The following is a 45,478-nucleotide window of genomic DNA, read 5'->3' as shown; positions in this document are numbered from 1 at the left end:
GTCTGTCTACGACACGCTATGCGAACGGAGAGAGGACTTTAGTCCTGATTTTCTAAGGGCTAAAGTCCTTACTACAAAAAAAGCTTATTCTTCAATTCAAGTTTGATGACCTACTAGTCTAAATTATCAGCCGTTGAAGTGTAATTTGAATTACTCCAATGGCAACCTCTACAATTAGCCAGCCACTTAAACAAATTAAAATCGCCCTGGCCAGTTTGATATTCAACCAACCTTTGAAAGCTACAATTACTGCTAACAAAGTCCAGAGTGATAGTCCAATTTCAATCGGTCTTCCCAAAAGCGGAATCACTGTAAAAAAGTTGAATATTTGGGGAGTATGAGCAAAGCCAATCGGAATCAGCAGTTCTCTATAGGTAGGGATAGATAATCGCAACTGCTGTCCGATTTTCCAAATGGTAAATGTCCAAAAATAGTAACCTGCTACTATACTTAAAGCGTTGATTACAAATATAAAAATTAGCAGTGATAATGTCACCTGAGCCAGTAATGGAATAATCACACTGCCTGAAGCATGGGCGATCGCCGTCAAAATTACAATTACTTGAGCAACTTTTACTGCGTTTGGGATTCTGCAACTATCTTCATCAAAATTTCCCTTCAAAATGAAGACATCCCACAGCACTTTTTTCATCCTATTGGTTGATGCTTGGTTACTCACAGCAAATCTTCCTCCAGATTGGTGACTTATCACAATATTTTCAGTTAAAAGTAATCCGTAGATGACAACTTAAACATTAAAATTTGGATGAGTAATTTTTTGGGCAAACTCCTCTTGTGGATGCGAAATAGCGGACTCAAGCTATTTGTATTTACTGGATTTCTATTACTAATTTGGGGGACTTTTGCTCCTGTGGGAACTATTGTATGGTGGTTAGACAGGGGGTCTGAAAAGTTAGAAAGAAGAAGCAGAGAGTTAGCTAACCGAATTAATGGAGAAGATACCAATTCTGATGTTACCCCTAAAGGAAGTCGCTGCTACATTGTTTTCTTACCAGGAGTAGGGGCTGAAAAAAATGAGGTATCTCCTCGAGAAGAAGCATTTTTAGATCATTTAGAGCAAGACCAACCACAATGTTTAACTGTACGGAGTGTTTTTCCTTACTCTGCGGCCAATCAAAACATTGGTGGACAACAGGTATTTGAATTTCTATGGAGAGTTAGCGAGAATGCAGAAGGTTGGTTAAAATTAACCGAACGTATACTCGAAGCACGTAATGTCTGGAGAATGGCTGTTTCCGCCGATAACCGCTACGGGCCTATCTACAACCAAGCGATCGCTTTGACAATTGTAGAGCAAATGGAGAAACAGCAACCAATTCCCACATCTCCAGAAGAACCAATTCAGCTAATTTTAATGGGTACAAGTGGCGGCGCGCAGGTGGCTTTAGGTGCAGCTCCTTATTTAGACAAATGGCTGCCAGTGGAAATTAGTGTGGTTTCCTTCGGAGGTGTATTTGATGGTAATGAAGGCTTTGATGTCGCAAAGCACGTTTACCATTTTCGGGGAGAGCGAGATTGGATTGAAAACATTGGCGGAATAGTTTTTCCGTCCCGATGGCGATGGACTATAGGTTCTCCCTATAATCGCGCTCGTCGTGAGAATCGCTATACAGTTTACAGTAGCGGCCCCCATGAACATCAAGGAGATGAAAGCTATTTTGGTCAAGAGGTCGCCCAAAATGGTGATACAACATACGCAGAATTAATGGTGCAACAAGTAAATCAGCTACCCATTTGGTCTTCAACAAAAGTCAATAGTCAGTAATTTGCATAAAAATCAGAATGTGAACTGAATACATATTAGGGCAGCAATTACAGCTCTAGTTGTGAGGGTTAATGCAGATATTTCATGCTCAGATAATACTCACAGTACCCTATCTAAATTTCTATAGTTGAGTAAAGGATACCAAGATGCGAATCAATGCAGAGACTCCTGCCATTGCCGTTATTGGCATGGGTTGCCACTATCCAGGAGCAAGTGATTTATCAAAACTTTGGGAAAATATACTTGCAAGGCGGCGACAGTTTCGCCAAATGCCGGATCAAAGATTGCCTATATCTGAATATTACGACCCAGAACCGACAACCCCAGATCAAACCTATGGCGATCGCGCTGGTGTAATTGATGGTTTTCAGTTTGATTGGCCTGGTAAACGCATTCCTAAATCAACTGTAGAATCAACAGATATCGTTCACTGGCTAGCTCTAGAAGTAGCATTAAAAGCCTTACAAGATGCTGGATATACTCGCCAAAGTGTAGCTACTGAGCGTTCTGGTGTGGTTTTAGGTAATACCCTCACTGGAGAACACACCCGTTCTCAAACGATGCGCCTACGCTGGCCTTATGTGCGGCGAGCCTTGCGGGCTGCCGGTAAGGCTAAGGGTCTGCCATCATCCACAGTAGAAGAACTGGTAGTGATGATGGAACAGTTCTACAAATCTGTATTTGCACCGATTACCGAAGATACCCTCGCTGGGGGTCTTTCTAATACTATCGCGGGAAGAGTTTGTAACTTTTTCAACTTTAATGGTGGGGGATATACAGTAGATGGAGCTTGTTCTTCTTCCCTGATTGCCGTTGCTACTGCCGCTACAGCCCTAGCTAACGGAGACCTTGATCTCGCCCTAGCCGGAGGCGTAGATATCAGCCTAGATACCTTTGAATTGATTGGATTTGCCAAAACAGGGGCATTAACCGGTCAAGATATGACTGTTTATGACCGCCGCGCCAGTGGCTTTATTCCTGGAGAAGGGTGTGGCTTTGTAGTCTTAAAACGGTTGGCAGATGCTCAAGCCGATGGCAATTATGTATATGCCGTACTGAACGGCTGGGGTATATCATCTGATGGCAAAGGCGGAATTACAGCCCCCTCCAAGGTAGGTCAATCTCAGGCATTACGCCGTGCTTACGAGCGAGCCGGTTACAGTCCCCATAAACTAGATTTTATTGAAGGTCATGGTACAGGAACTCCCGTAGGCGATCGCACAGAAATTGAAGGCATTGCCCTCGCGATGAGTGCTGATGGTGAATTAGCACCTCGTTCCTGCGGTGTTACATCCTTCAAATCTCTTGTAGGTCATACTAAAGCTGCGGCTGGTGTTGGCGGTTTTATTAAAGCAGTGATGGCTGTAAATCAGCGAATTATACCCCCCACAGCAGGCTGCAAAGACCCCAACCCCGTTTTTGATACTTCTGCCCAATGTCTTTATCCAATTATTCAAGGGGAAATCCGCCCAGCCTCTGATCAACTGGTAGCTGGGGTTTCCGCGATGGGATTTGGTGGGATTAACTCCCATGTCACCCTGACTTCTGGTGATGCTCCTGCGCCCCATCTCAAACCCAGCTTACCTGAAAGGGCATTGCTAGTTTCCCATCAGGACACAGAGATATTTGTCCTCAGTGCGACATCTGTGCAAGCATTACTACAACGCACTCAAACAGCCATCAATCAAGCCGCAGGTATGAGCCTAGCTGAACTGGTTGATTTAGCTGCCCAACTAGCAAAAGAAACAGAAGCATCTCACCCTGTCCGGGCTGCGGTGATTGCTGGTACGCCCAAAGAACTGATGACGCGTCTCCAGCAGTTGGAACAGATGCTGAATGACACCCCCCCTACCCAGGGAGAAGTGAAAGTTACCCCCCAAAAAGACATTTGGATTGCCAACGCCGTTAAACGTCATCGTGTGGCTTTTCTGTTTCCCGGTCAAGGTTCGCAAAAGTTGAATATGGCTCGGACTTTAGTAGAACGTCATGGTTGGGCTAGAGAACTGCTGCAACAAGCAGATAACTGGCTTGCAGAGATGGGTTTTGAGCCAATCAGCCAATTAATCTATCGTCCTCTTGATCGTGCAGCTAATCCAGAACAAGTCCAAGACTGGTTTAAAAAGCTCACCCATGTTGCACCCTCAGCCATCTGCTTTGCTTCCTTACTTTGGCAACGCTATCTGGAACGGTTGGGAATCAAGCCATCTTTTATCGGTGGTCACAGTTTGGGAGAACTGACAGCCTTTCAAGCAGCAGGAGCATATGACGAAAAAACTCTACTGTGTTTTGCTGCCATGCGTGGAAAAGCTATGGCTGCTAAGAGTGAAAATGCCGGCACAATGGCCAGTCTAGCGTGTGATTCGGCAACGGCTCAGAGTATTTTACAAGGAATTCCTGGCTATGTAGTTGTAGCTAATATTAATAGTCCTATTCAGACTGTGATCTCTGGTGAGAGAGCCAGCGTTGAAGCAGCCATCAAACGTGCCGCAGATCAGGGTATCCAAACTCGCCTGCTGCCAGTTGCCAACGCCTTTCATTCCCAGATGGTTGCAGAAGCATCTGCATATCTGCGTGCTAATGCACCAATTCCAGAGCAACTTACCCAAAATTTATTACCCCTATTCTCCAGCGTCAACGGACAGCAAATTCAGCCAGGACAGAATCTGCGGGAATACTTCGGCGGACAAATGATTTCACAAGTGGACTTTGTTGCCTTAGTGAAAGCGATCGCACCCCAATGCGATTTAATGATCGAGGTTGGCCCGGGAAAAGTGCTTGCTGGCTTGGTAGAAGCTACGAATAATGCAAATGCGCCTATGTGTTTCCCCGTAGAGTCTAAGCCAGGATGCGATCGCGATCTCAACACTTTACTAGCTAGTTTCTTTATTCATGGTGGTGAAGTTAATTGGACAGCACTTTACGAAAATCGTTTGGTAAATCCCTTTATTCCGGCATCACAGCGTCTGTTCATCGACAATCCTTGTGAGCGGCCTTTCCCAGATGCCCTAGAACAAATCAATGAAGTTTTGCATATTCCTAACGTATCGAACAGATATATACAACAGGAGGAATTAACACAGCAAAATAACGAAGAATTTTTTGATACTCTATCTGCCTATTTCTCACAACGTAGCTCATTTTTAGCTGAGTTGATTCGAGCCGATATTGAAACTTTACCAATTTTGTCACCTATTAACGAAGAGAACGCCTAATGAATAGCCAAAATTCCGCACACCATCAAATGAACGACGAGCTTACCAAGCTGTTAACTAACTACTTTAGCCAACGGGGTTCATTTTTAGCTCAAGTTATCCGTGCAGATTTGCAAAGCTTGCCACAATCGACAAAGCAAATTCATCAATCCCAACCCAGTGTTAAAGCCAACCAGCATTATATAGTTGAACTGCCCACCAGTAAGCCAGCAATTGTTTCTTCTCCAGTTGTGCAACAGCCACAAGCAACTCCCCAAATAGTTGCTCAACCAACCATCGATGTGGAAGCGATTCTAGTAGATTTGGTAGTTAAGCAAACTGGATATCCAGCAGAAAGCATCGGACTCGATGCCAAATTACTAGACGATTTGAATCTAGATTCAATCAAAGCCGGTGAATTGGTTGCTGCTGCTAGTAAGCAATGTGGTGTAGGAGGTGCGCTAGACCCCTCAACCCTGGCAAATGCCACCTTAAAAGAAGTTGGCGATGTGATTCGCGCTACTCTGCCAGCACACCCCACTCAGAATACTGGTACAGTTGCCGTCCACAACTCTCCGGTTATTGAACCATCCTTGGATGTCTCCCAACAGCTACTCAAGTTAGTAGAACAGCAGACTGGATTTCCCCAAAATACCCTGTCGATGGACTTGCGCCTACTGGATGACCTCAACCTCGACTCCATCAAGGCAGCAGAATTAGTTGCTACTGCGGCTAAACAAGTTGGTGTAGGAGGTGCAATAGACCCTTCGACTCTGGCAAATGCTACTTTAACCGATGTGGTGGCGGCACTTCAGCAAGCTCAACCTGTAAAAAAGCCTGAAGTTAAAACGGCTACACCTGTAACTTTGCCTGCTCCCCAAACTGTGGAAGCTGTAGCTAATAAATCCTCTGATTGGGTGCGTAATTTTACTATAGATTATATAGCTGAAAATGCTAAAATCATTGACCAGGAGGATTGGTCAAAAGCCCAGGTTTTGATAGTCTCAGATCAAGTAGAAAATCCATTAGTTAAGGCTTTGAGCGAACAGCTCATCTCAGTCGGAGCGCAAATAAAAAAAGTCACCTACCACGAATTATTGGCAGACGACTCTGTTGTAAAAAAAACTATCTCTCATTATATTGCTTTACTACCTAATTCTGATACAGCACAAAAATCTTTAGAATTAGCACAGATGGTAGCAAGACTCAATAGTATTTCTACTGCTATTGCTAACAGTTGTGTTGCCTATGTCCAGTTTGGTGGCGGTCGTTTTGGTAGTGGTTCTCAAACCATGAATCCAGAAGTATGTTGTGCGGCTGGATTTGCCCGCAGTTTGCACCTAGAACGGCCTGATTTACGGGTGCGGGTGGTAGACCTAGCTTCAGAGATTGAGTCAACCCGTGCAGCTGAATTAGTCATCAGCGAACTTTCAGGAAGTGAAGCGATCGCCACTGTCGGTTATGATGCTGATCTCGTCCGCTTAGTACCCCAATCTCGTTTACAACAACCTACCAACTACACTCAACGCACACTTTCCTGGTCAGAACAAGATGTCATCTTGGTGACAGGTGGTGCAAAGGGCATTACTGCTGAGTGCGCTTTAGCTCTAGCCCAAGCCACTGGCGTAAAAATGGCTTTAGTGGGTCAATCTCCTGCCCCTACTCCCGGACAAACCCAAAATGAAATCGCACGTACCTTAGAGCGATTCCATGCGGCAAACTTGACCTGTAATTATTACTCCTGTGATGTGACTCAGGCTGAAGCAGTTAACCAGTTAGTTGCCCAAGTTACTAATGAATTAGGGACAATTACAGGGATAATACATGGTGCTGGCTTAAACAGTCCCCGCCGAGTTGAACAGGTCAGCATAGAGGCTGCCGTCACAGAAGCTTCTCCCAAACTCCTCGGTGCTTATCACCTTTTACAAGCCTTAGCTTCAGCACCACCCAAACTATTTGTTGGCTTTAGCTCCATTATCGGAGTCACCGGAATGCCTGGCAACGCCTGGTATGCCTTTGCTAACGAATCTTTGGACATTATGCTGCGTCGCTTTGCCAGTGACCATCCCCAAACCCAAGTTATTTCCCTTGCCTATAGCGTTTGGGGAGAAGTAGGTATGGGGGCGAAAATGGGTAGTGTGAAACACCTAGACCGCATGGGGATTGGAGCTATTTCCACTGAAGAAGGAGTCAGTCGTTTCCTGAAGTTGTTTGAATGTGATCCTGGAGTGCAACAGGTAATCATTGCAGCCCGCCTGGGAGGACTTGATACTTGGTCTCCTGCTCCTGTGTCTACTGCCACTCAACTACGTTTCATCGAGCAGGTTCTCTATTTAGAACCAGGTGTGGAGTTGACAGCTAGAACTCACTTGAGTGTAGAACGGGATTTGTATGTGCAAGACCATATTTGGCGAGGGTCTTACCTATTCCCCACAGTTTTTGGTTTAGAAGCAATGGCGCAGGCGATCGCCTACGTGACTGGTACGACTCAACCACAAATTGTCCGCATTGAAGATATCTCCCTTCAGCGTCCCGTAGTAGTGAATCCCACTACAGGCATCGAAATTGAGCTACGTGCCGAGGTGATGGAAGTTGACCACAACGGAGAACAACGAATCAAAGTTGGGATTCGCACTGAACAAACAGGCTTTAAAACCGACCACTTCGCCGCCATCTTTGTTCTAGGTCAACCAAAATTAGGTACACAGTTAAAACCAGAACTAGGTCAAGCCCTGGCTTTAAATCCTCAAGTTGATCTGTACGGTGACTTACTTTTCCAAGGGACACGCTTCCAACGCATGGGTGAAATTTTCTCCCTCAGTGAGAAAAGCAGTGTCTTCCGTTCCTATGTGCGCCCCGCCGCCGAACTGCTGACAGAAAGCTTTGGTTCGGGTCAAGGTGATTATATCTTGCTGGGCGATCCCTACTTCCGGGATGTATTGTTGCAATCTGTACAATTGACCATTCCGCAGGATATCTGTTTACCAGTCCAGATTGGCAAAATTGAATTGTTCCAAAATTCCCAGCCAGAGGCAAATGAGCGATTAGTTACAGTCCTGTTGTTAGAGAAAGAAGGACGGGAATATATCAGTGAAGTGTTTACCACTGATAGCCAAGGATACATCTTGGAACACCTAACTGGTTATAGACTGCGGATTCTGGAAGAACATCCCACCAACCCCACCGCAGCTGAATTGGCTCATCCTGAAATTCGCGATGGCGTTCCGCCCACCGTAGGTGATCGCCAAAAATTAGCACAGGTACTTAACACTAGCTTTCAAGAGTTTGGTTTAAATCAACCAGCCGTAGCTCTAGGATATGCCCCCAACTTACAAGCACAGTCGAAAAAGCAACGGCGTGAGCAAGAACAACCAATTGTTGCCCAAGCCTTGAAAACCAAGTTGGGATTAGTAGCAGATGCAGAAATCAAATTTGGGATGAAAACCCTACCTTCAGGGAAACCAGAATTGACTGGTGCTAGTGTAGCTGGACTGCAACTATCTTTATCTCACTGCGATCGCTATTGTCTGTGTGTTGTCTCTGATACTCCTCAAGGCTGCGATATCGAGTCAATTACTCACCGCACAGAAGATGATTGGGTAGCATTACTCAGTACCAAGCGCAGCCGGATAGTAGATGAACTGGTCAGCAAAGGCGACACACGCGACAGAGCCGGCACGAGAATCTGGTCAGCATTAGAAGCAGTGCGTAAAGCATTCAACGGCAGCCATCCAGAGTTCTCCATCGTCGCCAAACAAGGTGACAGTGTACTACTCAAGGCTCAGACATCCGCAGGTGATTACTTAGTGGTAACAGTTCCAGTCAAGCTTACCCGTCCCCCAGAACGGATGATAGCTATTCTAGTGAGCCAACCACAACTACAGCTACAGGTGCAATCATCCGCCATTGTTCCTCAAACCAGTGAAATTGACCGCCACAGCACCCGCTACACCCAAGATGGCCCTCAAGGACAACTAGCCTACGAACAACGTTTTCAAGTCAGTTTCAAAGACAGTGGTAGTATTAGCCGTCGCGTCTACTTCTCACAATACTTTCGCTGGATAGGCAAAATCCGCGAACTACCGATGGAGAGTATCGCAGAGCAGATGTTATCGGACTTCTTGAGCGGTGATTGGGGGATGGTAACTAATGCAGTGAGTCTGCGAGTCTTAGGAGAAGCAACTTCCTATGATGTACTGCAAGCCAGAGCTTGGGTTGGTAACGTAGTCGGTTCATCCTTTGAAACGTATATTGAGTTTTGCCGAGTATTGCCTGATCATTCTCTAGAGAGAATTGCGATCGCTGAAGTGAAAGCAACTTGGGTAAGATTAGTTAGCTACGGTGTGCCTTCACCTATGCCCTTCCCACCATATCTCCAGGAATATCTGGATCGATTTGCCGCCAAAGAGCCAGCCACCCTCGACTTGAGACGACCAGAAACTCTACCTCTACCACCTCTACCATCTAGCTTGGTGCAACTCAATAGCGGTGCGATCGTTTACGAAGCACCCAGTTCCTTAAACCGCTATGGTAAGTTACTCCGGTCGGAAGCTTTCCAAACCACTCTAGAAGAATCGAACTTAGTAGGTAACGTTTACTACGGTAATTACTTCATCTGGCAAGGACGAATCCTCGACCTCTTCTTATACTCAGTCGCACCTGAATATCTGCGAGTTTCTAATCCCCGTGGTGAGATGGTTTGTCTCTACAGCCGCATGGACTACTTACGAGAAGCAATGCCCTTCGATAAGATTCGCGTCTTCCTGTATGTCAAGTCAGTCTCCCAATCTGGTGCAGTGTTTAACTTTGAGTTCTTCCGCGAACAACCCGACGGCACAATGGAAAAACTCCATGTCGGACAACAAGAAGTCGCCTGGGTAACTCGCCTAGCAGATGGTACTCCAGTTACAGCAAATTGGCCGTCAGAAGTCCTGCAAGCACTAACAGAAATGGACTCTGTAGAGTTAAAAGAAAAAATTGCATTCTAAATAGACCCAACTCATTTTCAAGCAGTAGCCAGAAATTTGGCTACTGCTTTTTTGCGTTGCATATTTGCAAGATGAATCAATATTTTCGCTCAAAGCTAAAAGCAGATTCTTCGTCAATACTACGCGGTTAAGCCTAAAAAATAGAAATCTGTAGCCAATACGGTTCGGATCAGATAATTTGCCAAAATAATAACGCCTGTAGAGACTTTGCAGTGCAACGTCTCTACCCACTATATAAGCCCAATATTTTCATGTAGCGACAGGATTCATTGCATCTTGCAAGACTATCACCCAGAAAAGTAAATCATTATTAAGACAACAGATACCCTGCATAAAATCATGGTTTCCATCTGAATAATATTTAGGCACTGAAAAATCAAGAGTTTGCAGGTTACAAATACGAAACAAAATTTAACTGCAATTTCTAACAATATAACCACATCAGAACTTTGCTATGAACAACAATCAATCATTAGAATATGATGTCGTAATTATGGGTGCTGGCTTTGCAGGTTTGTGCCAAGCCAGACATTTAATGCTCAAAGTTCCTCATATCAAAGTTGCCCTAGTTGACCCCAGACCTGAAAATAGAGATGAAAACGATCTCAAAGTTGGTGAATCAACAGTTGAAATCGGCGCACTCCTAATTGGTAAAGAATTAGGACTCAACGATTACATGATTGAAAATCACCCACCCAAAGCTGGATTAAATTTTCATTGGCCAAAACAACCAAACAACACTGCAACTATCGACGATTACTATCACATTTGGCTCAACCGTCAGCCGCCTATCCCTACTTTTCAAATTAACCGTGCTAAGTTTGAGCGCGATTTGCTCAAAATGAATCAGGAAATGGGAATTAAATTCTACAATGGGCGCGTATTAGATGTTGATTTAACTCCCGGTGATGCCATTAAAACAGTCAAAGTCAAGCTTAATGGTGAACAGATAGAATTAAAAGCCAAGCATATTATTGATGCAGCCGGGCGCAGATTTATCATTGGTAAAAAGCAAGATAATCTTTTATTTGGCCCAGAAAACTTGCTTGGTTTGAATAATGGCTCGGCTTGGGTGCGGGTGAAAAATGTAGATCGCACATTATTTCATAGTGGTTACGACCCGCTAGGATCTGCTGTTACTCATTACTATACTACCAATCACTACTTTGGGGCTGGACACTGGCTGTGGATGATTCCTATTGATACTCAAGCCCAGGAATTATCAATTGGGGTTATGCACCATCATGACGTAATTCCGGCAAATACTATCAACACTCAAGAGAAGTTTTATAAGTTTTTGCAAGCTAATCATACTGTTCTCTATAACATTATCCAAAGTGGTGAGAGCGTAGACTTCAATTATTTATCTAAAGTCCCCCATAAAAGTAAAACCCTATTTTCTGCCGATAACTGGTATGTAATTGGCGATGCGGCTTGTATGTTTGATGCGTTTTACTCCTTGGGTACAACCATGATTGCTTTCACCATTGAAAGTGTGACAGAAATCATCCGCGCCAAACTTGCAGGTGAGGCTGATGCTGAGGAGAAAAGGTCAATTTATAACGAATACAATCTGACTTTCTTTGATAGCGTTAATACCTTCATCTGTGACCATGCCAAACAATTGGGACACGCTAGTATTATGAGTTGGCGAATTTATTTCGAGTATATGTGGTGGTTTGGCATCCTAGTACCAATGTACATTGGCAAGTGGCACTTACAGCCTCAATTTCTACGTGAGTTCATGGGGCCTTTCCGCTCTTATTTAAATGGAATTTTCCCAGAGGTTTACCAACAGTTGAACAAATTGGTTGATAAGGGTACTAACATCGGTTTTATGGATCCTGTGCGAGCAGATCAGTTACTGGGGAAATACTACACCTTCAAACACTTTGAGGATTATCTAGAAAATAGTAAGTTTGAACCGCAGCGTTCCAATATCTATACCAGCATGAAGAATGCTTTCTTCTATATTGCTGTTTGGTATGTGAAATTTCAATGGAAAGCCTTTGGACTAGTTGGTCTGCTCAAACCGAAAAATCTCTACTATATCTTCCAACTTTTAGTGCAATCAGGTATATCTGCAATGGGTGAAGCTCGGCATAAATTCCAAACTAGAGACTTACCTAACAACAGTACAGTTGAAAATATGCGCCAGGAGTTTAAGAGTTACCAATATCAACCTGAGCTACAGCCTTGGAATGTAGAAGTTTCATCGGTAAAAACTCAAGATTCATTGGTTACTAGTCAAGAAAAAGTTTTACTGCGCTAAGTCATAGTCATCGGGGCGGAAAATACCTGCAAGTTAGCAAAGGCTCAAGGTAAATGAATAATTTAGGTTGCAACTCCTGATGACTATACATCCCTTCTCAAGTTATTGGCTAAATTGAGCCTCAAAAAGAATTTATTAAGGAGTTAATAATGTATACAACCGAATCTTTAGAATATGATGTCGTAATTATGGGTGCTGGCTTTGCCGGTTTGTGTCAAGCCAGACACCTGATGCTACAGATCCCAGGTATTCGCGTTGCTTTGGTTGATCCTCGTCCCGAAGAACGCTCTGATAAAGATTCAAAAATCGGTGAATCAACAATTGAAATTGCGGCTCTTTTTCTAGCTAAAGAATTAGGACTTCATGAATATTTAATTGAAAATCATACACCTAAATTGGGATTAAGTTTCCATTGGCCAAAAGACCCTGCTCAAACCGAGAATCTAGACGACTACTTTCATATCTGGTCTAATCGACAGCCAGCAATTCCAGCTTTTCAAATTAATCGCGTCAAGTTTGAGCGGGACTTGCTACAAATGAATAAAAAGATGGGCGCGTTTTTTTATAACGGACGCGTGCTAGATGTGGATCTAACTCCTAAAGATGCTATTAAGACTGTTAGCATCAAAGTCGGCAATGAACAAATGGAATTGAAAGCCAAACATATCATTGATGCCGCAGGACGCAAGTTTATTATTGGACGCAAAACTGACAATGTAATTTTTGGCTCAGAAAACATGATGGGGCTGGATATTGGTTCAGCTTGGATGCGTGTTAAAAATGTCGATCGCACTGTTTTTGATAGTGGATATGACCCTTTAAATTCATCGATTAGTCATTACTACTCTACCAATCACTATTTTGGTCATGGTCATTGGTTATGGATGATTCCCATTGATACTGAGTTAAAAGAATTGTCTATTGGTATCATCCATCATCATCAGGAACTCCCTTCTGAAATCGTTGGTACAAAGGAAAAATTCCAGCAGTTTATCCATGATAATCACAAAATTCTGGGCAAAATTATTGACAGTGGTGAACTAGTTGATTTTAATTATTGGCCTAAAGTTTCCCATAGAAGTAAAACTCTATTCTCCCCAGATAACTGGTATGTGATTGGTGATGCTGCCTATATGTTTGATGCCTTTTATTCCTATGGCACAACAACTATTGCCTTAGCAATTGAGAGTGTGACAGAGATTATTCGCGCTCAACTGGCGGGTGAGGCAGATGTAGAGCAGAAACGGTCTGCTTATAACGAATTTAACTTGGGTTATGCCCGGAGCGTCAACTGTCTCTATGTCAGTCATGCTCAACAGTTAGGTCATGCGAGTGTGATGAGTTGGCGGGTTTATTTCGAGTATATGTGGTGGTTTGGTGTGCAAGTGCCTATGTATGTTGGTAAATGGCATTTGGATTTAACTTTCATCCCCATCTATTTAAAAACCCTCAACGCCAATGTAGACGGACTCTTCGCAGATTTATATCAACAGTTCAATCAACTGGTAGAACAGAATGCAAATATCGGGTTGATGGATTGTTACCGTTCTGATCAATTAATCAATGACTATTACACCGCAAAACACTTCGATGACTTTTTAGAAAATTCTAAATTAGAACCTCGTCGTTGTAATGTCTTCGGTAGTCTAAAAGCCACTTGCTTCTATGTTGCTATCTGGTATTTCATGTTCCAGTGGAAAGGTTTTGGGATTCAAGGCTTGCTAAAACCACGAAATATTTATCACTTCTTGCGACTATTAGCATTGTCAGGCCAAGCTGCAATCGGGGAATTGGTTTATAAGTTCAAAACTAGAGGGTTGCCAGCTAATACCGAAGTTGAAGAAATGCGCCAAGAGTTCCGCCAAAGTTATCAATTTCGACCAGAACTTCAGCCTTGGATGACAGAAAAGACTACCAAAACCACTGCTAAAGAGGCAGATGTAAATCAAATTTTGGAAGTCGCTAGATTACGTTGAATTGATGTTAATTAATCACACATCTCCAGGAATTTTATTAAAGCTTTTGGAGATGTTGGCAAAAACTCCCACAATTGTCGTTTAAAACTATTAGGAAAGATTAAACTATGTACACTACTCAGTCACCAGAATATGATGTTGTAATTATGGGTGCGGGATTTGCTGGTTTGTGCCAAGCCCGACATATGCTGCTCAACATTCCCAACATCAAAATTGCACTGATAGACCCACGTCCAGTAGAACGGTCAGACAAAGATTTAAAAATTGGTGAGTCTATAATTGAAGTCGCTGCTCTTTTTCTTTGTAAAGAGTTAGGACTCCATGATTATCTGATTGAAAATCACCCTCCTAAGTCTGGGCTGAATTTCCATTGGCCGAAAGATGCGGCTCAGACTGAGACTTTGGACGACTACTATCACGTTTGGGCAAACAGACAGACTCCTATTGCTTCCTTTCATCTCCACAGACCCAGATTTGAGCGGGATCTGCTGAAAATGAATCAAGATATGGGAGCAGTTTTCTACAACGGACGCGTGGTCGATGTGGATTTAACTCCTGGTGATGCCATCAACACTGTAGAAATCAAAGTTGGTGGCGAAACAATGGAACTGAAAGCCAAACATGTTGTTGATGCGGCTGGTCTGAAGTTTATTATTGGTCGCAAGACAGATAACGTTTTATTTGGCCCAGAGAACCTGTTGGGACTCAACAATGGTTCAGCTTGGCTACGGGTCAAAAATGTAGACCGCACCATTTTTCACTCAGGCTATCACCCAGAGGGGACATCAAATAGCCATTACTACTCTACTAATCATTATTTTGGTCACGGTCATTGGTTATGGATGATTCCTATAGACAAGAAATCAATGGATTTATCTATTGGCGTTATCCATCATCATGATGTGATTCCATCGGAGAAAATCAATACTTTAGATAAATTCTCTGGGTTCTTGAAAGCTAATCACCAGCTTCTGGCTGATATCATCGATAGTGGTGAAGTAGTTGATTTTAATTATCGCCAGAGGATTGCCCATAGAAGTAAAATCATGTTTTCCCCTGATAACTGGTATGTAGTTGGTGATTCCTCTCATATCTTTGATGCTTTCTATTCTTATGGGACAACAATGATTGCCTTTGCGGTAGAAGGTATCACAGAAATCATCCGCGCTAAATTAGCAGGGGAAGCAGACGCGGAAGCCAAACGAGCTGCTTACAACGATTTTAATTTGGCTTATGCTCGGACTGTTAACTGTCTTTACCGGGGTCATGCTCAACAACTCGGTCATGCCAGTGTCATGAGTTGGCGTATTTACTTCGAGTATATGTGGTGGTTTGGAGTTCATATCCCCACCTATATAGGTAAGTGGCATTTGGATCTGAATTTCATCCCCAGATATGTGAAGATTGCCAACGGTAACGTAGATGGAATTTTTGCTGATTTATGCAAGCAGTTTAACCAATTGGTAGAAGAGGGTGCAAATATTGGATTCATGGATGTTTATCGAGCAGATCAATTGGTTGGTAAGTATGGGACACTGACACATTTTGATAACTTCCTAGAAAATACCAAATTTGAGCCACGACGCTGCAATGTTTTTGCCAGTATGAAATATACTTACTTTTACATTGCGATCTGGTATGTCATGTTCCAGTGGAAAGGTTTTGGTATCCGTGGTTTATTAACCCCTAAACATTGGTTCTATTTCCTGCGGATGTTATCTTTATCAGCTAAAGCTATTGTGGGTGAATTTATCTACAAATCTAAGACCAAAGGTTTACCAAACAACAGTGAAATCGAACGAGTGCGCCAAGAGTTTAAGGGTTATAAATACCAACCAGAAAAGCATTCTTGGTTGAGAGAAAAGGTTTCTTAAGTCTCTGCAATTTTTTATATATGACTTTTCTTGATGCTGTTGAATTTATTAATTCACATCACAGGGAAAGTCATATATAACCCCAGTTTAAAATCATGCTCAATGCTATTATCCACTAAATATTGATTATGGAAGCAACAACAATGTCTTACTTAACACAAAATCTAGAAACAGGAGAAATCCAAAAAGCGATAAATCGCCTAGGTTTAACCCTATCTGAAGCAGAAATTAATGATATTCAAGTAGGAAAAAATATCTCTCTTGAGAGCAGATGCTTAAGTGAAATTGGCTCATTATTTATTTTAGCTTCAGCAATTTCTGCTGCTAATTTAGGTAAAAAAATGAATAATATTACCTTCAGAGATTTACCAGAAGCAGTTCATAATTCTACATCTTGTACAGGGATTCCGATTTATTCCTGGGATTCTGAGACTCTGGGCAAGTGTTCTCTTTACTTAACTTTAGTGAATGGTAAACCTGGAATTAGTCCCTGTTACGGTATGTGTAGCAGTTCTCTTTAAGTTATAAACTGAGTTTTGGTAGAGTTTTCTAACCCGAAATATAGGATTGCTATAGGTGGAGAGGAAATTAATATTTGTTCAAGTTAGCTATGGAAGACCTTATGAAATATTTGCTTGGTAGTTTTGTGCTTCTATTCATTTTGGTACTAGCTGGAGCAGTATACCAAGCGATCGCTACTCGCGCAGATATAGATAAATATCCACCACCAGGTAAGCTGGTCGATGTGGGAGGCTACAAACTCCATATCAATTGTGTAGGTGAAGGTAGCCCAACTGTAGTGATGGAATACGGACTGGGCGGTTTGTCTCTGGTCTGGAGTCTGGTAGAGTCAGAAGTAGCTAAATTTGCCCGTGTGTGTACTTACGATCGCGCTGGATATGGTTGGAGTGAATCTAGTTCTAAACCCCGCACTAGTCAGGAAATGGTTGAGGAATTACATACATTACTGACTAATGCCGGAATTAAAAGCCCTTATATTTTAGTAGGTCATTCCTTGGGTGGGTTAAATGTACGTCTATTTGCCAGTCAGTACCCAGACGAAGTTGTGGGAATAGTATTAGTAGATGCAGTCCCAGCGAATGTATATGCACGTCTTGCACCAGTATTTCAAAACAACATGGCCGCAACTAGGCGGATGTTTCGCTCTTTGTCGCTAATTACCAGACTAGGTTTGTTGCGGTTGTTGGTGCAATTGCTAGGTAAACAAGCAACACCGGAGTTTGTCAGAAAGTTGCCATCAAAGATTCAACCAATGATTGTGGCCAAGTTTCTGCCTAAAACTTTTGAAACCGCGATCGCTGAAAGCCTCTTAATGGAAATCAGCACTCAGCAGGTTAGTCAGTCAAAGTTATCAGATGACTTACCATTGATAGTGCTGTCTCATGGAATCAATATGTTTTCTAACATACCAGATCAACAAGCCAAAAAAGCTGGTTTAACTTGGGAAAAATTGCAAGCAGAAATAGCTCAACTTTCTTCACAAGGGAGTTTGCAAATAGCTCAAACTAGCGGACACAATATCCATATCGATCAACCTAAATTAGTGGTGGATGCCATCCGTCAAGTCGCTTCGCTCCAATTAAAAATTAAAAATTCAAAATTCAAAATTAAAGACAATTAGTGGGTGCTTTTAGCTTGCTTGCCGTAGGCTACCCACCACTAATTGTTCCCTGCGGGACGCTTCGCGAACGCGTAGCGTCCCGTAGGGAAGACCGCTAAATTTTCAATTTAGCGGTGGATTGAAACCCAAAATTAAACTTATTTTCGTAATAAGGGCTTTACTCCTTATTCCAAACTTTAATCATTCCCAGCATTTTACTAAAACAATACAAAGTACACAATTTTATATGGTGATAACAACTCAAGGTGCAGTAGTTGTAACTGGAGCATCTACAGGCATTGGCAAAGCTTGCGCCCTGCAACTAGATAAGTTAGGATTCCAGGTTTTTGCCGGTGTACGTAACCCAGCAGATGCGGAGATGTTGAAAAGTCAGGCATCTCATCGCCTGACACCTATCTGGCTCGATATCACAGATGCAGTTTCTATTGCTGCCGCAGTAGAGACTGTAAATAAGGCTGTTGGTGATCTTGGTCTATGGGGCTTAGTTAATAACGCCGGCATAGCCGTTGTCAGTCCCCTGGAGTGTCTAGCGATCGCAGAATTACGGCAGCAGATGGAAGTTAATGTGATCGCACAGATAGCTGTCACCCAAGCATTTCTCCCACTTTTGCGCCGTAGTCAAGGGCGAATTGTCAATATTGGGTCAATTATCGGCAAAATGGCAATGCCTTTCTTGGGATCAAACTCTGCTGCTAAATTTGCGATGGAAGCATTTACAGATGTACTGCGGATGGAACTGCAACCTTGGGGAATTTCTGTCTCTATAATTGAGCCTAGCTATGTTGCTACGCCGATTTGGGAGCGGGCTGTCACCACAACTAACAAAACAGTCAAAGATTTGCCACCCGAAGCTAAAGACCTCCACGGTACTGCTATTGCTGCCGCTTGCGAATCAGTAATTAAATCAGGCAAAAATGGCATTTCGGCGGATATGGTCGCTCAATCTGTGGTTAATGCCTTGACTACGAAAAGACCTAAAACTCGCTACCTGGTTGGAAAGGAGGCTAAATTTGTAGACTTAATGATTAAATTTCTCCCCGATCGCATACGTGACCGGGTTATTATGGGGCAAACAGCTAAAGGAACTTGAATCTACAGAAGTAGCGATACATTAACAATGTCAGGCAATACATTGGCAATGTCAGGCGATACATTAACAATGTTAGGCAATACATTGGCAATGTCAGACGATACATTAACAATGTCAGACGATACATTAACCCGGATTTCTCACCAATTCTTGCAACCTCAGTCCAGAGTCCTTACGGGCAGGTTCACAGATATACTCGAATCATTCACGAATATTTCGCTCAACCCGCCCCTACTGTTTGTGAGAAATGCGGGATTAAAAATTTTAGGCGATACATTAGTTCTAAAAATGTCTTTAATTTTGAATTTTGTACACCTGCGGAGAACCCGTAGGGTATTTTGAATTTTGAGTTGTTATCTTGCCCACTGCTGCAAAATATAGGCGTAAAAAGCATCTTTGTCTACTGTATCCATAGCTAAAATCTTCCGCCCACCAAAGACAACTTGAGTACGTCCCTGACTAATACCAGTGGTAATAATTTCCGTTTCCCACTCACGCAATTGATAAAATTCTGGATGTCCTAAATAAGCAGTTGCCAGCACATCCCAAAAATAATAATCTTGGGGAATTACTAAGGCATAACATTGTCCTGCTAAATCAGAAATGGGGTAGTGGCGTTGTTTACCCATTTTCCAGACTAAATCTGATGTAACCGGCACATTGTTAGTTAAATCCAAAGGACACATAATAATTTCAATTTGGGTTTCCCATACCCGCGCCGCAGAAACCGCATCCCAATAAACATTCCATTCCGCAGAACCATCTTGTCCAGATTCTAAACTTTTCTCCACATTGCCAGGAACATTTAAAGCACCCCCCATCCAGACAATTTTCTTAATCTTGGCTGCAATATCTGGTGCTTGATCTAAAGCTACAGCTACCGTTGTCAGAGGCCCAGTCACCATGAGAGTTACTGGTTCTGATGCTTCACGCAAAACTTTGACCATAAAATCTTGGCCAGTTTCTGCAACCAAAGGCGTTTTGATAGTTTCGTTTTGGTTGAGAATGGGCAGATGGTCAACAATAAAGGAATCACGGCGATATAAGCGGGGAAAAGGATTAATTCCGCGAACTGTGCTTTCTGCAACGGGTATATGAGAGAATCCCATCAAATCGATAATTTTACGTATAGCACTAACGGCTGGCTGCACATAACAATCGGCAGGTGTGACTACAACACCGAGAAGTTCAATATGATCCATCGTTAACAGCAGCATACTTGCTAGATAATCGTCTACACCGCCATCATGATCCATTAATACTAGTTGTTTGTTCATATTAGGAGAAATAAAAGATGGATGAATTTATGCAGGCTGCGATTCAAGAAGCAAAACAAGGCAGACAAGAAGGGGGAATCCCTATTGGTTCGGTGCTTGTCAAAGATGGCAAGATTCTTGGTAGAGGACACAATAAACGTGTACAAGATGGTGATCCTGTTACCCATGCCGAAATCGATTGTCTCCGCAATGCTGGTAGAATTGGCAGCTACAGAGGTACAATATTATATTCAACCCTAATGCCATGTTATTTATGCGCTGGGGCAGTGGTACAGTTTGGGATCAAAAAAGTTATTGCTGGAGAATCAAGCACTTTTCCCGGTGCGAAAGAGTTTATGGTGTCCCACGGGGTAGAAGTAATTGATCTCAATCTGGATGAATGCGAACAGATGATGACTGATTTTATTACTAACAACCCTGAATTATGGAATGAAGATATTGGCAAGTAGTCATTGGGTATTGGGGTATCTACCTTGTCTACTTTGTCCCCCAGTCCCCATTTTTTAATGTTTAATTTTTAATTGATTTATCTCCACTCCCTTTTCTTTAAGAAAAGCATCAAACGTAAACTTATCAGGTAACGAAGTTTGTGCGCCTAATTTTGTGGTAGCTAAAGCACCTGCTGCTGTACCCCAAATAACAGCCTCACGTAAAGAAAGTCCGTGATAAAGTGCGGCTGCTAAACCGCCGTTAAAAGCATCACCAGCCGCTACGGTATCAACGGCATCAACTGGAAATGCTGGAATAAAAAAAGTTTCTTCAGGGGTAGCGCAGATAGAACCTTTCGCGCCTAGTTTGACGATCGCACTTTTCACTCCCCTTTGCAATAAAACCTCGGCGGCTTTGGCGGCTGTTTCTTCACCATCTACAGTAAAACCCACTAATTGTCCGGCTTCCACTTCATTAGGTGTAATAATATCCACCAAAGGGTAAAGTTCTGCTGGTAAATCAGATTGTGCTGGTGCAGGATCTAAAATTACTTTAATATTGGCATTGTGTGCAGCTTTGGCTGCTGCTACCACTGCATTAATCGGAATTTCTAGTTGTAAAAGTAGTGCCTTAGCTGTTGGTAATAGTTGGGATAATCGTCCTATATCTTCTTGATTGACATATCCATTAGCACCAGGAATCACAATGATGTGATTTTCACCGTGATGATCTACAGTGATGATGGCCACTCCCGAACTGACGTTTTCATCGGCGAAGATATTTTGAGTCTGTACGCCAGTATCCTGCAAATGTTGAACTAGTTCTGCACCAAAATGGTTTGCGCCTACACGTCCTACCATGTGGGTAGGAATTCCCAGTCGCGCCAGTGCTACTGCTTGGTTTGCACCTTTACCGCCTGGAATCTTCAAAAATTCTTCTCCTGTCAATGTTTCACCAGCAACAGGCAACCGAGGGGCTGTTACTACTAAGTCTATATTGATGCTGCCGAAGACGATAATACTCATAAAAATTACTATAGAGTTTAGGCGATAGTCTACGACCAACGGTCGGTCATTGCGTCAGTATTTGATATCCTCTCCACACGCCGCTTGTTTAGTATAGAACGGCGTAAATAAGCAGACCATTTCAAAACAGCAAAAGCCTTGGTATATTAAACTTTTGACTTTTGACTTTTGACTTTTGACTTCCGCCTTGCGGTACTAGTAGCATACTAACCCAGCGAAATTAACAAAGGATCATCACCCACCTTACAATTACGCTAACTACCACTATCATAGGAAGCATCTTGTCATTATTAATACATATATGCGGCTTTCTATTATTCCCTTAACACTTATCCTCACTTTAGCTACCCCATCTCTAGCACAAGCACCAACCCCCACCGCCGAAGTACAAATCACAGAAGCCGTCATACTAAATAACAACGCTGAAGCTACGATTTACAAAGATTTTGTTGGCTTAAATGAACTACAAACAGCGTTAACGCAATTCCAACAGGCGTTAGCTATATTCAAAAAATACGGCGCGAAAGCTGGGGAAGCTAACAGCCTTGTGAATATTGGTTATGTATATTTTCGTAAAGGTGAATATCCCAAAGCACTGGAGTATTTTCAGTCATCTTTAGATATTCGCAGAAAAACGCGCGATCGCCAAAATGAATGGATACCCCTTTCCTACATAGGTGAAGTTTACGTCAATTTGGGACAGAACGCTAAAGCCTTGGAAGCTTATCAAAATGCTTTAGCTATTATTAAAGAACTCAAAGCAGCTAATCCCAAAGATTCTAGCTATGCTACCAGCGAAAAAATCATGCTTGGTGATATGGGTGCAGTTTATTTTCGTCTGGGACAGTACACCAAAGCTTTAGATTTTTATCAACAAAGTTTAGCTCTCCAAAAAGCGAGTGATGATAAAATTGGTGCTATTCAAACGCTGAATAATATCGGTGTCATTTACGTTAACTTAGGTAACTACACCCAAGCGTTAGACTCCTATCAACAAGCTTTAAATAGTCTGCAAGAATGCTGCTCAAATTATTATGGTACACAAGCAGCTACTATGAATAATCTTGCTGGGGCTTACTTTAGCTTGGGTCAATATCAAAAGTCTTTAGAACTCGCAGAAAAATCTGCAAATGTTTATAACAAACTTGCTAGCACTAACGCAGAAGAAATTAACAAACAAGATATTAAATTACTTTACGATTATCTTGGGCAAAACTCCCAAGCTATGCAACAAGTTACCAGTCGTGCTATTGTTGGTGATGCCTTTGGGAAAGACTCTTTTCAATTCCAAGGTAAGGCATTAAACCTAAATAATGTTGGGCAAATTTATGCTAGTTTGGGTAAATATAACCAAGCACTAAAATTATATCAACAAGCTTTAAATATTTACAAAGAAAACAACTATAAACCGGGGGTGGCTGTAACTCTCAATAATATTGCACGGATTAATAGTAATCTCGGCAAGTATCCGACAGCGATTGAGTTAAATCAGCAAGCTTTAGTTATTTATCGAGAAGTAGGCGATCGCACCGGGGAAGGTGTGACAATGAGTAACTTAGGACAAATCTATCAACAACAAAATCAATCCGCCAAAGCTGGGGAATTTTATCAGCAAGCTTTAGCCATGCACCGGGAAGTTAGCGATAAAGTTAGCGAAGCTACAACCCTAAAATTTTTAGCAGATACCTGGAATACCCAAAATCAACCGCAGCTAGCAATTGCCTTTTACAAACAATCAGTCAATTTAACAGAGGGAATTCGGCAAAGTTTGCGCGTCATGCCAACTGCTATTCAACAATCATACACAGAAACAGTAGCAGAAAGATATCGCCGCCTTGCTGATTTATTACTCAAACAAAATCGTCCCGGAGAAGCACAACAAGTTTTAGATTTACTCAAAATTCAAGAAATGAATGATTTCATAGGAAATCGACGCGGAACAGTGCAGCAAACAGCAGTAGTCAATAGTGGACAAAGGGGGACAAATACAGAAACCCCAGCACCCCAAAACCTACCTTTAAAACCCCAAGAACAAGATATTACCCAGAAATATAGCACCATTCAAGACAAAGCGATCGCACTGGGACAAGAACTCACAAATCTCCGCAAAATTCCCCAAAGTTCGCGGACATCTACACAAGAAAAACGCATCACTGAATTAGTTAAACTAGAACAAACTATCACGGCTGAGTTTAATAAATTTACTAAAACTCCCTCTGTTGTGGCGTTAGTGCAGCAATTATCTACAAACTCTGGACAGGAAAATCTCAGCTTACGTCAACTCAACTCGCTGCGAGATAATTTACGCCAGTTAAATCAAAAAGCCGTCTTATTATATCCCTTAGTTTTAGAAGATAGATTAGAGTTAGTTTTAGTCACTGCGGATGCACCGCCAATTCATCGTCCAGTAGCAGTAAAACCAGCCGAATTAAATCAAGTCATTGCTGAATTTCGCCAAGCCATAGTCGTTCCTTATAAAGATAGTAAAACCCCAGCCAATAAATTATATAACTGGCTGATTAAACCCATAGAAAATGACCTGAAACAAGCTAATGCTCAAACAATTATCTATGCCCCAGATAGTAAACTGAGATATATACCTTTAGCAGCCTTATACGATGGTAAAAACTGGTTAGTTGAGCGTTTTACTATCAATAATATTACTGCTGCTAGTTTGACCAAATTCAACAACAAACCCCAAGTATCTTTGCCGGCTTTAGCCGCCGCTTTTACCAAAGGTGACTATAAAGTAACCGTGGGTGAGAGACAAGAAATATTTAGTGGTTTGGAGTTTGCAAAAGTTGAAGTAGAAAACTTAGCTAAAACAATTAAAGACACAAAAATACTATTAGATAAAGAGTTTAGCACCCAAGTTACCATCCCGCAGATGAATGACTATAAAATCGTACATTTAGCAACGCATGGAATGCTAGTTAGTGGTAATCCTGAAGATTCATTTATTCTATTTGGGGATGGCGAACGTGTTACACTTAAAGATATAGAAAATTGGTCTTTACCAAATGTAGAGTTAGTAGTTTTAAGTGCTTGCCAAACTGGTTTAGGCAAACAATTAGGTAACGGACAAGAAATTCTCGGTTTAGGATATCAAATACAATTAACAGGTGCTAAAGCATCTATGGCTTCATTGTGGGCTGTTTCTGATGGCGGTACACAAGCTTTAATGAATAAGTTTTATACAACATTAAAAACAGGAAAAGTCACCAAAGCCGAAGCTTTAAGAACAGCACAAATTGACTTATTAACAGTAGGTAATAGTCAATTTAAACACCCCTACTATTGGGCATCTTTTGTTTTAATTGGAAATGGATTGTAACTGCGATCACTTGACTTCAATTAAATTTAGCTATATGCAGATACTTGTTCCAGTATCGTTTGCCGTCTTGTCAACTCCCGCATACTCTTAATAGGCTCAAAACCCAGATATTGCCCACGGATTTTGAGACAAAGATAGTTTAAGATTGCCTTGCGATCGCGATCGCTGCCGTTTGATGAACTGCTGGTATTTTCTAGCTTGTTTAACCATCCCGTATGCTTTGAGTGTGCAACAGTCTCGTCCATCAACAATAGCGCAAGGGACTGAACATCAACCGAAGGGGCTGGAAAAAGTTGAGCTAATCGCCGATTATAAGGGTTACGTCCCAAACGATAAGCAATTGACATGGCTGGTTCTAAATACTCAATATAGTGCCAGATCATCATCGGCATGAAAATAGTTTCACCGGGACGAAGTACCACATCGAAAGCATTAGTATAGCGAATAAAGTCTGTTTTCTGTGCCTCAGACATATTTTCTAGAAAAAAGCCACTTGTACGGCATAAATTAGCCTGATCAATAGCATCTAACTTGTGAGTTTCACGGGGATGAATCAATATAAACCTTTTTGTCCCAAATACTTGAAACAACAAAACATTACGCTGATCGGCATCATAGTGCAGATGAGCATAGTTATTACTGCCAGCAACAAACATATTGGAATATAAATCGCTCTCATCACTTAAATCTTGGTATAAGTTAAGGGGCAATAACTCCAGCAAATTTTGGGGTGTCGGATACTCAACACAAATATCAAGACTTGTAGGTTGTGCTTGCAGAAAGTCGAGATATGCACCTAAGTTCATCATGCGAGGAACATCGGCTGATGTCGCATCCAGCAGATTAGCAATGTAATTGGGACAGACTTGAACCGGGATGTTGGTAATTCCAGTTCTAACCTTTTCTAGAGTATCCATCTGAGACAGTGATGAACTTTCAAAGAGATTGGTGATAATCACTGGACGCTGGGGAAGGATATACTCGCGGTAAAACACATCCTTTGGAGGTGCTTCGATACGTTCAATGTTGTCGAGAACCACTTGATTTCTTTGTCGTTAACATGGCGTAATGCTCCTGTAAGCTAACCTCTTTTGTCAACATTTCTTTTCTTGACTTAACATCAACCACTATGAGTAATGAAGCAAACGCAAATCAACAACCCAGTATTGACAAATGGGAACACGGGGAATGGGTGCAACTCAATGTAGGACTTGTCAGACATCAGGGTGATGCACTATCAAGTGCGCGTGTCCTCTTTACTCGGATTGCATCCCTAGTGAATTACTGGCAAAGTCATGGTTTACTGCGCTGGTTCTTCTTCATGAGAAAACCCCCAGATGTGCGACTGCGCTTTTTTACCAAAGTGGATCAGCAACAGGCGATCGCAGAAATATCTGATATCATGTCTCTACTCCAACAGGAAAACTATATTAATGTCTTCTTCTTTAGTGAATATCAGCCTGAAACCGAGAGATTTGGTGGTATAGAAGCCATGCAATGGGTTCATCAGCACTTTGATATAGACACTTCCTTGTGGCTCATCCTTGACTATCTCCATCAAAATCATCTGAGTGTTGTCCCCAAAGATGTACTGCTCCCCACTTTGCTGCATGATCTATTTAAGCGTGTCATGCCGAATCAAATATCTGTTCTCGCAGCTTGGCGCAGTTTAGCAGCTTTGATTCCCACACCTCCTGAAACCACAATTTCCACAGTTGAGGTACTCTCTATTGAAGCTTTATACCAGTCTCACTCCGTCGCGAAGAAAGAAGCAGATGTATTAGAACGGTACACAATCGCTAACGGTATTCTCGCCCAAAAATTAGTTAATCTCCAAGATATGGGTCAATTGACACAGCCTCTGACTGATATACTGGCGGCTGTAGCCATGTTCACTTTTCACCGTCACGGATTTGATTGGCAGCGTTCAGGAAGGCTGATTCCAGCTATCATCTGGACTCTTGAAGACAGAGAAAATTGACCGAAAAAGATTCATGATACAAGCAATCTCTGCAATAAGAGTTTAAATTTTCTGTATGATACGTCACAAAATTTCACTAAAACTCTCTAGACATTAAAATACACCTCAACTATTGTATTGATCATGATTGATTTGACTATGGATATACGTAATCAATCTGTTTTAAGTGCAACTTAAAGACAAGGGTAAATACTTATTAAGTTAATTACCCATACCAACCCTCTTAAATCTCAAGGAGAATCCAAAATGTCTCAGCAGAATTTTATTGAATACTATGAAAATTTTCTAGCGCAGCCAGGCAATTCAGCTCTGCGTGAAGCTTTAGATGCTACGCAAGCAGGTGATTTTGCCACAATTGCTGTTGAACAAGGCGCAGGCAACGGTTTTGATTTTAACGCTGATGATGTGAAAGCCGTGATGGTTTCTGCTGAGAGAGTAGTTCTCGGTTTACCAACTTCTTCCCCATCTGTGAATATCCGGTCTATTGAGAGCGTTAACGGTATTAAAGCCAGACCCGCTAACCGGGAATTATCAGAAGAAGAGTTGGAAAGTGTTGCTGGTGGACTTGCTTCTTCTGATAGTCCTAAATCTACAATTATGTGTTGTTGGTAGTCTTGATTTCATGCTTGCAGTGTAAGTTCGGATGAACATAGTAACTGAAGGCGTTGCTGAATTAAGGTATGTCTTGGGCTGACAAGAGAACAGAAAGATATTTGAGGTAGTATAGTCACAAGCGAAACATCATAAAAGCAGGATGTATTCAGTTTGAGAATAGCATCATGTATGCTTATGGAGACGAGCTAGATTGTAGCTACCTCAATCACACTGCAATTGTGCAATGCCTGACAGCAATTAGATTTCAAGGCACTTCCATCAACACCAATGGAGGTGCTTACATTGTATTAAGAACATTATTGATTGAGCAACCAAACCAGCAAATGTGGCAAAATCTGACTGCCCCTAAGTTAAATCTTGATGGTACGTTTCGCACACAAGCACCCCATACCACTTGGGAACGGCTACAAGAATTTCTGCCTGCTTTTGGCATCACGCGTGTTGCAGATATTACTGGACTTGACTGCATTGGGATTCCTGTGGCTCAAGCGATTCGCCCGAATGGGAAAGCCTTTTCTGGTTCTCAAGGTAAGGGAATTTCTCTTCTGCTGGCGATGATTTCAGCAGCGATGGAATCTGTAGAGTCTTATCACGCTGAAAATCTGCCAGAACCAGAGATAGTTGCCTCCTATGAAGAAATTTGTCGCCATCATCAGGCGATCGCACCTAGCGTTTTAGAGCCTGGTAAAAGATGGGCAGCCTACGATCCTACTAAACCATTAGATTGGATTTGTGGAACTGATCTATTTACGAATCAACCTGTGTATGTGCCGCAGGCTTATCTTGATTTAGATACTACCACAGAAAAGCGTGATACTCATATATTCAGCACTTCTAGCAATGGACTAGCATCAGGCAACCATCTGCTAGAGGCGATCGCGCATGGATTATTTGAAGTCATTGAGCGTGAAGCTGAGTGGCGTTGGTGGCAGTTGCCAATGGAGCAAAGGATTAACTGTTTGGTTGAGATTCCCACCATCAAGTCACCTTTGTTGCAATCATTACTCCATCAAATTCAACTGGCTGGGGCAAGAGCCGTAATTACAGACTTAAGCTCGACTGTGGGGATACCTAGTTATAAATGTCTAATTAGTGATATTGAAAATTGGTATGGCCGACCAACTACCGCCGGGTGGGGGTGTCACAGTTCCAAAGAAATAGCCCTGGCACGGGCGATCACTGAAGCAGCTCAGTCACGAGTGACAATTATTGCAGGTAGTCGGGATGATATTCATCCTGAAAGTTATGCTCTGGGACGCTTCAAGTTACCAGGTAGCCCAACTACAAAATTTAGCGGCAAAAGACCAACCGCCACCCTGATTGATTTTGAAACTCAGCCGGAACTTCCCCCTACCGCCACCTTTGGAGAAGAAATTCAGCAAATCCTTGACTGTCTTAGTAACCAGGGATTTCACCAAGCTGTCTTTGTCAATCACACGCGATCGGAGTTTGGCTTTCCGGTGGTTCATGTCGTTGTACCAGGAACACATCTTCCTGCGTCTTATTAGGGGTAGAGGGTGTCAACTTTTGCTCCTTGGCTCTTAGCTTTGTTTGTAAATATCTATCAATATGGATTCAATGGCTTTAGAACCTAGTCAAATTTTGATCTCCCTTGGCCCTACTCTCTCAGTTACCCAAGCCAGTCAGATTTTACCAGCCTGTTACCTTGCCCCTGTCCGTTGTGGTGATGTTCTAGCTTGCTTGCGGCTGCAACCCCGTGTGATTGCCATTATTGATGGGTTTTTCGATCGCAGTGCTTCCGTGTGGCATAAAGAAATACTTTGGGCGATCGCCGCAGGGGTACGGGTATTTGGGGCAAGTAGTATGGGCGCACTACGAGCAGCCGAACTAGAAGCCTTTGGGATGCAGGGATTTGGCGCGATTTTTACTGCCTATCGAGAGGGAGAGTATATCGGGGACGATGAAGTAGCGGTTTTACATAGCAATGCAACATCTCAGTATCAACCCTTAACTGATGCCCTAGTCAACATCCGCGCCACAGTTAACCATGCAGTGTCCCAAAACATTCTTGATCCAGCGATCGCAAATTTAATTATCAGTTGTGCCAAACGGCAGTTCTTCAGTCAACGACATCTGCGCCAAGCAGTGGTTGATGCTGAGGCACAGGGGGGCGATGCCAAAGTTTTAGCTCATTTTTGGGAATTTGTCCAAAATGGTGGCTATGTAGACCAAAAACAATTAGATGCCATCGGACTGCTGAAACATCTGGCAACTATGGTTGGAGAAAGTAGTGAGAAGAACCAAGTACAATTCCAACTCAACAAGTCCATTTTTATAGAGGAACTTCAGGCTAGAGTTGCCATTCGTCCCATGCCAACAGCATATTCCTGGCTACCTCTAACGGAAAAAGTGTGCCAGGAAGCCAGATTTCTCGGCAGGGTTTACATTCAGTTGCGTAATCTGGCTGGGCTATTGCGATGGTGTGATGCGATCGCTCAAAGTCAAAATCTGCCACCCCTAGCGGTTAATTTAGCTGAAGTTAATGTTACTTCAGATGAGTTAGAACCAACTTTAGTGCAACGTTGGGGTCGGATTCAGGCATTGCTCAAAATTTATAGTGAACACGATGGCTTTCAGCAACAGGTTGAGCAACTGCATGGATTTATCCTAACGATGGTTAGTAAAAATCTCTCTGTTGCCGAAGGAGAAAATCAAACTGAATCAGTGTTAGCGAGTTGTGAACGGCGACTGTACCGTCTGATTGCAACCCTCTGGGCTTTAGCGGAACAGACCCACACTCAATCTGATGTCAATTTGAGAACTAGTATTACTCAAAAAATCACGCAACATTTCTTACTACAACGGGGCGTTACTAACGAACCTGAAGTAGAGATTTGGCTAAAAGAAAATGGTCTCATTCCCAGCGAATTTATGCAAATGATGGCAGCGATCGCACGGTTAGAGGGATTTGTGAATGTACCCCGATGGTGGGGGCGAGGTATGAGCCAATATTTCTCTATAAATGAGTGTTTTCTTGCCGATGCCTTAAAGTTATCTGGGTTTTACTCAATCTTAAGCAAAATAGTGCAGTCAGATTCCCAACTACAACACGATCCTGGGGAAACTGAACTGAGAAATTGGTATCAGTTAAATGCCTTTTCTCAAGTATGTAACTCGACCCAAGTAGCTTTCTGGCTAGATTTTAGTGAACCAGAAGAATTTGTTAAAGAACTACAAACACGAAATTAAACCCATATCCAGCATCAACTTCAATTTTGAGAAAAATTTACCCTATAGATTCTGCAACCTTTTTCTAAAATTACTAGGAGCAGCAGTATTGTTTAATTTTAACCCAATAGGCAGATTACTATTTAGGCATTTTTTCCATGCTAGGCTTTAGCTCTATCCTTCAATGGAAGCTTAGAGGATGTTTGAAAAGTTTGATGCTTATATCAAAGACGCTTAAAGGCGGTGGTGGTAGGGAGAGCAAGGGTAACGGTACAAAGATGGTTGAAGGAGTATACCGAATCAGGAATAAAAGGTTTATTGTCAACGAAAAAGAATCCAGGAAGACCGCCAATCATTAACTTACAAGCAAGAGAGCAGCTAGACAGAGAACTTCAACAGCCACAGGGATTTAAAAGTTATGAAGAAATACGAACTTGGTTAAAAGCAGTGGAAGGGATAGAAGCATCATATAAAGTAGTACACAACACAGTGCGCTATCAAATGAAAGCGAAGCTAAAAGTACCGCGAGCAGTAGGTGTCAAATACGATAGTGAAGCAGAATGGGAATTTAAAAAAAACTGCCACAATACATAGAAGTAATTAAAAAACCTTAACGGGTGACAAGGCAGGTCAAGATGAGACGTAGCAATAATTTGAGAAAATAAAGTGGTAAAAAAATAGGGGGGGGGAAATAAGCCCCCAAAAAAACAAAATGTTACCACAATCATATCAAACTATCTTCCGAAAACATTTGAGTGAAAAGCAGTATCTAACGCTAGAGATATTGTTGTTATTGATACAAGCTCATGGACAAGTGAAACTCTCAACATTAGCCTGCTTATTTCCGCAAGCAATTACATATGAAAGTCGCAAACGCAATCTACAAAGATTTTTAATAATCGGTAATCTCTGCGTGAAATTATTGTGGTTTCCCCTGGTCAAATATTGGATTAGACAACAGAGAACAGGACATAAATTAAATCGAGAAAAGCGACGTTATGTTGACAAACAAAAACATCAAAAATATGGTTATTGGATGATTGCCCTCGACCGAACTCAGTGGAAGGGTCGGAATATATTTATGGTCACATTGGTGTGGGGGACTCATGCTTTACCACTTTATTGGGAAACATTAAATCATGTGGGCAACAGTAATCTAAAAACACAAAAACGCCTCTTAAATCCGGCACTTTCACTGTTGAAGAAGTGTCGAGTTGTGGTTTTAGCAGATCAGATCGAGAATTTCATAGCCCAAAACTGGCTCAATGGCTTGAGAGTAAAGGAGTATACTTTGCCTTACGTCAGAAAAAAGACCTTCACTTCCAGGAATGTGCAGGACTTGAATATCAAATTCTCAAAAACCAAGGATTTAAGCCGGGAATGTCGAAGTTTTACATGGGAGTCAAATGTGGTAAAGGGGAAGAATTGGGTTTATTTAATATCGCTGTTCATTGGAAGAGAAAGTATCGAAACCAAGGTCCAAAAGAACCTTGGTATATCTTGACTCCCTTGCCAACACTTCAACAAACTTTATTCTTATAGGACCAGCCCTTTCAAGGTGTCTGTTTTTAGGTATTATTTTTGGGATAGAATTTTAGCTGTAGAAACATGGGGTCGTTTGGAAGGACGAGTACGTTTTAGTATCCTTCTTGTCTTTTTTGGTGCGCGAGGGTGGGATGCAAAAAGAACTAAATTAACGCGAGCAGCCAAATCTCGAAGTATGTTGGTCAGTTCAATTAGATTCATTTGTGCAAAAACCTTCCATTCCTTTGGAGGAATTGCAATCATCATGCCACGATAAGTTCCACGAATTTCATCAACGAGATAATAGCTTGAAACTTCTTGCTCAATTTTTTTAATGCCGTGAACACTTCTGAGAGCAGCTAGGACGACAGAAAGGATATTATAAGAAACCAAATTCATAAATCTCGCCAAATATCGAACCTCGCCAAAATCCTATCAGTGATTGGCGAGTTTTGGCGAGATTGAGAAAGAGCAATTATTATTCCTCAGCTGTGCCGAAGCTATTTTTAGCCTAAAGTATAGGACTAGGTGCTATACTTTAACCAAAGAGACTATAAAATGAAAATTTACAAAAACCGTACTTTTGACCGTTGGGCGCGGAAGGAAGGCTTAAACAATCTTAGTCTCTGTAATGCTGTCAACGAAATGGCAGCAGGGCTTTATGATGCTGATCTGGGAGGTGGACTGTTTAAAAAACGCATAGCAAAACCAGGGAAAGGTAAGAGTGGTGGATTTCGGACACTAATAGCTACTAATAATGAAGATCGTTGGTTTTTTATTTTTGGCTTTTCAAAAAACGAACGCAGTAACATTGACAAAGATGAAGAAGAAGCTCTGAAAATGTTATCCAAGCAATTACTTGCTTATACACCAGAAGAGCTTGAGCAGGCAAAAAATAGTAATGCGTTAATAGAGGTGATTTGTAATGCGGAAGAAGAAATCAGCAATTCTTGAAGCAGTTCATGAGACAGCAGAAGACCTACACAAAGCTGGGCTAATGAATCAAACTACATTGCGGGAATTTGAACACCTATGTCTACCTCCTATTGAGCCTCTAGAACCATTACAAATTAAAGAAATACGGGAATCATCTCAAGTCAGTCAATCTGTTTTTGCACGTATTTTGAATATAAGTCTTTCAACAGTTCAAAAATGGGAAATAGGACAAAAGCGGCCTAGTGGAGCATCTCTTAAACTACTGCACTTGATAAAGAATCGTGGGTTAAACAGTGTGCTGTATTAAAAACCCCAAACTAAGAAAATACCGTCCCGAATTTCTTACTTTTATTTGTCACAGCCGAGACTTATCAATGATTTTGACAGCCAATGTGGAGTAGCTTTATTGCGCGGTCGTATCCTAGAAGCGATTTGTCAAAGCTAATCTGCGTAGGTTAGTCAAGTGCCTGCTGTGGAAATATTTAAGAGTGCATTACTACAGTGCATTAGTTGCTTTCTAAAAGCAAATCTCTTGTTTATCTAGTTTATCCTGTAATTTTGTTATTACGTTAGATGTAAATTTTAAGTCAAATGCCATAGTATCTAAAGCTTTATATGGTTTGATACCTCGAAGCTTAATGAGTCTATCGATAGTAGCCTGTTTAATACCAGTACCTTTAAAAGCAGCCGTCAATTCATGTTTATTTGCAGTGTTAATATTGGTATATTTTTTGGGATTATTTCCATTTATACTAGAATTCCTAAAAATCCAGTTTGGTGTTTGAGTATTATTTAAAACTTGTTCTATTATAGGGTTTGAGGCAATTACAGTGTCATTATTAGTAGCACTAACAACTGTCGATACAATTTTATCTGATTTTATAAAATGAATATTTCTAAGGTCTAACTTTCTTTGCAAGAGAGGTGGACAAATAGGAGCAATCATAAAAGCTAAATCAGTTGGTGTTCCATCAGAATTATATGGATTAAATTTGACATCATTTAACCATTGAGAAAATGTATTAAAGTGACTGCTTAACATCTCATAATTTTTAGCTTCGCCAAAAGCTCTAGCAACAGTATTGCCATTATGTAGTAATTCTGCATAGCAATTAAAGGCATGGCCTGCTATTACAGTAGTAGTTGAAACATTTGACAACGTGTATGCTGTTTTACTTAAAAAACTAGCCCACCGTTGTTTGCATTCTGCTTCAAGTAAATTACGAGAATCTCCTTCAAAAACCTGTTCAGGTGCTTCTTGAAAGTATTTTTCATGAATTTCTAGTATGGCATTACCATAGTTTTGACAAAATTCCCTTAATGTATTAGTAGAAATTATCGATATATTTTTTACTTCTTGCCACGCTTGATTAAAATTTTTATAACCACTATAAGCTCCTTGAATCCGATTCTCAATCTTTTCTCTAATTACTTCAAATTCATTGCTATACCCCTTGTTTAAATTTATAGCTGAATCACCAATAAGACTTTGAATGACAGAATCTTCTGCTATAAAACTTCCTACGTTATCAGAAGTGCCTACTAAATACATCAATATACGAATTTTTGAACTAAAATCTTTAAAAGCCCTTCTAACTAATTGCTTTAACACTAATCTAGTCTCTTGAATTTCCTTTGGTAATTTTGCTAAAGCATCTAACTCATCTGCAAGGTAGACAAAACTGAATCTAGGGTCTACTTGGGAGACTTCGGAGATTACATAAAAAAAGAATTGTTCAAATCCGTCTACACTTTCAGTAATATATTTTTTAAATTTGCTACGAAATGGCATTAATGCCTTGGCTGTTTTTAATTGAGAAACTTGATTACTTTCCAAGTAATCACCGAGAATATTTTCAGCTATAACTCTAACTGAATTAGATAAATGTTGATTGTGTAACAACTCCCAAAAGGTATCAGCCAGAATATGACAATAAAATTTGACACCAAAATTAGGGCCAAGTGGTATGTCAGAAAGCTGAAACTGAACAACTATTGAATGATTTTTAAAAGTTGGTTTAGTTTTAGTTAATTCATTTAGATAAGTTAAAAGTGAAGTCTTACCACTACCAACTAAGGCAGCAACAAATCTAAAAGTAAAAAAACCATCATCGAATGTATGTCTGAGATCGTCTTCAAGTAGCTGAGTTATGTTAGCTATTTGCCGTCCAGATAAACTTCGAGCTGTTGAACCTTCTCCGTCACTTCCTGGTTGTCTAATAACACGTTCAATTCTAATATCGTCAATGAATCCAGCTCCTGACTTAACTTGTTGAAGAAAGCTTTTTATATATCTTTTTTTTCCTGCATCTTCTGGCATTGATTATTCAGCCCATTGGATTAATTCTTCATCCTTTTCGGTAACAGTGAAAACTTTACCGTTTGATTTTAGTTTCTCAAAATACTTATCTAACAAGGATTGAGAGATTGGGTTATTTTCAGAAAATTTCTGACGAATGACTCGACTATAAATAGCTACAACACCAAGCAATTCTTGACGTTTCCTTTCTTCAAAGTAGAGTGCCTTAAATTTTTCTACATAAGTATCAAAGTCCATATCTTCGCTCTGGGAGGAGGAATTATGAGAATCATAAGATACTTGTTGAAAATACTCTAGAAGAATATTTATAACTTTAGGTCCTTTTACAGAGTCAAATCGATACTTAGTATTTTGAAGGTTTAAAGCTAATATTTTCTTACCTAAAGTAGTAAGTGAAAGCCGATTTTTTTTAGGCGATTCAATTAATTTCTGCTCAATTAGAGCTTCATAGCTCTGTTCTGCTTCTTGTTGTAGTTCTTTAGAAAGATAAGACTTAACAACACTTTTAGTTACTGTATCCCCATTTGAATAAGCGTGAGCGTAAAACAAATAAAGTAGTTGTACTGTTGAAAGCTGACTCATAAATACTTTGACCTGCTCAATTTAATTATGAGAAAAGATAATTAATTCTGCTTTGAAAATTGTTTTTTTAAAACAGAGCTATTTAATAACTTTACGTATAATATATATATTTTTTAGCCCTGTCCTCAGTACAATCACGATTAATAACCATAACACGACTTATAGCCGGGATATGTGTAAATTGAGATGCGTGTAAATGAATATTGCAGACTACGCTTGATTGATTTACTAACTTGCCCAAAAATGATATTGGACGAATCAGAATTTTGCAGGAGAAAACCAAGCTTTCATCACTTTTAGTCGGTTGCTAAAAGTTCTTCTTTTCTTTTTTCTAATTTCGAGATTTTTCGGTTCAAACTTCGGATTTCTGTATTGATTTTTGATAATTCAGCTTTGCACTTTTGAGTTTTTAAATAATCCAACCCATATTTTTCAATGACAAAATCTTCTACCTCATTCCTTAAGAGTCAGGACTTACGCAACTGGCACAATCAGTATCGGCACGACGGAGTCGCATCGTCGATATCAAGCTGGGTTCAAAAATGAAAGTGCAAGTAAAAAACAACCACCTACTTAGAATTGACCTAATTCCTGCTAATCTGTCATGATAAGCTGAAGAATTGCACTAAAGCTTATCCAAAAAGCTTGATCTTAGTGTGAGGAGACTCTATTATGCAAAACGCTAAATTAGAGAATGCTGAACAAGTGTCGCAGACTCAACTAAGATATTGTCATTTTCTGCTATCAGAACAACAGAAACTTTTATTAGAAGCCACAGCAGCAGCAGCAAATGCTCTACTGACTATAGAAAACTTTGATGAAGCAATTGATACTGCCTTGAAACTGATTGGAGAAAGTTTAGATTGCGATCGCGTTGCGGTCATCGAAAATTTTGCTCATCCATCTAAACCGTTACACTGCTGGAAGATTTTATACGAATGGGATTCACGTAACACAGTGTCCCAAATTACCCATCCTGATGTAGTACAAGGCATCTATGAAGAGGGCGGGATTGGAGAGTGGTATGAACGTATTAGCCAAGGAAACAGCCTGAGCTATCTCCTAGAGGAAATGCCTGAACCATTTCGCAGTGGGCAAGCTGCACTCGGTGTGAAGGTATTGCATGTTGTGCCGATTTTTGTCGAAGGTCAGTGCTGGGGAGTGTTAGGTTTTGATGACTGTCGTGAGGAAAAGCGCCGGGGATCGGCGGAACTGGCTTTACTTAAAACTGTAGCCGCTTGTATTGGCAGTGCGATTCAGCGTCAACGCATTCAGGAAGCCGAACAAAAACGCGCGGCGGAACTGGCAAAAGTTAATGAAGAATTACAACAGCGCGATCGCCTACTTTCTGTAGTTGCCCAAGTCACTAAAAATTTGTTGGAAACAGAGGATATAGATGTAGCAATTCCCACAGCCTTACAAGCGATCGGGGAAGTAGCAAATATCAGTCGCGTTCAACTCATCCTCGAACGTCAAGATCCAGCCACACAAAAATTACAGCACTGCGTTACTTATGAATGGGTAGCTGAAAGAATTACTCCTCAGATTAACCATCCGACAATGTCAGTGATTGATAATGATGATGTCGAAGTCATGCTGAAAGAACTGTATGCAGGTCGTTCTATTTGGCGTATAGTTGATGACTTGCCTGATGCGATCAAAGAGCAGTTTGAATCGATTGGCATTAAATCCTCTGGGGGAGTGCCATTATTTATTGCAGGGCGTTACATCGGTGCTGTTGCCTTCGATGATTGTGTTACCTTTCGTTACTGGAGTCAACAGGAGATTGATGTCCTCACCACTGCGGCTGAGGGTATTGGAGCCGCACTGCACCGTAAACAGTTAGTTGAGCGCCTGATTGCAGAACGGGACAGAACTGCTAAACAACGAGTTGCAGAACTTTCTAGAGCAAGCACCGCACTCAAAAATAGTCTTGATCGCCTCGCCGCCGACTCCGAACTCGATACCTTTCTCGGTCACGTCATCTTAGAAATTAAACATCAATTGGGTGCCCAGCGATCGCATCTCTTCCTCTACGATCCTCCCTCCCATACACTGCACTTACATTTGGGTTCTGAAGCAGATCAAGTACTTCCCAAAGACCAATTACAAGACATTGAACCTTTCCTAGATCCCATTCCCGCAGATATTAGCAAGGCTTGGGAAATCATGGTAAAAACAAAACAACCCCTGGAATTTGCGATTTGGGAAAACGCTCATCCAGAACACTGGCCTGTCGCCTTGAAATGGCATCGCCGACGAGGGCATCAGACAGCCATGTGTATTCCGCTGATCCTGGGTGATATCGCCTTGGGTTTCTTGGGGTTATCATTCACTCACAAAGCTACCTTGAACCCGGAAGAATTTGAACTAGCGCAAGCCTTGGCTCATCAAGCAACACTAGCAATTCAACTAACTCATTTAGCAGAAGAGGCAAAACAAGCCGCTATCCTCAAAGAACAGAAAAAAGCCGCAAAAGAACAAATTGCTGAACTAGTAAGAGCAAACGAATCACTACGCGGTTGTGTAAATAGACTGGCAGATGAACCAGACTTAGAAACATTTTGGGAACATATTCTGCTAGAAGCCTCCGCACAAGTCAAATCTTATGCAGCCGCCCTGTTTCTCTACAATGAATCGTCTGATACAAAAATCATGAAACGATATGTACGAGACGGACGGGTGCTTCCCATCAAGACATCTGCTGAACTTGAACAATTTAGAGGACCTATAACAGGTAATCTCCTCTCGTTTTGGAAAGAAGCGCTGTTTAGAGGCGAGGCAATTTTCTTTAATTTGGATGACTGGAATGACCGAGTTGACTCCGCAATTCAGTGGCATCTTAATCAAGGACATCGTTCTATTGTTCGCGTGCCGTTAATTCTCGGTTCTCGCCCCCTCGGATTTATCGGTTTGTGCTTCCGGGAACCAAGGACTAGCTTACCTCAAAACATAGAACTGATTATGGCGTTGGCACAGCAAGCAACATTAGCGATTCATTTGACCCATTTAGCCGAGCAGGGTCGCCAAGCTGCGATTTTGGAAGAACGTAACCGCATGGCGCGAGAAATTCATGATACGCTGGCTCAAGCTTTCACAGGCGTAATTGTACAGTTGGGTGCTGCCTCCAGGATAGTTCCTGGTGAATTGGCAGAGGTACAGATGCACATCACCCAAGCACGAGATTTGGCTCGTGAAGGACTTGCTGAAGCACGGCGATCAGTCAATGCCCTACGTCCCCAAATCTTAGAAACCAGCAATTTGTGTAAAGCTTTTAACCGCCTTGCAGCCCAGATGTCTGCTTCTATTGATACTCAGACAATCTGCAATGTGATCGGCAAAGTATATCCCTTATCGGTGGACATGGAGAATAACTTACTGCGGATCGGGCAAGAAGCATTGACAAATGCTATTAAACATGCAATTGCTAGTGAAATTACGATTGAAACGGTGTATGAACCGACACAATTTATCTTGCGAGTCAAAGATAATGGACGAGGATTTGATACAGATAGTTTGTTTACTGTTAAAGGTTTTGGATTGATGGGTATTAAAGAACGGAGCGATCGCATCGGCGCATACTTGACAATCCAAAGCATCCCAGGACAAGGAACAGAAATTACAATCTTAATTAACCGAGATTAGGCAATGACTCAGCAAAACCAGATCCGCATCTTGATTGTTGACGATCATCCGGTTGTCCGCCAGGGTTTAGCCGCCATGATTAATCGGGAACCAGATATGGCAGTTGTCGGACAAGTTTGTAATGGGTATGAGGCAGTTGCAGCATTTCGTCAACATCAACCTGATGTCACACTCATGGATTTGCGGATGCCAGAAATGGATGGAGTCGCAGCCATTTCTGCTATTTGTAACGAATTTGAAGACTCCCACATTATTGTGCTGACTACCTACGACGGTGACGAAGACATCTATAGGGGACTAAAGGCAGGGGCAAAGGGTTATTTATTGAAAGATGCTGAACCTGATGAACTACTCACAGCCATTCGCATTGTTAATACTGGACAAAAGTACATTCCCCCTTCAGTAGGAGCTAAATTAGCAGAGCGGGTGGGTATCCTGCAACTGAGCAGAAGAGAATTAGAAGTAATCTGCCTCATGGCTACTGGCAAAACTAACCAAGAAATTGGTACTGTTTTGCAGATATCAGAGGGGACTGTTAAGTACCACGTCAATAATATTTTCAGCAAATTGGGAGTTAGCGATCGCATTCAAGCAGTCATTACAGCTTTAAAGCGCGGAATTGTCAGTCTTTAGTCAATTTCCCAGATATCTGAAATATCTACCTAGCCGTAAGTTAAGGTAATACCCTGATCTTAGGGTCAACCTAATGCTCAACTTTCCATATGCTAAAAACTTAAACTCTGGGATAGGGACAAAGTTTGGCTAATTTTATAAAGTAAATCCATTCAGCGCAAAATCAAAGTTTTAGCGCAGACACTTTTAGGAGGACTTGTTGCAGGACTTTCACAACCTTTAGAGCATTCTCATTTTCCTCCACACAGGTTTTCCATGAGTCAAATGAATGACAATCACAGATTGATCGCATCAATTTCACAACGCGATCACACTCAAGGAGCGATGGATGCACCTATAGTGCTGGTTGAGTATGGGAATTATCAATGCCCTTATAGTGGCGAAGCTTATAGAATTATCCAAGAAATTAAACAAAGAATTGGCGATCAAATCTACTTTGCATTTCGCCACTTCCCCCAGCCTCAAATCTACCCTCAATCTCAAAAAGCCGCCGAAGCCGCCGAAATAGCTGCTGCTCAGGGTAAGTTTTGGCAAATGCACGACACTCTATTCAAGTGTCAAAAAACACTTAATAACGGTTATTTAGTAGAATACGCCCACCAATTGGGACTCAACATTCCTCAATTTCTAAGGGATATGACAAATCATATCTATGCTGACCGGGTAGCAGAAGACCTTCAAACTGGTTTACGTAGTGGTGTGAATAACACACCTGCATTTTTTATAAACAGTTTCCGCTATGAAAATCAATGCAATTTTGAGAGCCTTTTAGAAGCACTTCTCAAAGCAGAAAAGCCTTGCAACAATAAAAAGATATAGCTTGTGTATTCGATAGCGATCGCTGTGATTTAGGGCGATCTCAAAGCTATTTATCTACAACCTCATAATCCCAGTTCATAAATCCTTCATGTGGAAAAAAACTTTCGCCTACTTCCTTGGCACTATCTCCAGTATTGCTATTATTAATCCTGCATTAGGAGCAGATCGTATTGAATTTAATTATCCGCCTTTTGGCGACTTTAACATTGCTACATCAGACTTAGAAGTATTTGTCAACGAGGGCAAAATTACCAAAGACTTTGCTTTTTACGCCAATCGTACTAACCCCGCGCAGTTAGCTCAGATGAGGGAATTTCTCAAAACTAAATTTCAAGTTTCTCCCACTCTTGTATCACAATTTACCTATTCTCCTATCGGCGAAAAGATGCTGCAACGCTTGGGTGAATTATTGCAAACAAAAAGTAGAATAAATGGTTTTTATGCCCTGCGTTCTGCATTAATCTTATCTGCTGCCAGTCCTGAAGGATTGAGTTTGATTAATATCCTCAAAAAATATTCTAGTCCCAGTATTCGTCTCAATTTTCCAGAAACTATCCAGTTAATGGGGCAGTTATCAGAACTGCTACAAAAAAGGGATCTAGTTGTTTCTCAAATACAGCAAATAGCAACACAAGAAACTAGCAATCTGCCGTCGATAGATTTTGCTCAAAAATCAGATATCCGTAAACCTGGTGAATTTAATCATGCAAAAATTACCTTAACTTTACACGATCGCTCTCGTGATGGACAGTCAAAAACTGTTTTAGGACGGAAATATGAAGTTGATGTTTATTTACCTCAATCGAAGTCAGTAATAACATCAGAACCTTACCCAGTCATTGTGATTTCTCACGGTTTAGCAGAAGACCGCAATAGTTTTGTTTATATTGCTCAACATTTAGCATCCTATGGCTTTGCCGTGGCTGCTTTTGACCATCCTGTAGCTAATTCTAAACAATTTCAACAATTTTTAGCAGGGATTGCTAGTCCTCCTCAACCCACAGAATTAATTGATCGTCCTTTAGATGTTAAATATCTTTTAGATGAACTCCAACGTCTTAACGAAACTGACTCCAGATTCAAAAATAAATTAAACCTGCAAAAAGTCGGTTTAATAGGACATTCACTTGGTGGTTATACAGCTTTAGCATTAGCTGGAGGAACTTTTGATTTTGCCAAAATTCACAAAGAATGTAATCCCAATCGTTCTTTAAATCTCTCTACCTTTTTACAATGTCGTGCTAACGACCTCAAAGCTGAAAACTATTCTATAAAAGATGATCGCATCAAAGCGATTATGGTGATGAATCCTTTGAATAGTGTCTTATTTGGAGAACAAGGTGTCAGTAAAATAACAATTCCTGTAATGATGGTGGCTGGAAGTCAAGATATATTTACTCCCGCAGTTCCCGAACAAATTCTACCTTTTTCTCAGTTACCCAGCAAATATAAATACTTGGCTCTCATTGAAAATGCTACTCACTTTTCCGTACAATTAGACTTACCAACCAGCGAAAGAGTTATCCCTGTACCACAAGGCTTGCTGGGGCCTGATAGAAAAAGTGTCTATTCTTATATGAATAGTTTGGGAGTGGCTTTCTTCCAAACACATCTTCGCAATCAACAAGAATATAAGTCTTATCTCAGCCCTGCTTATGCTCAATCAATCAGTCAAGCACCCTTAAATTTAAGTTTAGTAAGTTCTGGTAATGGAGAAGCAATATCCCAATTATTAAATCAGGTTTATCCAACTCCATCTCCACTGGGAAGGAATTGACAGTTAAAGAGAGAAGTTTACAGTAGCGTTCTTGAAGTGGTCGCTCCTTGAATCATTTTTGCTTGAAATAACAGCATCCGATATTCAACTTTTTTGTAACAATTTGAAGCAGTTAGGAACCAATCATGAATTACAGCGAAAAACTGACCCGTGATAATAGTGTAGTTGTTCTTGTGGATTTCTTAGATGGCTTTTTTCCAGGTTTGAAAACTATTAATCATGATTTGCTGCGTAAAAACGCTGAAGCATTTACACGAGTTTCAAAAATCTTTAATTTACCCACCATTATGCTGGGAGAAGAAGGAGGTTTTCGCGGTAAATTCTTTCCAGAAGTCGTTGCCCATGCCGAGCATGCTACCCGAATTGAGCGACATACTCCCAGTGCTTGGGACGAACCAGAGTTTCGCAAAAGACTAGCAGAAATTGGGCGCAAAAAAGTTTTGCTGGGTGGCATCTCTTTAGATATTTGTACGCTACAACTGAGCATCGATTTGCTAGGAGCTGGTTATGAACCTTATGTAGTGGTTGATGTGTCTGGCTCTGACACTATTCTGAACGAAACTGCTGCATTGTTGAGGTTAACTCAAGCAGGAGCAGTTTTAGTGTCTTGGGCATCAGTAGCTTCGGAAATTATGAAAGATTGGGAAACTCCAGAAGGGCCGGAAGTAGGTAAGCTTTACCAAGAGTTTAGCTATTGGGGTAATCGGTTGTAGTCTGTAATTCCTAGAGAAGTCATGAGTCACAATTATCATTTCCTGTAGTCTGCAACATCCTGCAATTTTTCTAGTTCAATGGTCATCTCTCCTATGGAAGAGCTAATGCCTCAAAATAAACAACCTATTAATTTAGCTCCTGGAGTCATTGCGATCGCGCGTCGAGTAAAACCGGGATTGGAAGCTGCATTTGAAGAAGCTACACGAGGAGTAACTCTGGCAGCTAGTACATTCCCTGGCTACTTGGGGAGTGATGTGCTATATCCCGCTACTAAACAAGGTGAGTGGCAGATAATTCTGCGGTTTGACACCCCTGAACACTTACAAGAATGGGAAGAATCTCCGATCTGTCAAGGTTGGATTGCGCGAGCAGATGCCCTGACTATAGATAAACCCAGGATTACACGGATCAACAGTCTGGAAGCTTGGTTTGCCCTACCAGAAATACCTAATGCAGCACCACCGCCAAAATGGAAAACTGCAATTGTCAGTGCCGTTGGCATTTATCCAGTAATTTCTTTGATGCCCAATCTACTTAGAGCAATCACTGGTGGACTACCTTTTTGGCTAGCTAATTTGGTGAATATTAGCATCATGATGCCGTTAATGACTTGGGTGATCATGCCCCAAGTAACACGCCTGTTTAAAGGATGGCTCTATCCATCTAAATAGACTAAATAGAAAGGCAAAATTTCACATTCCTATATCTAATTAGCAACGCCAACAATTCCGATCCTCTATCTCACCAATCATTTCTATGACTTATACAACCAGCAAAGATTTATTCTCTCCCGTCCAGCTTGGTCTTTACACACTGCCAAACCGAATTGTTATGGCACCCATGACTCGCAATCGGGCTGGTGCAGGAAATGTACCAACGCCGATCAATGCCACTTATTACGCTCAACGCGCCACAGCTGGACTGATTGTTACCGAAGGTTCCCAAGTATCGCCACAAGGCTTTGGTTATCCAGCAACGCCGGGAATTCATTCCCTAGAACAGATTGCAGGCTGGCGAGGGGTGACAGATGCGGTACATAGTGCAGGTGGACGTATCTTTTTACAACTATGGCATTGTGGGCGAATTTCTCACCCATCTTTGCAACCAGATGCAGCATTACCTGTCGCTCCTTCAGCGATCGCACCTGTTGGTAATGCTATGACTTACACTGGTAACCAACCGTTTGTCACCCCTCGTGCTTTAGAAATGGGCGAAATTCCTGGTGTTGTTGACCAGTTTCGTCAAGGAGCCAAGAATGCCCTGGCTGCCGGATTTGATGGTGTGGAAATTCACGGTGCCTTTGGGTATCTAATCGATCAGTTTCTCCAAGATGGCACTAATCAACGTAGCGATGACTATGGTGGTTCTATTGAAAACCGGGCGCGATTTTTGTTAGAAGTCGTGGAAGCTGTGTGTGGCGTTTGGGGGGCAAATCGTGTAGGTATTAAGCTTTCACCCAGCAACACATTTAATGATATCCATGACTCTGATCCCAAGGCTACCTTTAGCTATGCGATCGCTGCACTCAACTCTTTTGGATTAGGGTATCTTCACCTGATGGAACCAACACCAGCAGATATCCGGCATAGTGGTAAGCCAATTCCTGTTTCTGAGTTTCGTCCTCTTTATTCAGGAACGCTAATAGCTAATGGCGGTTACGACAGAGAAACAGGGAATACTGCGATCGCTAATGGTATTGCTGACTTAGTTTCTTTCGGCACACCGTTTATTGCCAATCCTGATTTACCAGAACGTCTGCGGTTAAATACAGCACTCAATCCAGCTGATCGCAACACCTTCTATGGTGGTGATGAGAAAGGTTATACAGACTATCCATTCCTAGTGAGAAGTCATTTAGG

General features: G+C 41.5%; 32 protein-coding genes and 2 pseudogenes. 27 read left to right on the top strand and 7 right to left on the bottom strand.

Annotation, left to right across the window (positions count from 1 at the left end; translation table 11 throughout):
* Positions 1-118: 118 nt before the first annotated feature.
* Positions 119-679 (bottom strand): hypothetical protein, encoded by a 561-nt coding sequence (locus tag VB693_RS24110; protein WP_323268479.1) that lies wholly within the window; start codon positions 677-679, stop codon positions 119-121.
* 87 nt (positions 680-766) lie between these two features.
* Here VB693_RS24110 and VB693_RS24105 point away from each other — a divergent pair, with 87 nt between their 5' ends.
* From VB693_RS24105 to VB693_RS24065, 9 genes are all read left to right on the top strand, one after another.
* Complete coding sequence (locus tag VB693_RS24105) at positions 767-1,786, top strand: hypothetical protein (RefSeq protein WP_323268478.1); 1,020 nt, start codon at positions 767-769, stop codon at positions 1,784-1,786.
* Positions 1,787-1,932: 146 nt separating this feature from the next.
* Entirely contained in the window at positions 1,933-4,998 is a 3,066-nt protein-coding gene (locus VB693_RS24100) for a type I polyketide synthase (RefSeq protein ID WP_323268477.1), read from the top strand.
* The gene (locus tag VB693_RS24095; protein ID WP_323268476.1) at positions 4,998-9,965 is read left to right on the top strand and encodes an SDR family NAD(P)-dependent oxidoreductase; all 4,968 of its coding nucleotides are present in this window, start codon (positions 4,998-5,000) and stop codon (positions 9,963-9,965) included. Before VB693_RS24100 ends, VB693_RS24095 begins: the two co-directional genes overlap by 1 nt.
* 454 nt (positions 9,966-10,419) lie before the next feature.
* Positions 10,420-12,237, top strand: coding sequence for an NAD(P)/FAD-dependent oxidoreductase (locus tag VB693_RS24090; protein WP_323268475.1), 1,818 nt, complete (start codon positions 10,420-10,422; stop codon positions 12,235-12,237).
* A gap of 149 nt (positions 12,238-12,386) precedes the next feature.
* A complete protein-coding gene (locus VB693_RS24085) occupies positions 12,387-14,213 on the top strand; it encodes an NAD(P)/FAD-dependent oxidoreductase (RefSeq protein ID WP_323268474.1) in 1,827 nt (608 codons plus the stop codon).
* Between the two features lie 107 nt (positions 14,214-14,320).
* A complete protein-coding gene (locus VB693_RS24080; protein ID WP_323268473.1) occupies positions 14,321-16,087 on the top strand; it encodes an NAD(P)/FAD-dependent oxidoreductase in 1,767 nt (588 codons plus the stop codon).
* Positions 16,088-16,230: 143 nt separating this feature from the next.
* Positions 16,231-16,608 carry a hypothetical protein gene (locus VB693_RS24075; protein ID WP_323268472.1) on the top strand — a complete coding sequence of 126 codons (378 nt, stop codon included), beginning with the start codon at positions 16,231-16,233 and terminating at the stop codon, positions 16,606-16,608.
* Between the two features lie 101 nt (positions 16,609-16,709).
* Positions 16,710-17,729, top strand: a complete 1,020-nt coding sequence (locus tag VB693_RS24070; RefSeq protein ID WP_323268471.1) for an alpha/beta hydrolase — start codon at positions 16,710-16,712, stop codon at positions 17,727-17,729.
* A gap of 226 nt (positions 17,730-17,955) precedes the next feature.
* The gene (locus VB693_RS24065) at positions 17,956-18,819 is read left to right on the top strand and encodes an SDR family NAD(P)-dependent oxidoreductase (protein WP_323268470.1); all 864 of its coding nucleotides are present in this window, start codon (positions 17,956-17,958) and stop codon (positions 18,817-18,819) included.
* A gap of 353 nt (positions 18,820-19,172) precedes the next feature.
* Here the strand turns inward: VB693_RS24065 and VB693_RS24060 are convergent, their stop codons facing one another.
* On the bottom strand, positions 19,173-20,096 hold the full coding sequence (locus VB693_RS24060; RefSeq protein ID WP_323268469.1) for a nucleoside hydrolase: 924 nt from the start codon (positions 20,094-20,096) through the stop codon (positions 19,173-19,175).
* 17 nt (positions 20,097-20,113) lie between these two features.
* Between VB693_RS24060 and VB693_RS24055 the strand changes: the two genes are divergently transcribed.
* Complete coding sequence (locus tag VB693_RS24055; RefSeq protein WP_323268468.1) at positions 20,114-20,545, top strand: nucleoside deaminase; 432 nt, start codon at positions 20,114-20,116, stop codon at positions 20,543-20,545.
* A gap of 54 nt (positions 20,546-20,599) precedes the next feature.
* Here VB693_RS24055 and rbsK read toward each other — a convergent pair whose 3' ends face one another.
* Positions 20,600-21,550: a ribokinase gene (gene rbsK, locus VB693_RS24050; protein WP_323268467.1), complete on the bottom strand. Its 951-nt coding sequence runs from the start codon at positions 21,548-21,550 to the stop codon at positions 20,600-20,602.
* A 301-nt stretch (positions 21,551-21,851) separates the two neighbouring features.
* Between rbsK and VB693_RS24045 the strand changes: the two genes are divergently transcribed.
* The gene (locus VB693_RS24045) at positions 21,852-24,884 is read left to right on the top strand and encodes a CHAT domain-containing protein (protein ID WP_323268466.1); all 3,033 of its coding nucleotides are present in this window, start codon (positions 21,852-21,854) and stop codon (positions 24,882-24,884) included.
* Positions 24,885-24,910: 26 nt separating this feature from the next.
* Here VB693_RS24045 and VB693_RS24040 read toward each other — a convergent pair whose 3' ends face one another.
* Positions 24,911-25,924 carry a cupin-like domain-containing protein gene (locus VB693_RS24040; RefSeq protein WP_323268465.1) on the bottom strand — a complete coding sequence of 338 codons (1,014 nt, stop codon included), beginning with the start codon at positions 25,922-25,924 and terminating at the stop codon, positions 24,911-24,913.
* An 89-nt stretch (positions 25,925-26,013) separates the two neighbouring features.
* On the opposite strand from VB693_RS24040, the gene VB693_RS24035 reads away from it, so the two are divergent.
* From VB693_RS24035 to VB693_RS24010, 7 genes and pseudogenes are all read left to right on the top strand, one after another.
* A complete protein-coding gene (locus tag VB693_RS24035; protein ID WP_323268464.1) occupies positions 26,014-26,865 on the top strand; it encodes a thiopeptide-type bacteriocin biosynthesis protein in 852 nt (283 codons plus the stop codon).
* A 246-nt stretch (positions 26,866-27,111) separates the two neighbouring features.
* Entirely contained in the window at positions 27,112-27,477 is a 366-nt protein-coding gene (locus VB693_RS24030) for a hypothetical protein (protein ID WP_323268463.1), read from the top strand.
* Positions 27,478-27,644: 167 nt separating this feature from the next.
* The gene (locus tag VB693_RS24025; protein ID WP_323268462.1) at positions 27,645-28,988 is read left to right on the top strand and encodes a YcaO-like family protein; all 1,344 of its coding nucleotides are present in this window, start codon (positions 27,645-27,647) and stop codon (positions 28,986-28,988) included.
* 70 nt (positions 28,989-29,058) lie between these two features.
* Positions 29,059-30,690 carry a TfuA-like protein gene (locus VB693_RS24020; protein ID WP_323268461.1) on the top strand — a complete coding sequence of 544 codons (1,632 nt, stop codon included), beginning with the start codon at positions 29,059-29,061 and terminating at the stop codon, positions 30,688-30,690.
* A gap of 222 nt (positions 30,691-30,912) precedes the next feature.
* Positions 30,913-30,969: pseudogene (locus tag VB693_RS29090) on the top strand (hypothetical protein); the annotation flags it as partial.
* Between the two features lie 18 nt (positions 30,970-30,987).
* Positions 30,988-31,263 carry a hypothetical protein gene (locus VB693_RS24015; RefSeq protein WP_416233416.1) on the top strand — a complete coding sequence of 92 codons (276 nt, stop codon included), beginning with the start codon at positions 30,988-30,990 and terminating at the stop codon, positions 31,261-31,263.
* A gap of 118 nt (positions 31,264-31,381) precedes the next feature.
* A pseudogene (locus VB693_RS24010) lies at positions 31,382-32,202 on the top strand (IS4 family transposase); the annotation flags it as partial.
* A gap of 42 nt (positions 32,203-32,244) precedes the next feature.
* Here VB693_RS24010 and VB693_RS24005 read toward each other — a convergent pair.
* A complete protein-coding gene (locus VB693_RS24005; protein WP_323268459.1) occupies positions 32,245-32,592 on the bottom strand; it encodes a hypothetical protein in 348 nt (115 codons plus the stop codon).
* Positions 32,593-32,751: 159 nt separating this feature from the next.
* Between VB693_RS24005 and VB693_RS24000 the strand changes: the two genes are divergently transcribed.
* Entirely contained in the window at positions 32,752-33,147 is a 396-nt protein-coding gene (locus tag VB693_RS24000) for a type II toxin-antitoxin system RelE/ParE family toxin (RefSeq protein WP_323268458.1), read from the top strand.
* Complete coding sequence (locus VB693_RS23995) at positions 33,119-33,436, top strand: DNA-binding transcriptional regulator (RefSeq protein ID WP_323268457.1); 318 nt, start codon at positions 33,119-33,121, stop codon at positions 33,434-33,436. The genes VB693_RS24000 and VB693_RS23995 overlap by 29 nt, the downstream gene beginning before the upstream one ends.
* A 210-nt stretch (positions 33,437-33,646) precedes the next feature.
* On the opposite strand, the gene VB693_RS23990 is transcribed toward VB693_RS23995, so the two are convergent.
* Positions 33,647-35,449: a hypothetical protein gene (locus VB693_RS23990; protein WP_323268456.1), complete on the bottom strand. Its 1,803-nt coding sequence runs from the start codon at positions 35,447-35,449 to the stop codon at positions 33,647-33,649.
* 3 nt (positions 35,450-35,452) lie between these two features.
* Positions 35,453-36,031: a hypothetical protein gene (locus VB693_RS23985; RefSeq protein WP_323268455.1), complete on the bottom strand. Its 579-nt coding sequence runs from the start codon at positions 36,029-36,031 to the stop codon at positions 35,453-35,455.
* 672 nt (positions 36,032-36,703) lie between these two features.
* On the opposite strand from VB693_RS23985, the gene VB693_RS23980 reads away from it, so the two are divergent.
* From VB693_RS23980 to VB693_RS23950, 7 genes are all read left to right on the top strand, one after another.
* A complete protein-coding gene (locus VB693_RS23980; RefSeq protein ID WP_323268454.1) occupies positions 36,704-39,676 on the top strand; it encodes a GAF domain-containing sensor histidine kinase in 2,973 nt (990 codons plus the stop codon).
* 3 nt (positions 39,677-39,679) lie between these two features.
* A complete protein-coding gene (locus tag VB693_RS23975) occupies positions 39,680-40,309 on the top strand; it encodes a response regulator transcription factor (RefSeq protein WP_323268453.1) in 630 nt (209 codons plus the stop codon).
* A gap of 264 nt (positions 40,310-40,573) precedes the next feature.
* Positions 40,574-41,128: a DsbA family protein gene (locus tag VB693_RS23970; RefSeq protein WP_323268452.1), complete on the top strand. Its 555-nt coding sequence runs from the start codon at positions 40,574-40,576 to the stop codon at positions 41,126-41,128.
* Between the two features lie 88 nt (positions 41,129-41,216).
* On the top strand, positions 41,217-42,905 hold the full coding sequence (locus tag VB693_RS23965) for an alpha/beta hydrolase (protein ID WP_323268451.1): 1,689 nt from the start codon (positions 41,217-41,219) through the stop codon (positions 42,903-42,905).
* 125 nt (positions 42,906-43,030) lie between these two features.
* Entirely contained in the window at positions 43,031-43,618 is a 588-nt protein-coding gene (locus VB693_RS23960; RefSeq protein WP_323268450.1) for an isochorismatase family protein, read from the top strand.
* Between the two features lie 105 nt (positions 43,619-43,723).
* Complete coding sequence (locus VB693_RS23955; protein ID WP_323268449.1) at positions 43,724-44,290, top strand: antibiotic biosynthesis monooxygenase; 567 nt, start codon at positions 43,724-43,726, stop codon at positions 44,288-44,290.
* Positions 44,291-44,375: 85 nt separating this feature from the next.
* Positions 44,376-45,478: alkene reductase (locus tag VB693_RS23950; protein WP_323268448.1), on the top strand; the 1,103-nt coding region annotated here is incomplete at its 3' end.

It is taken from the genome of Anabaena sp. UHCC 0399, from assembly GCF_034931465.1.
Classification (GTDB): domain Bacteria; phylum Cyanobacteriota; class Cyanobacteriia; order Cyanobacteriales; family Nostocaceae; genus Trichormus; species Trichormus minutissimus.
Note: the sequence above shows the minus strand (reverse complement) of the source record. Positions and strands in the feature narration are given on the sequence as shown.

Excerpts from the sequence above, each read along its gene's own strand:
- VB693_RS24105 (WP_323268478.1), top strand. The coding sequence starts at position 767 with ATGAGTAATTTTTTGGGCAAACTCCTCTTGTGGATGCGAAATAGCGGA.
- VB693_RS24100 (WP_323268477.1), top strand. The coding sequence starts at position 1,933 with ATGCGAATCAATGCAGAGACTCCTGCCATTGCCGTTATTGGCATGGGT.
- VB693_RS24095 (WP_323268476.1), top strand. The coding sequence starts at position 4,998 with ATGAATAGCCAAAATTCCGCACACCATCAAATGAACGACGAGCTTACC.
- VB693_RS24090 (WP_323268475.1), top strand. The coding sequence starts at position 10,420 with ATGAACAACAATCAATCATTAGAATATGATGTCGTAATTATGGGTGCT.
- VB693_RS24085 (WP_323268474.1), top strand. The coding sequence starts at position 12,387 with ATGTATACAACCGAATCTTTAGAATATGATGTCGTAATTATGGGTGCT.
- VB693_RS24080 (WP_323268473.1), top strand. The coding sequence starts at position 14,321 with ATGTACACTACTCAGTCACCAGAATATGATGTTGTAATTATGGGTGCG.
- VB693_RS24075 (WP_323268472.1), top strand. The coding sequence starts at position 16,231 with ATGTCTTACTTAACACAAAATCTAGAAACAGGAGAAATCCAAAAAGCG.
- VB693_RS24070 (WP_323268471.1), top strand. The coding sequence starts at position 16,710 with ATGAAATATTTGCTTGGTAGTTTTGTGCTTCTATTCATTTTGGTACTA.
- VB693_RS24065 (WP_323268470.1), top strand. The coding sequence starts at position 17,956 with ATGGTGATAACAACTCAAGGTGCAGTAGTTGTAACTGGAGCATCTACA.
- VB693_RS24060 (WP_323268469.1), bottom strand. The coding sequence starts at position 20,096 with ATGAACAAACAACTAGTATTAATGGATCATGATGGCGGTGTAGACGAT.
- VB693_RS24055 (WP_323268468.1), top strand. The coding sequence starts at position 20,114 with ATGGATGAATTTATGCAGGCTGCGATTCAAGAAGCAAAACAAGGCAGA.
- rbsK (WP_323268467.1), bottom strand. The coding sequence starts at position 21,550 with ATGAGTATTATCGTCTTCGGCAGCATCAATATAGACTTAGTAGTAACA.
- VB693_RS24045 (WP_323268466.1), top strand. The coding sequence starts at position 21,852 with ATGCGGCTTTCTATTATTCCCTTAACACTTATCCTCACTTTAGCTACC.
- VB693_RS24035 (WP_323268464.1), top strand. The coding sequence starts at position 26,014 with ATGAGTAATGAAGCAAACGCAAATCAACAACCCAGTATTGACAAATGG.
- VB693_RS24030 (WP_323268463.1), top strand. The coding sequence starts at position 27,112 with ATGTCTCAGCAGAATTTTATTGAATACTATGAAAATTTTCTAGCGCAG.
- VB693_RS24025 (WP_323268462.1), top strand. The coding sequence starts at position 27,645 with ATGTATGCTTATGGAGACGAGCTAGATTGTAGCTACCTCAATCACACT.
- VB693_RS24020 (WP_323268461.1), top strand. The coding sequence starts at position 29,059 with ATGGCTTTAGAACCTAGTCAAATTTTGATCTCCCTTGGCCCTACTCTC.
- VB693_RS24005 (WP_323268459.1), bottom strand. The coding sequence starts at position 32,592 with ATGAATTTGGTTTCTTATAATATCCTTTCTGTCGTCCTAGCTGCTCTC.
- VB693_RS24000 (WP_323268458.1), top strand. The coding sequence starts at position 32,752 with ATGAAAATTTACAAAAACCGTACTTTTGACCGTTGGGCGCGGAAGGAA.
- VB693_RS23995 (WP_323268457.1), top strand. The coding sequence starts at position 33,119 with ATGCGGAAGAAGAAATCAGCAATTCTTGAAGCAGTTCATGAGACAGCA.
- VB693_RS23990 (WP_323268456.1), bottom strand. The coding sequence starts at position 35,449 with ATGCCAGAAGATGCAGGAAAAAAAAGATATATAAAAAGCTTTCTTCAA.
- VB693_RS23985 (WP_323268455.1), bottom strand. The coding sequence starts at position 36,031 with ATGAGTCAGCTTTCAACAGTACAACTACTTTATTTGTTTTACGCTCAC.
- VB693_RS23980 (WP_323268454.1), top strand. The coding sequence starts at position 36,704 with ATGCAAAACGCTAAATTAGAGAATGCTGAACAAGTGTCGCAGACTCAA.
- VB693_RS23975 (WP_323268453.1), top strand. The coding sequence starts at position 39,680 with ATGACTCAGCAAAACCAGATCCGCATCTTGATTGTTGACGATCATCCG.
- VB693_RS23970 (WP_323268452.1), top strand. The coding sequence starts at position 40,574 with ATGAATGACAATCACAGATTGATCGCATCAATTTCACAACGCGATCAC.
- VB693_RS23965 (WP_323268451.1), top strand. The coding sequence starts at position 41,217 with ATGTGGAAAAAAACTTTCGCCTACTTCCTTGGCACTATCTCCAGTATT.
- VB693_RS23960 (WP_323268450.1), top strand. The coding sequence starts at position 43,031 with ATGAATTACAGCGAAAAACTGACCCGTGATAATAGTGTAGTTGTTCTT.
- VB693_RS23955 (WP_323268449.1), top strand. The coding sequence starts at position 43,724 with ATGCCTCAAAATAAACAACCTATTAATTTAGCTCCTGGAGTCATTGCG.